Origin of the sequence: uncultured Roseibium sp. (genome assembly GCF_963675095.2) — a bacterium.
Taxonomy (GTDB): domain Bacteria; phylum Pseudomonadota; class Alphaproteobacteria; order Rhizobiales; family Stappiaceae; genus Roseibium.
Map to the genome: position 1 here is coordinate 56541 of NZ_CAXXSJ010000027.1, position 55034 is coordinate 111574.

At 60.9% G+C, this 55034-nt stretch carries 54 protein-coding genes, 3 tRNA genes and 6 pseudogenes (1 of these 63 only partly in view); 25 read left to right on the top strand and 38 right to left on the bottom strand.

The window, feature by feature from the left end; genetic code table 11:
• Positions 1 to 49 precede the first annotated feature (49 nt).
• Positions 50 to 1234, bottom strand: a complete 1185-nt coding sequence (carA, locus tag ABIN98_RS09175; protein ID WP_346909375.1) for a glutamine-hydrolyzing carbamoyl-phosphate synthase small subunit — start codon at positions 1232 to 1234, stop codon at positions 50 to 52.
• Positions 1235 to 1476: 242 nt separating this feature from the next.
• Here carA and ABIN98_RS09180 point away from each other — a divergent pair, with 242 nt between their 5' ends.
• From ABIN98_RS09180 to ABIN98_RS09195, 4 genes are all read left to right on the top strand, one after another.
• Positions 1477 to 1980 (top strand): GatB/YqeY domain-containing protein, encoded by a 504-nt coding sequence (locus ABIN98_RS09180; protein WP_346909376.1) that lies wholly within the window; start codon positions 1477 to 1479, stop codon positions 1978 to 1980.
• Positions 1981 to 2181: 201 nt separating this feature from the next.
• On the top strand, positions 2182 to 4137 hold the full coding sequence (dnaG, locus tag ABIN98_RS09185) for a DNA primase (RefSeq protein ID WP_346909378.1): 1956 nt from the start codon (positions 2182 to 2184) through the stop codon (positions 4135 to 4137).
• A 425-nt stretch (positions 4138 to 4562) separates the two neighbouring features.
• Positions 4563 to 6587 (top strand): RNA polymerase sigma factor RpoD, encoded by a 2025-nt coding sequence (rpoD, locus tag ABIN98_RS09190; RefSeq protein ID WP_346909380.1) that lies wholly within the window; start codon positions 4563 to 4565, stop codon positions 6585 to 6587.
• Between the two features lie 185 nt (positions 6588 to 6772).
• The gene (locus ABIN98_RS09195) at positions 6773 to 8065 is read left to right on the top strand and encodes a DUF930 domain-containing protein (RefSeq protein ID WP_346909382.1); all 1293 of its coding nucleotides are present in this window, start codon (positions 6773 to 6775) and stop codon (positions 8063 to 8065) included.
• A gap of 57 nt (positions 8066 to 8122) precedes the next feature.
• On the opposite strand, the gene ABIN98_RS09200 is transcribed toward ABIN98_RS09195, so the two are convergent.
• From ABIN98_RS09200 to ABIN98_RS09210, 3 genes are all read right to left on the bottom strand, one after another.
• Positions 8123 to 9274 (bottom strand): slipin family protein, encoded by a 1152-nt coding sequence (locus ABIN98_RS09200; protein ID WP_346909470.1) that lies wholly within the window; start codon positions 9272 to 9274, stop codon positions 8123 to 8125.
• Between the two features lie 387 nt (positions 9275 to 9661).
• Positions 9662 to 9726: transfer RNA gene (locus ABIN98_RS09205), tRNA-Lys, on the bottom strand.
• Between the two features lie 3 nt (positions 9727 to 9729).
• A tRNA-Lys gene (locus ABIN98_RS09210) sits at positions 9730 to 9800 on the bottom strand.
• A gap of 342 nt (positions 9801 to 10142) precedes the next feature.
• On the opposite strand from ABIN98_RS09210, the gene ABIN98_RS09215 reads away from it, so the two are divergent.
• The 5 genes from ABIN98_RS09215 (at position 10143) to ABIN98_RS09235 (ending at position 13104) form a co-directional block, all read left to right on the top strand.
• Entirely contained in the window at positions 10143 to 10559 is a 417-nt protein-coding gene (locus ABIN98_RS09215) for a ketosteroid isomerase-related protein (protein ID WP_346909384.1), read from the top strand.
• 147 nt (positions 10560 to 10706) lie between these two features.
• Positions 10707 to 11039, top strand: a complete 333-nt coding sequence (locus ABIN98_RS09220) for a metalloregulator ArsR/SmtB family transcription factor (RefSeq protein WP_346909385.1) — start codon at positions 10707 to 10709, stop codon at positions 11037 to 11039.
• Positions 11036 to 11830 carry a permease gene (locus ABIN98_RS09225; RefSeq protein ID WP_346909387.1) on the top strand — a complete coding sequence of 265 codons (795 nt, stop codon included), beginning with the start codon at positions 11036 to 11038 and terminating at the stop codon, positions 11828 to 11830. The genes ABIN98_RS09220 and ABIN98_RS09225 overlap by 4 nt, the downstream gene beginning before the upstream one ends.
• Complete coding sequence (locus ABIN98_RS09230) at positions 11812 to 11958, top strand: hypothetical protein (RefSeq protein ID WP_346909389.1); 147 nt, start codon at positions 11812 to 11814, stop codon at positions 11956 to 11958. Before ABIN98_RS09225 ends, ABIN98_RS09230 begins: the two co-directional genes overlap by 19 nt.
• Before the next feature lie 522 nt (positions 11959 to 12480).
• On the top strand, positions 12481 to 13104 hold the full coding sequence (locus ABIN98_RS09235) for a transglutaminase-like domain-containing protein (RefSeq protein WP_346909390.1): 624 nt from the start codon (positions 12481 to 12483) through the stop codon (positions 13102 to 13104).
• A 125-nt stretch (positions 13105 to 13229) separates the two neighbouring features.
• Here ABIN98_RS09235 and ABIN98_RS09240 read toward each other — a convergent pair.
• Positions 13230 to 13769 (bottom strand): annotated as a pseudogene (locus ABIN98_RS09240) (dimethylsulfonioproprionate lyase family protein); the annotation flags it as partial.
• Positions 13770 to 13812: 43 nt separating this feature from the next.
• On the opposite strand from ABIN98_RS09240, the gene ABIN98_RS09245 reads away from it, so the two are divergent.
• The 3 genes from ABIN98_RS09245 to ABIN98_RS09255 are packed head-to-tail and all read left to right on the top strand — an operon-like array spanning position 13813 to position 14941.
• Positions 13813 to 14310 (top strand): FAD-dependent oxidoreductase, encoded by a 498-nt coding sequence (locus tag ABIN98_RS09245; protein ID WP_346909392.1) that lies wholly within the window; start codon positions 13813 to 13815, stop codon positions 14308 to 14310.
• Entirely contained in the window at positions 14265 to 14645 is a 381-nt protein-coding gene (locus tag ABIN98_RS09250) for an FAD-dependent oxidoreductase (RefSeq protein ID WP_346909394.1), read from the top strand. Before ABIN98_RS09245 ends, ABIN98_RS09250 begins: the two co-directional genes overlap by 46 nt.
• Positions 14642 to 14941, top strand: coding sequence for a hypothetical protein (locus ABIN98_RS09255; protein ID WP_346909395.1), 300 nt, complete (start codon positions 14642 to 14644; stop codon positions 14939 to 14941). Before ABIN98_RS09250 ends, ABIN98_RS09255 begins: the two co-directional genes overlap by 4 nt.
• 13 nt (positions 14942 to 14954) lie before the next feature.
• Here the strand turns inward: ABIN98_RS09255 and ABIN98_RS09260 are convergent, their stop codons facing one another.
• From ABIN98_RS09260 to ABIN98_RS09280, 5 genes and pseudogenes are all read right to left on the bottom strand, one after another.
• Positions 14955 to 15065: a hypothetical protein gene (locus ABIN98_RS09260; protein ID WP_394701472.1), complete on the bottom strand. Its 111-nt coding sequence runs from the start codon at positions 15063 to 15065 to the stop codon at positions 14955 to 14957.
• Between the two features lie 94 nt (positions 15066 to 15159).
• Positions 15160 to 15456 (bottom strand): annotated as a pseudogene (locus ABIN98_RS09265) (cytochrome b/b6 domain-containing protein); the annotation flags it as partial.
• A gap of 179 nt (positions 15457 to 15635) precedes the next feature.
• Positions 15636 to 16508 carry a polyamine aminopropyltransferase gene (speE, locus tag ABIN98_RS09270; RefSeq protein WP_346909398.1) on the bottom strand — a complete coding sequence of 291 codons (873 nt, stop codon included), beginning with the start codon at positions 16506 to 16508 and terminating at the stop codon, positions 15636 to 15638.
• A complete protein-coding gene (locus ABIN98_RS09275) occupies positions 16505 to 16657 on the bottom strand; it encodes an S-adenosylmethionine decarboxylase (protein WP_394701473.1) in 153 nt (50 codons plus the stop codon). The genes speE and ABIN98_RS09275 overlap by 4 nt, the downstream gene beginning before the upstream one ends.
• An 88-nt stretch (positions 16658 to 16745) precedes the next feature.
• A pseudogene (locus tag ABIN98_RS09280) lies at positions 16746 to 16994 on the bottom strand (adenosylmethionine decarboxylase); the annotation flags it as partial.
• Positions 16995 to 17163: 169 nt separating this feature from the next.
• On the opposite strand from ABIN98_RS09280, the gene ABIN98_RS09285 reads away from it, so the two are divergent.
• Both ABIN98_RS09285 and ABIN98_RS09290 read left to right on the top strand, forming a co-directional pair.
• The gene (locus ABIN98_RS09285; RefSeq protein WP_394701470.1) at positions 17164 to 17349 is read left to right on the top strand and encodes a hypothetical protein; all 186 of its coding nucleotides are present in this window, start codon (positions 17164 to 17166) and stop codon (positions 17347 to 17349) included.
• Positions 17350 to 17407: 58 nt separating this feature from the next.
• Positions 17408 to 17797: a GNAT family N-acetyltransferase gene (locus ABIN98_RS09290; protein WP_394701474.1), complete on the top strand. Its 390-nt coding sequence runs from the start codon at positions 17408 to 17410 to the stop codon at positions 17795 to 17797.
• Between the two features lie 15 nt (positions 17798 to 17812).
• Here ABIN98_RS09290 and ABIN98_RS09295 read toward each other — a convergent pair whose 3' ends face one another.
• The 3 genes from ABIN98_RS09295 to ABIN98_RS09305 all read right to left on the bottom strand — a co-directional run bounded on the left by ABIN98_RS09295 (position 17813) and on the right by ABIN98_RS09305 (position 19782).
• Entirely contained in the window at positions 17813 to 18166 is a 354-nt protein-coding gene (locus tag ABIN98_RS09295) for an SIMPL domain-containing protein (protein ID WP_346909400.1), read from the bottom strand.
• Positions 18048 to 18590 carry an SIMPL domain-containing protein gene (locus tag ABIN98_RS09300; protein WP_346909402.1) on the bottom strand — a complete coding sequence of 181 codons (543 nt, stop codon included), beginning with the start codon at positions 18588 to 18590 and terminating at the stop codon, positions 18048 to 18050. Before ABIN98_RS09300 ends, ABIN98_RS09295 begins: the two co-directional genes overlap by 119 nt.
• A 106-nt stretch (positions 18591 to 18696) precedes the next feature.
• The gene (locus ABIN98_RS09305) at positions 18697 to 19782 is read right to left on the bottom strand and encodes an AI-2E family transporter (protein WP_346909404.1); all 1086 of its coding nucleotides are present in this window, start codon (positions 19780 to 19782) and stop codon (positions 18697 to 18699) included.
• 222 nt (positions 19783 to 20004) lie between these two features.
• Here ABIN98_RS09305 and ABIN98_RS09310 point away from each other — a divergent pair.
• Positions 20005 to 20081, top strand: a tRNA-Ile gene (locus tag ABIN98_RS09310).
• A gap of 56 nt (positions 20082 to 20137) precedes the next feature.
• Here ABIN98_RS09310 and ABIN98_RS09315 read toward each other — a convergent pair.
• From ABIN98_RS09315 to ABIN98_RS09370, 12 genes and pseudogenes are all read right to left on the bottom strand, one after another.
• Positions 20138 to 21317: pseudogene (locus ABIN98_RS09315) on the bottom strand (integrase core domain-containing protein).
• A gap of 124 nt (positions 21318 to 21441) precedes the next feature.
• Positions 21442 to 21942 (bottom strand): annotated as a pseudogene (locus ABIN98_RS09320) (transposase); the annotation flags it as partial.
• A 154-nt stretch (positions 21943 to 22096) separates the two neighbouring features.
• Positions 22097 to 22420 (bottom strand): AzlD domain-containing protein, encoded by a 324-nt coding sequence (locus ABIN98_RS09325; protein WP_190290053.1) that lies wholly within the window; start codon positions 22418 to 22420, stop codon positions 22097 to 22099.
• Entirely contained in the window at positions 22417 to 23133 is a 717-nt protein-coding gene (locus tag ABIN98_RS09330; protein ID WP_346909406.1) for an AzlC family ABC transporter permease, read from the bottom strand. Before ABIN98_RS09330 ends, ABIN98_RS09325 begins: the two co-directional genes overlap by 4 nt.
• A complete protein-coding gene (locus ABIN98_RS09335) occupies positions 23130 to 23660 on the bottom strand; it encodes a hypothetical protein (protein WP_346909408.1) in 531 nt (176 codons plus the stop codon). The genes ABIN98_RS09330 and ABIN98_RS09335 overlap by 4 nt, the downstream gene beginning before the upstream one ends.
• Before the next feature lie 15 nt (positions 23661 to 23675).
• A complete protein-coding gene (locus ABIN98_RS09340) occupies positions 23676 to 24401 on the bottom strand; it encodes an SDR family oxidoreductase (protein ID WP_346909410.1) in 726 nt (241 codons plus the stop codon).
• The gene (locus tag ABIN98_RS09345; protein WP_346909412.1) at positions 24398 to 25285 is read right to left on the bottom strand and encodes an NAD(P)-dependent oxidoreductase; all 888 of its coding nucleotides are present in this window, start codon (positions 25283 to 25285) and stop codon (positions 24398 to 24400) included. The genes ABIN98_RS09340 and ABIN98_RS09345 overlap by 4 nt, the downstream gene beginning before the upstream one ends.
• Positions 25282 to 26142 carry a hypothetical protein gene (locus ABIN98_RS09350; RefSeq protein WP_346909414.1) on the bottom strand — a complete coding sequence of 287 codons (861 nt, stop codon included), beginning with the start codon at positions 26140 to 26142 and terminating at the stop codon, positions 25282 to 25284. The genes ABIN98_RS09345 and ABIN98_RS09350 overlap by 4 nt, the downstream gene beginning before the upstream one ends.
• On the bottom strand, positions 26139 to 26351 hold the full coding sequence (locus ABIN98_RS09355; RefSeq protein ID WP_346909416.1) for a hypothetical protein: 213 nt from the start codon (positions 26349 to 26351) through the stop codon (positions 26139 to 26141). The genes ABIN98_RS09350 and ABIN98_RS09355 overlap by 4 nt, the downstream gene beginning before the upstream one ends.
• 88 nt (positions 26352 to 26439) lie before the next feature.
• Positions 26440 to 28068 (bottom strand): TRAP transporter large permease subunit, encoded by a 1629-nt coding sequence (locus ABIN98_RS09360; protein ID WP_346909417.1) that lies wholly within the window; start codon positions 28066 to 28068, stop codon positions 26440 to 26442.
• A gap of 1 nt (position 28069) precedes the next feature.
• Complete coding sequence (locus ABIN98_RS09365) at positions 28070 to 28828, bottom strand: TRAP transporter small permease (RefSeq protein ID WP_346909419.1); 759 nt, start codon at positions 28826 to 28828, stop codon at positions 28070 to 28072.
• A 155-nt stretch (positions 28829 to 28983) separates the two neighbouring features.
• Positions 28984 to 29994, bottom strand: coding sequence for a TRAP transporter substrate-binding protein (locus ABIN98_RS09370; RefSeq protein WP_346909421.1), 1011 nt, complete (start codon positions 29992 to 29994; stop codon positions 28984 to 28986).
• A gap of 234 nt (positions 29995 to 30228) precedes the next feature.
• On the opposite strand from ABIN98_RS09370, the gene ABIN98_RS09375 reads away from it, so the two are divergent.
• On the top strand, positions 30229 to 30918 hold the full coding sequence (locus tag ABIN98_RS09375; protein WP_346909423.1) for a GntR family transcriptional regulator: 690 nt from the start codon (positions 30229 to 30231) through the stop codon (positions 30916 to 30918).
• A gap of 39 nt (positions 30919 to 30957) precedes the next feature.
• Here the strand turns inward: ABIN98_RS09375 and ABIN98_RS09380 are convergent, their stop codons facing one another.
• From ABIN98_RS09380 to ehuB, 4 genes are all read right to left on the bottom strand, one after another.
• Entirely contained in the window at positions 30958 to 31692 is a 735-nt protein-coding gene (locus ABIN98_RS09380) for a GntR family transcriptional regulator (RefSeq protein ID WP_346909425.1), read from the bottom strand.
• Positions 31689 to 32360, bottom strand: a complete 672-nt coding sequence (gene ehuD / locus ABIN98_RS09385) for an ectoine/hydroxyectoine ABC transporter permease subunit EhuD (protein ID WP_346909427.1) — start codon at positions 32358 to 32360, stop codon at positions 31689 to 31691. Before ehuD ends, ABIN98_RS09380 begins: the two co-directional genes overlap by 4 nt.
• A complete protein-coding gene (gene ehuC, locus ABIN98_RS09390) occupies positions 32357 to 33082 on the bottom strand; it encodes an ectoine/hydroxyectoine ABC transporter permease subunit EhuC (RefSeq protein WP_346909429.1) in 726 nt (241 codons plus the stop codon). Before ehuC ends, ehuD begins: the two co-directional genes overlap by 4 nt.
• 63 nt (positions 33083 to 33145) lie before the next feature.
• Positions 33146 to 34018, bottom strand: coding sequence for an ectoine/hydroxyectoine ABC transporter substrate-binding protein EhuB (gene ehuB, locus ABIN98_RS09395; RefSeq protein ID WP_346909431.1), 873 nt, complete (start codon positions 34016 to 34018; stop codon positions 33146 to 33148).
• A gap of 204 nt (positions 34019 to 34222) precedes the next feature.
• Between ehuB and ABIN98_RS09400 the strand changes: the two genes are divergently transcribed.
• Positions 34223 to 35944 (top strand): MOSC domain-containing protein, encoded by a 1722-nt coding sequence (locus ABIN98_RS09400; RefSeq protein WP_346909433.1) that lies wholly within the window; start codon positions 34223 to 34225, stop codon positions 35942 to 35944.
• Positions 35941 to 36735, top strand: coding sequence for an ectoine/hydroxyectoine ABC transporter ATP-binding protein EhuA (gene ehuA / locus ABIN98_RS09405; RefSeq protein ID WP_346909435.1), 795 nt, complete (start codon positions 35941 to 35943; stop codon positions 36733 to 36735). The genes ABIN98_RS09400 and ehuA overlap by 4 nt, the downstream gene beginning before the upstream one ends.
• A 57-nt stretch (positions 36736 to 36792) precedes the next feature.
• On the opposite strand, the gene ABIN98_RS09410 is transcribed toward ehuA, so the two are convergent.
• Entirely contained in the window at positions 36793 to 37323 is a 531-nt protein-coding gene (locus tag ABIN98_RS09410) for an invasion associated locus B family protein (protein WP_346909437.1), read from the bottom strand.
• On the bottom strand, positions 37323 to 41384 hold the full coding sequence (locus tag ABIN98_RS09415) for an autotransporter domain-containing protein (RefSeq protein WP_394701471.1): 4062 nt from the start codon (positions 41382 to 41384) through the stop codon (positions 37323 to 37325). Before ABIN98_RS09415 ends, ABIN98_RS09410 begins: the two co-directional genes overlap by 1 nt.
• Positions 41385 to 41877: 493 nt before the next feature.
• Between ABIN98_RS09415 and ABIN98_RS09420 the strand changes: the two genes are divergently transcribed.
• From ABIN98_RS09420 to ABIN98_RS09430, 3 genes are all read left to right on the top strand, one after another.
• The gene (locus ABIN98_RS09420; RefSeq protein ID WP_346909441.1) at positions 41878 to 42828 is read left to right on the top strand and encodes a LysR family transcriptional regulator; all 951 of its coding nucleotides are present in this window, start codon (positions 41878 to 41880) and stop codon (positions 42826 to 42828) included.
• 101 nt (positions 42829 to 42929) lie between these two features.
• Positions 42930 to 44504 carry a sulfatase-like hydrolase/transferase gene (locus tag ABIN98_RS09425; protein WP_346909443.1) on the top strand — a complete coding sequence of 525 codons (1575 nt, stop codon included), beginning with the start codon at positions 42930 to 42932 and terminating at the stop codon, positions 44502 to 44504.
• Positions 44505 to 44563: 59 nt separating this feature from the next.
• Positions 44564 to 45538: an ABC transporter substrate-binding protein gene (locus ABIN98_RS09430; protein WP_346909445.1), complete on the top strand. Its 975-nt coding sequence runs from the start codon at positions 44564 to 44566 to the stop codon at positions 45536 to 45538.
• A 107-nt stretch (positions 45539 to 45645) separates the two neighbouring features.
• On the opposite strand, the gene ABIN98_RS09435 is transcribed toward ABIN98_RS09430, so the two are convergent.
• The 5 genes from ABIN98_RS09435 to ABIN98_RS09455 all read right to left on the bottom strand — a co-directional run bounded on the left by ABIN98_RS09435 (position 45646) and on the right by ABIN98_RS09455 (position 49259).
• A complete protein-coding gene (locus tag ABIN98_RS09435; RefSeq protein WP_346909447.1) occupies positions 45646 to 46131 on the bottom strand; it encodes a YHS domain-containing (seleno)protein in 486 nt (161 codons plus the stop codon).
• Between the two features lie 60 nt (positions 46132 to 46191).
• A complete protein-coding gene (locus ABIN98_RS09440) occupies positions 46192 to 47049 on the bottom strand; it encodes a cysteine hydrolase (protein WP_346909448.1) in 858 nt (285 codons plus the stop codon).
• Between the two features lie 183 nt (positions 47050 to 47232).
• Positions 47233 to 48093, bottom strand: coding sequence for a HAMP domain-containing sensor histidine kinase (locus tag ABIN98_RS09445; protein ID WP_346909450.1), 861 nt, complete (start codon positions 48091 to 48093; stop codon positions 47233 to 47235).
• A 76-nt stretch (positions 48094 to 48169) separates the two neighbouring features.
• The gene (locus ABIN98_RS09450; RefSeq protein WP_346909452.1) at positions 48170 to 48634 is read right to left on the bottom strand and encodes a nuclear transport factor 2 family protein; all 465 of its coding nucleotides are present in this window, start codon (positions 48632 to 48634) and stop codon (positions 48170 to 48172) included.
• 76 nt (positions 48635 to 48710) lie between these two features.
• Positions 48711 to 49259: a carboxymuconolactone decarboxylase family protein gene (locus tag ABIN98_RS09455; protein ID WP_346909453.1), complete on the bottom strand. Its 549-nt coding sequence runs from the start codon at positions 49257 to 49259 to the stop codon at positions 48711 to 48713.
• A gap of 202 nt (positions 49260 to 49461) precedes the next feature.
• Here ABIN98_RS09455 and ABIN98_RS09460 point away from each other — a divergent pair, with 202 nt between their 5' ends.
• The 4 genes and pseudogenes from ABIN98_RS09460 to ABIN98_RS09475 all read left to right on the top strand — a co-directional run bounded on the left by ABIN98_RS09460 (position 49462) and on the right by ABIN98_RS09475 (position 53451).
• Positions 49462 to 50034 carry a TetR/AcrR family transcriptional regulator gene (locus ABIN98_RS09460; protein ID WP_346909455.1) on the top strand — a complete coding sequence of 191 codons (573 nt, stop codon included), beginning with the start codon at positions 49462 to 49464 and terminating at the stop codon, positions 50032 to 50034.
• A gap of 892 nt (positions 50035 to 50926) precedes the next feature.
• On the top strand, positions 50927 to 52537 hold the full coding sequence (locus tag ABIN98_RS09465; protein WP_346909456.1) for a hypothetical protein: 1611 nt from the start codon (positions 50927 to 50929) through the stop codon (positions 52535 to 52537).
• Between the two features lie 383 nt (positions 52538 to 52920).
• Positions 52921 to 53004 (top strand): annotated as a pseudogene (locus tag ABIN98_RS09470) (TetR/AcrR family transcriptional regulator); the annotation flags it as partial.
• A gap of 57 nt (positions 53005 to 53061) precedes the next feature.
• Positions 53062 to 53451: a TetR family transcriptional regulator C-terminal domain-containing protein gene (locus tag ABIN98_RS09475; RefSeq protein ID WP_394701475.1), complete on the top strand. Its 390-nt coding sequence runs from the start codon at positions 53062 to 53064 to the stop codon at positions 53449 to 53451.
• Positions 53452 to 53515: 64 nt separating this feature from the next.
• Here the strand turns inward: ABIN98_RS09475 and ABIN98_RS09480 are convergent, their stop codons facing one another.
• Positions 53516 to 54781 carry a hypothetical protein gene (locus tag ABIN98_RS09480; protein ID WP_346909458.1) on the bottom strand — a complete coding sequence of 422 codons (1266 nt, stop codon included), beginning with the start codon at positions 54779 to 54781 and terminating at the stop codon, positions 53516 to 53518.
• Positions 54778 to 55034, bottom strand: the 3' portion of a protein-coding gene (locus ABIN98_RS09485; protein ID WP_346909460.1) for a VWA domain-containing protein. Its footprint extends 1270 nt past the window's final position; 257 of the gene's 1527 nt are visible here — the last part of the coding sequence; the start codon falls outside the window, past its right edge; its stop codon occupies positions 54778 to 54780. Before ABIN98_RS09485 ends, ABIN98_RS09480 begins: the two co-directional genes overlap by 4 nt.

Here is a 55034-nt window from a genome sequence, read left to right on the forward strand (position 1 = left end):
TTTTTTATTTCGCGATCTTTTGCGGAACCGGCCGGTCCTGTTTAATCGGTCAGGCCGCTTTTTTCGTTTCCCGCATGAAATCCGTGAAGCGCTTGAACAGATAGTGGCTGTCACGAGGCCCAGGCGACGCTTCCGGGTGATATTGAACCGAGAACACCGGCTTGCCCTTCAGGCGAATACCGCAGTTGGATCCGTCGAAAAGGGAGACGTGGGTTTCTTCCACGCTGTCCGGGAGGCTCTTGGCGTCGACGGCGAAGCCGTGGTTCATGGACGTGATTTCCACCTTGCCGGTCGTGTGATCGTGCACCGGGTGATTGGCGCCGTGGTGCCCCTGGTGCATCTTCACGGTCTTGCCGCCGAGTGCCAGCGCCAGCATCTGGTGGCCCAGGCAAATTCCGAAGACCGGGATGTCGCGTTCGACGAGTGCCTTGATGGTTTTTGTCGCATATTCACCGGTGGCGGCCGGATCGCCCGGTCCGTTGGACAGGAACACGCCGTCCGGCTGATAGGCCAGAACGTCTTCGGCCGTGGCGGTCGCCGGCAGCACGGTGACATCGCAACCGGCTTCCGTCAGCAGGCGCAGGATATTGCGCTTGATGCCGAAGTCGAGGGCGACGACCTTGAATTCGGCCGTGCCGGCCTTGCCGTAGCCGGCGTCCCACTTCCAGGTGGTTTCATCCCAGTTGTGGGTCTGCGTCGTGGACACGTCCTTGGCCAGGTCCATGCCTTCCAGGCCCGGCCACCCGGCGGCCTTCTTCTTCAATGCGTCGATATCGAAGGTGCCGTCCGGCGAATGGGCGATCACGGCGTTCGGGACGCCCTTTTCACGGATCAGTGCGGTCAGGGCGCGGGTGTCGATGCCGCTGATGCCGATGATGCCGCGCGCCTTGAGCCACTGGTCGAGGCGGCGGGAGGCGCGATAGTTGGACGGATCGGTCACGCCGGCATTCAGCACACAGCCGCGAATGCCGCTGTCGGCGGCCATGTTGACGGTCTCGATATCTTCTTCGTTGGTGCCGACGTTGCCGATATGGGGAAAGGTGAAGGTGATGATCTGGCCGGCGTAGGAGGGGTCGGTCAGGATCTCTTCATAGCCGGTCATTGCCGTGTTGAAACAGATTTCTCCAACGGCGTCGCCGGTGGCGCCAAGGCCTTCACCCTCGATCACGCTGCCGTCGGCAAGTACGAGGAGGGCTGTCGCCGGCTTTATGGACCATGCGTCTGCAGTCGTCATGTCTTGCGTTCCAGGTGTTGTTGGTGACATCATGCGCTGCAGGAAGGGCGTGAGCGCGCGGGCATGGGCCCGTCAGATTGCCATCTGCATTAAGCGCGGGACTCTAGGGTAAGCCATCTCGATCGTCAACAGAGATCCTGTGAAAAAAAGGCTATATCTTTCAACAACTTGCTTTGATATGGGTTGAAGGCGGACTTGGGGCGCCCTAAAGTTTGCGGCAGCCGCGGGGGCAGTGGAAAAGCATGCGCGAGAAAATAACCATCGCACTCAAGCAGGCGCAGGAGGCCGGCGAAAAACGCCGTATCGCCACCTTGCGCCTGGTTCAGACGGCCTTGAAGGACCGGGATGTCGCCGCACGCGACAGCGGCCGTGACGGGGTCAGTGATGACGAAGTCATTGATATCCTGGAAAAAATGGTTCGTCAGCGGGAGGTGTCCGCTCAGGAATTCGAGGAAAGCGGGCAGCTGGATCTGGCCGAGCAGGAACGCGGGGAAGGCGAAATCATCCGGGAATTCCTGCCGAAGAAGCTGGACGAAGACGAGATTCGCTCGATCTGCGAGGAAACCGTGCGCGATATCAATGCCCATGGTCTGCGCGATATTGGCCGGTGCATGTCGGAACTGAAGGCGCGTTATCCGGGGAAAATGGATTTCGTCCAGGCGTCCTGCGTGGTCAAGGACCTGCTGCGCTCCGACGGACCGAAAGAGGCGGATATCCCGCCCCGAAAGGCCGGCGAGGGCGCGTGAAGACCTGAAAGTGGCCGGGCAACCGGAACTGGAGTTATGCCCAGGTTAGCCACAGGGCGTGCGCGCGAACAGGGCGACTCGTGCAGGCGACTCGCTCTGGCCGTATTTTACTCCTATCTTCGCACCTCAAGGTCCGGGTATTGCCGGACATAGTGACAACATGTGCTCCTGACGAAACTCAGGCGCGTTTCGGCGGACTTCATGCGTTTCGACAATCGGCTCCTCGATGAAATAAGGGCCCGGATCACCCTGTCTGATCTGGTTGGCCGTCGGGTGACCTGGGACCGGCGCAAGACGCAGCCGGGCAAGGGCGATTTCTGGGCCTGTTGTCCGTTCCATCAGGAAAAATCCCCGAGCTTCCACGTGGACGACCGGCGCAACCGCTACAAGTGCTTCGGCTGCGGTGCTTCGGGGGACCATTTCCGCTTTCTGACCGAAACCGAGGGATTGAGCTTCCCCGAAGCGGTGGAGCGGCTGGCCGAACAGGCCGGCGTGGCCTTGCCCGCACCGGATCCGCAGGCGGCGCGCCGGGAAAAGCAGCGCGCCAGCCTCGCCGACGTGTGCGAGATGGCCGCGCAGTTTTTCCAGGCGGAATTCGCCACCTCAAGGGGCGAAACGGCACGGTCGTATTCCCTGAAGCGCGGGTTCACGCAGGAGACCCTGCGCGAGTTCCGCTTTGGCTACGCGCCGGACAGCCGGGATTCGCTGAAACGCTATCTGATCGGCAAGGACGTGCCGGAAGAGATGATGGTCGAAGCCGGCCTGATTATCCGGCCTGAGGGCGGGCGTCCCACCTATGACCGGTTCCGCGGACGTCTGATGATCCCGATCCAGGACGAACGGGGGCGGGTTGTCGCCTTCGGCGGCCGGACACTCGATCCGGACGGCCAGCCCAAGTACCTGAATTCTCCGGAGACGCCGCTGTTCCACAAGGGCGTCATGTTGTTCAACGCCCACCGGGCGCGCGAACCGGCCTTCAAGTCAGGCCAGGCGGTCGTGGTGGAGGGCTATCTCGACGCGATTGCACTTTGGCAGGCCGGTGTGAAGCATGTGGTTGCCACGCTCGGCACGGCGTTTACCGAAGATCAGGTGATGCGGCTGTGGAAATTCGCAGCCGAACCGGTTGTCTGTTTCGACGGCGACGTGGCCGGTGTCGCGGCCGCCCATCGGGCGATCGACCGCATCCTGCCGGTTCTGCGCAGCGGCTATTCGTTCCAGTTCTCATTCCTGCCGGACGGCATGGACCCGGATGATCTTGTCCGGGAACGCGGTCTCGCCGGTTTCGAGACCGAGATCGAGCGTGCCCAGCCCTTGTTCGATGCGGTCTGGGAGCGGGAGATTGGCGTTGCCCGGCTGGATACGCCGGAACGCAAGGCGGCTTTGGAAAAGCGCTTCGACGACCTGATCGAGACCATCCGCGACCAACGGGTCCGGCGGCGCTATCAGCTCGACATCAAGCTGAAGCTGTCCAATCTGTTTTTCGAATTGGCCCGGCAACGGCGCGGAGACAGGAACAAGGACAATTTTGCGAGCATTACCGGCGCCGCTCCGGCCCGTGTCGATGCGCCCGATGCGCCGCTTTTTGGAACAGAGCGCCTGGTCTGCGGGCTGTGCGTGCGCTATCCGCAACTGCTCGATCGTCATCTGGAACGGATCGCCAGCCTGTGGTTTTCCGACGATCTGCACCGGCGGTTTCGCGACGCCCTGTGCCGGATTGCCGATGACCGGGACGGAGCGCCGGTAACGGAACTGGCAGGCACTGCCGACGAACCCTTGCAGCAGCTTCTGGCGGAAATGATCGCCGATCGCTCGGCCGGCCTGCAGGAACGCAACGGCGGGGCCTTTTCCGCGCTCATTCAGCGCTTTCCGCTTCTGCGCAATCATCCGCCCGAAGACTTCGTCGAGGCTGTCTTCCTGCATTTCCTGGATGTGCTGGAGCTGCGCACCCTGGAAAACGAACTGGAGATGGAAATGGCCGCAAGCGAGGCGGAACTGGACGAGGATGCCTGGAACCGCATACGGGCCGTGACCCAGGATCTGAGCCGCCGCCGTGAGGAATGCGTGCGCGAAGAAGCCGAACTCGCCGAGCGGGCAAAGAAGATCAAGGCGACGCCAATGCCCGTTCCTGAGCCGGCTTCCGCGGCGGCCAGTGCCTGATATGTGCTAAATCTGCACAAAAGCACATTTTTTTAGCCGAATCTGATTGACCTTCGGCGAATCGCACTTGCGAATCGTAAACGGCAAGCTAAATACAACATCTGCAGCAGCAAGCGCCGCGGCATGGCACCGAGCCCCCGGCAAATATTCTCAAAGAGGCTGCAACAACCCGTATCGGACGCGGTGTGGCAAATGGATGGTCATTTGCGCAGGCGTTACGCTTGTGGTTTCGGGTCAGGCTTTTTTAGCCGCCTTTGACGCCACGGTTAATTGGGACTTAAGGGACACGGTTTACAACCCGATTCGATAAGCCAATGCAATGGGCTGCGCGGTCGTGAGGCTGGCGCGCCGGTTGTCGGGTCGGAGTAAACAGATTTTGGGCGCGGCGCGGCCTTTCACAACGGGCCGCGGTTCTGGAGCAAAATATGGTAGCTAAGGCGACACAAGCAGACGACACGCAGGAAACCAGCACAGAAGGCCCGGACGGCCCCTTGCTCGACCTGTCGGATGCCGCAGTCAAGAAGATGATCAAGGCCGCGAAGAAGCGCGGCTACGTTACCTATGACGAGCTGAACGAAGTCCTGCCCTCCGAACAGGTGTCTTCCGAAAAGATCGAAGATACCATGTCGATGCTGTCTGACATGGGCATCAACGTGATCGATTCGGACGAAGTCGACGACGCGGCCGCGGAAGACGTGGACGGCGGCGGCGACCTGGTCGCGGCAAGCTCCGGCGCCGTGGCCAAGACGACCACGACCAAGGAGCCGGCCGACCGGACCGACGATCCGGTGCGCATGTATCTGCGCGAGATGGGATCCGTCGAGCTACTGTCGCGCGAAGGCGAAATCGCCATTGCCAAGCGCATCGAGGCCGGCCGCGAGGCCATGATCGCCGGCTTGTGTGAAAGCCCGCTGACCTTCCAGGCGATCATCATCTGGCGCGATGAGCTCAACGAAGGCAAGGTTCTCCTGCGCGACATCATCGACCTGGAAGCGACCTATGCCGGTCCGGATGCCAAGGCGGGGCCGACCAGCGCGAACGACGACGAGGAGCAGGGCGAAGAGGAAGAAGAAACCTCTGCCAGGACGGCTCCGGAATCCAAGACCGGCGCCGAAGGCGAAACGGAGTCCGAAGGCGAGGGCGAAGGTGAGGACGGCGAGGACGACGACGAGTTCGAAGCCAACGTGTCGCTTTCCGCGATGGAAGCGGAACTGAAGCCGGCCGTTCTGGAAACCTTCGATCGGGTCGCCGACAGCTACAAGAAGCTGCGCCGCCTGCAGGATCAGCTCGTTGAAAACAAGCTGGCCAACCGGACGCTGTCTCCTTCCCAGGAGCGCCGCTACAAGAAGCTGAAGGAAGAAATCGTCGTCGACGTGAAGAGCCTGTCGCTCAACCAGAACCGTATCGACGCCCTGGTTGCCCAGCTCTACGACATCAACAAGCGGCTGATGGGCTACGAAGGCCGTCTGCTGCGTCTGGCCGACAGCTACAACGTCGACCGGACCGACTTCCTGAAACAGTACCAGGGCGCGGAACTCGACCCTAACTGGCTGCGCAAGGTGGCGAACCTGTCCACTCGCGGGTGGAAGACCTTCATCGCCAAGGAAAAGGAAACCATTCGCGAGCTGCGTCAGGAGATCCAGACGCTGGCGACCGAAACCGGTCTCGAGATCACCGAATTCCGCCGCATCGTCGCCATGGTCCAGAAGGGCGAGCGCGAAGCGCGCATCGCCAAGAAGGAAATGGTCGAGGCGAACCTGCGTCTCGTGATCTCCATTGCCAAGAAGTACACCAACCGCGGCCTGCAGTTCCTGGACCTGATCCAGGAAGGCAACATCGGCCTGATGAAGGCGGTGGACAAGTTCGAATACCGCCGCGGCTACAAGTTCTCCACCTACGCCACGTGGTGGATCCGGCAGGCGATCACCCGATCGATCGCCGACCAGGCCCGCACGATCCGTATTCCGGTGCACATGATCGAGACGATCAACAAGATCGTCCGCACCTCGCGCCAGATGCTGCACGAGATCGGCCGTGAGCCGACCCCGGAAGAACTGGCCGAAAAGCTGCAGATGCCGCTGGAAAAGGTGCGCAAGGTCCTGAAGATCGCCAAGGAGCCGATCTCGCTCGAAACCCCGATCGGGGACGAGGAAGATTCGCACCTGGGTGATTTCATCGAGGACAAGAACGCGGTCCTGCCGATCGACGCGGCGATCCAGTCGAACCTGCGCGAGACCACGACCCGCGTGCTGGCGTCGCTGACGCCGCGCGAGGAACGCGTGCTCAGAATGCGCTTCGGGATCGGCATGAACACCGACCACACGTTGGAAGAAGTCGGCCAGCAGTTCTCGGTGACCCGTGAACGTATCCGCCAGATCGAGGCCAAGGCGCTCAGAAAGCTGAAGCACCCGAGCCGCTCGCGCAAGCTGCGGTCGTTCCTGGACAGCTAGGCGGACAGGCAAATCAAACGAAGAAAGACCCGGCGGCAACGCCGGGTTTTTTGTCTGGAACCATTGAAAGAGCAGGAACAACACCGGAAAAGTGAACCCTGCCTTGGTAACGCCGGGTTTTTTGTTTGTACCTGATGCTCTAGGTTTTGAAGTGTCGGTCGATGTCGGAAGGGTTCCCGATTCCAGTGCAGATAACAAAAGGTGACCGGACCTTCACGTCCGATGCGCCCGCTCTGACCTTCATTCCTGCCACTGATGCGCCGATGCATGAGACATCGCGCAAGTACCGTTGGTTTTTCGGCGGGGAACTCGCCGTCTCCCTGCTTCTACACACACTTGTCGCGGTGGCCCTGACCGGCGTCGTCGCCCGGCAATTTGGCGAGCCCCAGGTGGATCCGATCAGCGTCGAACTGGTGGCGCCGCCAGAAATCGAAACGCCGGAACCACAAGTTCCCGAACTCAAAATCCCGGAACCTGAAAAGCCGAAGGTCGAAGAAGAGAAACCGGAGGACGAGAAGGCGGCAGCGCCGCCTCCGCCACCCCCGCCGCCGCCGGAAGAACAGCAGGCCGAACCGGAACAGACGGAAGAACCTGAAGAAACGGCTCCGACCGTGATGCAGCCCGTGGTCGAATTCGGAGACACCGACAGCGGACCGCGCGAGGCGCTGGACGGAACGGCGGCGGAAGAGGCGGAAAAATCCGATAAGCCTGAGGAGACGCCGACGGAACCGGAGCAGACCGCGCAGGAGACCGAGGCGCCCGAGGACGGTCAGTCCGCGGAGGCGGAGCCTGCCGAGGCCCCGCCAGCCGAAACGGCGGAAGTGGAGGAGACTTCTCAACCGGAAGAAGCGCAGCCGGAAGAAACTCCACCGGAAGAGGCGCAGGCCGAGCAAACTCAGCCGGACCAGCCTCCCGAAGCCGCCACGACGGAGGCTCCGGCACCGGAAGCGATCGCCGAAACCGAAGCGCCGACAGAGGACTTCGGCACGGTCGGTCCGATCGTGACCTCGGCCCTGCCCACGCCGAAGCCGGCGCAGCGTCCGGCGGCCAGAAGCGTTTCGAACGCGCCTGCAAGCTCTGCTGTCGGCGGTGGAAACGCCGGGCGTCAGGGGCCGCGGCTGGCCGAGGCGCGACAGCTGTTTTCCGCTTCGATCCTGGGCGACGCCCGGGCACGGACAGCCATGGCCGGCATGCCTCCTGGACAGCGGCTGAACCTCTTGTGCATGACCGAGTTGCGCGCGCAGTTGATCGATTGGGATCCTGCCCGCCCGCCGGAGATGCTGCCGTCGTTCCGGCCGAAGGAGGGCAACGTCCTGGAACCGGGGCAGGCGGCCTATGGATCGCGCGGCGAATGGTACGATCTCAATTTCCGCTGCGAGACGGACAAGGACGTCAAGCGGGTGGTGAAATTCTCGTTCCGGATCGGCCCGCCGATCCCGCCGGCCAAGTGGCAGGGGCGTGGGCTTCCGCCTTTCTGAATTTTCAAAAAAAACGGCGCGGGGATTTGCTCCCCGCGCCGCTGTTGTTATCAGGCCTTAGGCCGCGTCCCCGTCGCGCAGGCGGACGAGGTCGTGCATCAGGCCATCGGTGCCGTTGTGGACCGTCAGACGGTCCACCTTTCCGGCGATGGTTTCGAGCGCTTCCAGTTCCTTCAGCCGCAGCATGACCGGGTTTTCGGCCATGACCTTTGCGGTGTTCAGAAGCGAACGGGTGGCGTTCGTTTCTTCACGGCGCCGGATCACGTTGGCTTCGGCTTCCTTTTCAGCCTGGACCACCATGTTGAGGATCTCGCGCATTTCGCCCGGCAGGATCACGTCCTTCAGGGTGATGTCGGAGACCTCGAGCCCGATCTTCGCCATATCGGCGCGGACCTTGTCGACGGCTTCCGCGTTGACCTCGCCCTTCTTTTCCAGGATCTGGTCAAGCTTCATGGCGCCGAGGGTCCGGCGGTAGGCGACCTGCAGCGCCCGGTAGAGCGCGTCGGAGAAGTCCTTTACATCGTGGGCGGCCTTCACCGGATCGACAACGCGGTAATCCGCGGTGATGTTGATCCGGATGGTCACCCGGTCGAGGGTCAGGACTTCCTGGCCGGTCACGTCCAGGCTCTGGCGCTTCAGGTCGATCACCTTCTGGGTGACCGTCCGGCCCGCCTTCCAGTAGGCGTGGATGCCCGGTTCCTGGACAGCGGTCATGACACCGTCGATGTAGACGAGCGCTACCTGACCGTCGGCGACCGGCACGATGACGAACTGGGCCGTCTGCTTGGCATCGCCCAGACGGCGCATCAGCGCGGCCGGAACGACCGGCTCCGCCTGCGTGTCGATCACGGTCACGGTCCACGGGCCGGCGACGGTCCAAAGGACCAGCCGCTGGTCCGGCCCAAGGACGGCGTAGACGCGTCCGTCCCGTTCCACGACGGCGACTTCGCCGGGCTTCGTCCGGACGACCGTCAGGTGCTCAGCTGCAATCTCGGGGAGTTTGTCGAAGAGCGCCTTTTCATAGGGCGAGCGGAATTCGGGCGTGGCCAGGTTCTGCCGTTCGATCACGAGCGAGCCTTGGCCATTCGCCAGCCAGTATTCGCCCGGCGTCAGAATGGTCTGCAGTTCGCCCTTCACCAGGTGGAGAGCCCGTTCGTTTTCCTGGATCAGCACGCGGGTGCGGCCCAGGATCTTTTCGAGAATTCGCATCATCTTCGTTACTCCTTCCATCGCGCTAAGGCACTTTGGTCGTCCTTTCTGTTTGTCTGTTTCGTTTCAGTCCCGGGTCCGCGGATACGGGAGACCCGAAGGGAGCACCAGAGCCCGCGCCGGGCCGGAAGCAAGCGGGCCTTGCGGCGGACAGGCAGAGCGCGCCCGTTCGAAAACAGGCGGTTTCGGAAAGTCCGCGGCGCGGTCATTGCGACAGGCCGGGCGGGAGCGCCGGGCATCGGCAAGGCTTTCCCGGCCGCGCGAACGCGGCGGGTCAGGCTTGCGTCCGCAAGCTCCCTTCAAATCCCGCAATTGAGACAGCGTGAGTGGCTGTTGGCTTTACAGGCCAGATCGGGAGTTGAACCCGAACCCCGAAGGGCTACCTCTTGGAGCGGGAGTTGAACCCGCGACCGTCGGATTAAAAGTCCGATGCTCTACCAACTGAGCTATCCTAGCGCACATGACAGGAGTCGAACCTGCTTTCTCCGGGTGAAAGGCCCGGCGCTATACCGATTAGCATCATGTGACTTTGTCCGATCCCGGAGCAGTGTCCGTACATGAGGGGGCAGGGCCCAATCACGCGGGCGGCCGTTAGATGGCCGAACCGTTGACATCCGCACCGGTGCGGCGACCGGGAGGCGTGACATAAGGGAAAGGCCCCCGGATCCGCAAGAGGGTTATTGGCAAAACCTGCAGGGATGCATCTTTGTGTTGCATTTAAGCAACTTCAGGTGGCGGGCCGAGACGGAGCCGGAAGAGCGTTCAACAGGCTGATGGCGATGGCCAATTCCCGTCTTGCCACTGCCACGAAGGACGGGCACACTCCCCATCCGTCTTGTTCTTCTCCGGTCCAATCAGGTCCCTTATCATGCCCAAATCCCAGACCCGCTTTCTGCTGGACACCTATTTTGCCGCCTTCAACGCCGGGGATACCGGCAAGATGGAGGATCTGGTCGCCGACGATCTGATCCACGACGTCAATCAGGGCGAACGGCGGGTCGGCAAGGACAAGTTCTGGGCGTTCAACGTGCATATGACCCGCTGCTACAAGGAGCGGCTGTCGGATATCCTGCTGCTGATTTCCGAGGACGGTTCGCGGGCGGCGGCCGAATTCATCGTCTCCGGCACCTACCTGGACGACGATGAAGGCCTGCCGGAAGCCAAAGGTCAGACCTACAAGCTTCCTGCCGGCAGCTTCTTTGAGATCCGCGACGGCAAGATCGCCCGGATCACGACCTACTACAATCTGACGGACTGGATTTCGCAGGTCGAGAAGGCCGGATAGGCCCCGAGCAACACCCATCTGCATCGGTCGGTCCCGCTTCCCGTTTCAAGCGTGATGGTGTCGGGCATGAAAGGCCTTGCGTTCGCGTTCGGCTCGATATAACTATATTTCTAGTTTTATGGTTATATTGAAATGAGGCGAATGAGGATGGATCTGGAAGAAGCCGCGCAAGGGTTTGCCGCTCTGGGATCGGAATCCCGCCTGCAGGTGGTGCTCACCCTGGTGAAGGCCGGCAGGAGCGGGCTGACGGTCGGGGACATCCAGGCGCGGACCGACATGGCCGCGTCCACGCTTGCCCATCATCTGAAGTTCCTGACATCCGCCGGTCTGATCGTGCAGGAAAAGGCCGGCCGGGCAGTGATCAACCGGGCGGCCTTCGATCATCTGGAAGCGCTTGCGGGCTACATCCTGAAAGAATGCTGCGTCGATGAAAACGGCTGTACGGCCGTATGTGCGCCCGAGGAGGAGATCGGATCATGACCGATATTACGCCGGCTAAATCTTCCTGTTGCGCAACACCTTCGGGCGATGCCTGCTGTGCACCCGAACCGTCGTCCTTCCCTTGGAAACAGATCCTGCTGACCCCGTGGACGCTCGTCGTCGCCGTGCCGCTTCTGGTGCTGGCCTTCGATCCGGGTGAAGCCGGTCCGGTGACGCTGTTCGCGATCCGGGCCTTTATGGGAACGCTGCCCTACATCGTTGCCGCCGTCCTGCTGATTGCCTGGCTGAAGGCGGCAGGCGCCGAGGCCACCATCGGGCGTGTGTTCGAAGGACGGGAAACCCAGGCGATCGTTCTGGCCGCCCTGTTCGGCGGTCTGGCGCCTTTCTGTTCCTGTCAGGTCATTCCGTTCATCGCGGGTCTGCTGGCGCTGGGTGCGCCGCTGCCGGCGATCATGGCCTTCTGGTTGTCGTCGCCGCTGATCGACCCGCCGACGCTGCTGATCACCGCGGCTGCCCTCGGCTGGCCGTTCGCCATCGGCAAGGCGGTTTTTGCGGTCGGCCTCGGCCTGTTCGGCGGATTTACCGTCAAGGCGCTCGTGAGCGGGCGGACTGTTTTCAAACCCGCTCAAGCCGAGAACCTCGGGCGGCTGCGGTTGCGGACCGTCGCCGTCTCAAGGGGAATCCAGTTTGGCGGTTTTGGCAGGAAAAAGACCGTAAGGCCGTGTTCGGCACCGGAACTGAGGATCAACGCCCTTTTCCTCGCCAAGTGGCTGGGCGCTTGCCTACGCCCTGGAAGCGGTGCTGGTCACCTATGTGCCGAGCAGATCTGATCGCACGGGCCGTCGGCGGCGACGGACTTCTGCCGATCGTCACGGCCGCGCTGGTCGGCATGCCCGCCTATCTCAACAGCTACGTGGCGCCGCCTCTCGCTGTCCGGTCTGGTGGAGCAGGGCAATGAGCCCGGGTGCGGCCATGGCCTTCATGATCGCCGGTGCTGTCAGTTCCATCCCTGCAATGGCGGCGGTGTGGTCGCTGGTCCGGGCCCGGGGTGTTTGCAAGTTATCTCGGCCTCGGTCTTGCCGGTGCGGTCGCCTCCGGCGTGATCTTTCAATTGTTCATTTGAGGATGATGCGATGCTGACCCAAGTCACCGTCACCGTGGCGCCTGACGAAATCTGCGACCGTCAACTGTTGGCGCCGGTCGGCCTTCCAACACCCCATCAGGTGCCGGTTCGTTTTGCGGTAGAAGGGGCCAACTTCGAGGCTGACCGGCGAGGTCACGACCGGCCAGATGGCGGCGGCTGGTTTCGCCTGCGCCGGGCACATCGGTCAGGTTCGTCTACACCTTCGCCGACGGCGGCCCAGGCTATCCGGACAATCTGTTCCGGCCGCGGGCAAACCGCTTCACGAGGGCGGCCGACGCGCTGGTCCGCGATGCGCGGCGCCTGGCCGACGGCGCCCGGGACGGCCACGCGGCGATTGTGGCAATCGTCAACGATGTGGCGGAGAAATTCGTCTACGGCCACCCTGAGGTCCGTTTCAACGACGGGCTGGAGGAGATCCCCTATCTGTCCTGTGGCGTGACCGAAGGTTCCTGCGTCGACATCAACACCTACCTGATCGCCTGCCTGCGCGCGGCTGGTTTCGAGGCCGGCTACATGACCGGCTACTTCTTCCCCGAAGAAAAGAACGGCTGCTGCGACGACATGCATTGCTGGGTCGTGACCCGGCACAACGGCGTCGTTCTGGAGTGGGACATCGCCCATCATCTGAAAATGGGGACACGCGAGATCTGCTGCGGCCTCAATCCCAAGCCCGGCAGCCGGGTTGCCATGGCCCACTCCATGGGCCTCGATTTTCCGCAACCGGGGCATCAGGGGTGCCAAGCTGATCGCCGAGCCCCTTTGGATCAACGCAGACGGCACGCTGGCGCGGACCGCGCTCGATATCCGCATGCAGAAAACGCAGCCGGATGCGACCGAAGCAGCCGCTTAGGCTTTGCTGCTTCTCGTTCGGCTGAAGACCATCTTCTGCTTCGCGAGGCGCTCCGAAGGCCCGATCCAGGCATAGGCGAGAAGCGCGGGGCTCGAGATTGGAAACCGTGATCCGGTGGGTGTGTTCCGGCGGATTGAAGATCTCGATCCGGGCGCGTAGACGCCCTGATGGTTTCCGAAACCGCGCCGGACAGGCAAATATAGCTTTCCGAAATGCCGTCATGGGCATGTGACGGATAGGTGCAGCCGGGGGCGAACAGCACGAAGCCCAGGATAACCTGATCGGTGAGGATCGGTCCGTTCGGGCCGCAGATTTCCGCATAGGCGTAGGTCTTTTCCAGGCCGCGCGGGACCTTTTCGTAGCCGTATTGCCAGATGAGATGCTGCTGAATGGATTCGATCGAGCGGATGAAGGGGGCGGTGCGTTCCAGCTTGCCCTCGTCGAGCGCGCGTTTCAGATGCGCATTGACGGGTTTTTCCGCCGGGCTATTGAACTCTATCGGCGGGTTGGATTTCAGGACGCGGCTGATGGCCTCGCGCACGGCGCGCTGGTGGGTTCGGATCCGGTCGCTGCCGCCCGACGACAGAAACCGGTAAAGCTCATAATACTCCCTGAGCAGGTATCCCCAGTCTGGTAGATCGGCCAAGCGTCGTTCCAACATCGCGCCTCCCAGGCATTCGGTTACATCGGCATTCGGACGGTTTATCGCCTCGAAGAAATCCGTTTCCTCGTATTGATCCGTATCACATATGGATCGGACCAAACGGAATAACATTGCGACCTATCGTGGCTTGCGTCCGACAAACGCTGAGCTACTGTTGCCCAAGTCTTTTTCAGGATCAGGTTCACATGAAAGTCATCGTTGTCGGGCCGGCGTTTCCGGCCTGTCCACCGCCTGGGCGCTCGCCCGGCAGGATGTAGACGTCACGCTCATCGAGCAGGGCCCGATCCCCAACCCGCTGTCTGCGTCAGGCGACCAGCACCGGATCATCCGCCGGGCTTATGGCGGTCAGGGCGGCTACCAGCGGCGCATCAGTGCGGCCTATGACGCCTGGGACCAGATGTGGGAAGACCTCGGCCGCAAGCATCTGGTCGACACCGGGTTTCTGCTTCTGTCTCAGGAGCCGGGAGACGAAGGCGAGGAGTACCGGGACGGCCTGATTGCCGGCGGATATCCGTTCGAGCAGATGAGCCCTTCAGAGACCGGCGAGCGCTTTCCCTTCATCGACGGCGGCACGATCCGCTTGGTGCCTATAGCGACGAAGGCGGGGTGCTTCTCTGCCAGAAAATCGCGTCGGACATGTGCGACTGGCTGATCGCCATTGGCGTCGATGTGCGCGAAAACACCCGGGTGGTCTCCCTCGACGAGACATCGGGCAGCGTGCGGCTTGAAAACGGCGATGAGCTGACCGCCGACCGGGTGGTGGTGACCGCCGGTGCCTGGGTACTGGGTCTTCTGCCGGATCTGGCCGCCTCCCTGACCCACCTACCGTACGGCGGTCGCCTATCTGACACCGCCGGCGGATCTCAAACCCCACTGGGAAAAGGGTCCGGTCATTCTGGATGTGGGCGGCAAGGTCGACGGCTACGTGCTGCCGCCGGTGGCCGGCACCGGCCTGAAGGTCGGTGCGGTGGTGCCACAAATACGTGACCACGCCGGATGCAGACCGGGAGGCAGCGCCGGGCGAGGGCGAAACCATTCGCGACTACTTCTCGCCGCCGTTCGCGCGGATCGGGGAATATGGCGTCGCCGATGTGGTCACCTGCGCCTATACCTTCACGTCTGACGAACATTTCTTCCTGAGCGAGCGGGGCAAGGTGATTGCCGTTTCCGCCTGTTCGGGCCACGGCTACAAGTTCGGCGCGGTCGTCGGACAGAAAGTCGCCGCCGGAGTGCTCTCCGGCGACGTGGATCAGGCGCGGATCTGGCTGGAAGCGCGGGACTGAACCGCGCGTCTTCTCAGGCTTTCGACGAGACCATCCGCTGCATCGTGGCGTCCTTGAGGACGAACTTGTGCCACAGGGCGCCGACGATGTGCAGCACGATCAGAATGATGAACACGGGCTTCATCAGTTCGTGGACCTCGCCGGCCGGCCTGATTTTCAGGAACCAGGCGGCAAGGGCCGGTCAGGGGCGCTGCGATCAGGAGCAGGTAGAACAGTCCGTGGATCGCCTTGGCGACCGTTTCCTGCAGCTTCGGGCCGGGGATCAGGGCCGGCGCGCCATGGGAAAGACGCAGGGCGATCCGCGCGAGCATCAGGACGAGGATTGCGACCCCGACCCAGATGTGGGCGTTGCCCATGATGACGAGGCCGCTGTCTGGCGTCTCTCCGTCGCGGAGGGCGTGGCCGTATTCACCGATCGCTTCCCCGAAAATGAGCTGGAAGAAGACGAGTAGGGCAATGGCCCAGTGCAGGAAGATCTGGGCGCGGCTGTAGGATGCGGGCTGGCTAAGGGACATGGCTCACCTTCAGACAAAATCATTCGTTGGCCGCACCTTTGGCGGCGATTCCCAGCTTAACGGCTGATGGTTTCGATGTTTTGAATTTTTTGTCGCAATCTGTAACACGGGCTGCTGGCCGCCCATGAAAAAGCGGGCTCTGAGGCCCGCTTTCTTGTGGTCGCTCGTTTCCAGCGGCTTCAGGCTTTTGCCCGGCCTTCCTCGACCGCGTCCAGGATGAAGCGGGGCAGGGCGAAGGCTGCGGCATGAACCTCCGGCGTGTAATAACGCGTCTTGAAACCGGCTGCCTTGAAACGCTCTTCCAGGACCGCGACCGGGGTTTTGCGCAACTCCGCATTGTCGCTCGCCCAGCCGAGGGCCATGTGGCCGCCGAAATAGGTCGGGATCGCCGCGACATAGGCGGCTGCGTCGCCATATGTCTTCGAAAACCGTTCGATGCTGGTGACCAGTTCCTGGCACTGCAGGAACGGCACGCCGTTCTGGGTGACGAGCACGCCGCCCGGTGTCAGGCAGCGATGAACGCAATCGTAGAAACCTTGCGAGAACAGGATCGCGCCCGGTCCTTGCGGGTCCGTGGAATCGACGATGACAACGTCGAAACGGCGGTCTGTCTCGGCGACGAACTTCATGCCGTCGGCTATCACCAGGTCGAACCGCGGATCTTCGAGCACGCCGGCATTGAACTCGCCGAAGTGTTCCTTGGAGAATTCGACGACGGAGGCGTCGATTTCCACCTGGGTGAGTTTTTCGACCGAGGCGTGCTTCAGCACTTCCTCGGCGAGGCCGCAATCGCCGCCGCCGACGATCAGCACGTTGCGGGCCGCCCCATGGGCGAGGATCGGCACGTGGGACATCATCTCGTGATAGATGAACTCGTCGGCCGTCGTCACCTGGGTGATGCCGTCCAGCATCAGGACCTTGCCGAACACCGGATTGGTGAACAGCACCAGATCCTGATGTTCGGTCCGGTCCTGATAGAGGATGTCTTCGCAGCTGTAGCTGACCTCGACGCCCGGATGCAGTGTCTCGTTGAACTTCAATCCGCTGCTCATGCCACTTCCTTGCCGCGCAGCAGTTCGGAGACGGCGGTGCGACCGGGCTTGAAGGCTTCCCGCAACACGTCGACGCAACGTTCCGGTTTGGCATCGCCGCACATGAACACGTCGAAGGCCGCGTAGCCGGCTTCGGGCCAGGTGTGCACCGAGATATGGCTCTCGGCCAGCACCGCGACACCCGCTCACGCCGGTCGGCTCGAACGGATGCAGATGAATGTGCAGCAGGGTTGCCCCGGCTTCATCGACGCAGGACCTGAGCGTCTCCTCGATATAGGGGAGATCGTCCAGACGCTCCGCGTCATAAAGATCGATAATCAGATGCGCACCAGCGCAGCGGACCCCTTGTCTTTCGATGAAGTGGTCCAGGCGGTCATCGGTTTTCACCGCGTCGACCGCGTTCGAATTTACGTCTTCCTTCTGGGTGGTGCTTCTTGGCTCGGCAGCGTCCATGACGCCTTCTTCAACCAGAGCCTCCAAGTCCATCCCCAGTTGGAAGAGGGCGAACGTTTTCCATTACGCTCTCCCCAACCAGCAGATGAGACCGGATCAAAACCGGAGCCGCGTACATACGCATTTTCGAAACAGGATTCAATGATAGATTTTATCGAATTAATTAAGCCGGCTAATAAGTTGTCGGTATTGGGAGGCCTTTGTGACGATTGAAATCAGAACCCTGAAGGGCGGCAGCCTGAAGGCGGCCCTGCCGGCGCTGGCGGGCTTGCGCATCTCCGTATTCCGGCAGTGGCCCTACCTCTATGACGGATCACTCGACTATGAGGAGAAATATCTGGCGCGCTATGCGGACACGGATGGGGCGGTGATCGTCGGCGCCCTTTGATGGAGATAGACTTGTCGGGGCTGCGACCGGTCAGCCGCTCATTCATGAGGTTGCCGCGATCCGCCGTCCGTTCGAAGAGGCGGGGCTGGATCCGGCAGAGGTGTTCTATTTCGCCGAATCCGTTCTCGATCCTGACTATCGCGGGCGGGGCATCGGCCACAGGTTCTTCGACGAACGCGAGGCCCATGCCCGCTCGCTTGGATGTTCAACAGCCGCCTTCTGCGCCGTCATCCGGCCTGACGATCATCCCATGAGACCGGAGGACTATTCGCCGCTCGATCCGTTCTGGACCAAGCGGGGCTATCGCAAGCTGAACGGCGGGGGTCGTCTATTTTCCATGGCAGGATGTGGGCGAGACACAGGAGACGGAAAAGCCGATGCAGATCTGGATCGGCGATCTGTGACCGCCGATCCGTGGCAGAAGGATCCGCGATTGGGGGACCTGTGACTGGTGGGGATCCGATTATTGCGCGATCTCCCAGACGATGTTGACGGTTGCCGACAGGGTCTCTTCGCCGGCCTCGACCGGCACGGGGGCGGAGGACATCGCCATCATCTTTTCCGAGCGCACCGCATAGGGGCGCGGGATTGAGACGCCGTCTTCGGAGATCGACAGGATGCGTCCGAGTTTCACGCCGGCAGCCGTTGCATAGAGATCCGCTTTGCGCCGGGCATCGGCCACGGCTTCCTTGCGCGCCTCATCCAGTTTCTCGTTCGTGTCGCTGACGGTAAAGCTGAGGCCGTCGACCGAATTGGCACCGGAGGCGACGACCGCGGTCAGGATGGGGCCGAGTTTGTCTAGGTCGCGAACGCGCACCGTCACAGCCGTTGGACACCTCGTAGCCAACGATCTTGGGTTCCGCGCTCTGGAGCTGGTTGAGGACTTTCCGGTCCTCATAGCGCGGATAGATCGAAAAGCCGCTGGTCTGGATGTCCTTCGCCTCGATGCCGGCCGCCTTGATGTCGGCGATCACCTTGGCAATGGCCGCGGTGTTGGCTTGAAGCGCTTCCGGCGCGGAGGCGCCGACCGTGACGACCCGTGTTGTGACCACCGCCATGTCCGGGGCAACGGAGATCTCGCCGCGGCCCTGCAGGCTGATGGTGGCGGGCTTTTCCGCAGCCGCTGCGGCCGGGGTCAGGCCGATGGCGCCGACCGACAACGCAAGAAGCAGGACGGAAAGAACGCGGGCGCGGACCGGAGCCCGGCGGGGCATGCGGGAAAGCCGGATGGATTGCGACATGAGACCTCTCAAAGGGGTTGAAACAGGCAATTTTCAGAAGCTGCAGACCGATTGGGGCGGAGTGATGGCCTGACGGTTCATCACACGTTCATCGGTCCTTCCACGCTCACCCGTTTTCCTGTCCGTGCAGCCGGGACGCCCCCTGTCCGGGCGGATCGGCGATCGCGCCATTTGCCGACAGCAGCACGGCGACCGGGCGGGAGGCTTCGAACTTGGAACAGACGATCATGATCAGGACGGTAAGCGGAACGCAGAGCACCATGCCGACCGCCCCCCAGATGGAGCCCCAGAAGGCGAGCGACAGCATGATCACCAGGCCGGACAGGTTGAGGCTCGATCCCATCAGCTTGGGTTCGATCAGGTTGCCGATCGAAAACTGGATCGCTCCGAGACCGGTGGCGATGACGAAGAACGGCACCAGATCGTCGTAATAGACGACCGCGAGCAGGCTTGGAAAGATGACGCTGACCAGCGAGCCGATGGTCGGAATGTAGTTCAGGAGAAAGGCGATGAAGCCGAACAGCGGCGCGTAAGGCAGATCCATCGCCATCAGCACCAGGCTGGTGAGCACGCCGGTGGCGATGCTGACGGCGGTCTTGATGCTGAAGTAATGCAGGATGCTCTGATTGATTTCCGACCGGACGGCAAAGGCCGCCTTCGCCTTGGCCGGATCGTTGAACAGCCGTTCCAGCTTGAGGTCGAAGGTCGACTGTTCCAGGAGCAGGAACAGGGTGTAGATGAAGACCAGAGACGCGGAGCCGGCCACGGTGGTCACGAAACCGGCCCCGGCGGTCACCAGTTTCGGCACGATGGCATCGGGCAGGAAATCCTCCAGCTTGATCGGATCGTTCAGATGCACAAGGCCCGAGATCTGATCGAACACCTCTTCCAGGCGGTTCTGATAAACCGGGGCGTCGCGCGCCAGTTGGGCCAGGTTTGCGGCCACCATGTCGAACACGAAGGTGCCCGCGATGAAGATGGTCGCAAGCGACAAGGGAAAGGCGACCCAGCCGGGCAGGTGCCGGTCGCCCAGACGGATGAGTTGAAATCCGTGGGACAGGGCGTTGATCAGATACCAGACGATCAGTGCGATAACGAAGGGCAGGAGCAGAGTCCGCCCGGCCACCAGAAGCCAGCCAACCAGGACGACGAGGATGATACTCAGGGTCACGTTGAGCAGGGACGACCGCATGATGGCTCCGCAAATGAGGCTCTTGTTCTTTTGGTACAGAACCGGGGCGGCTGTGCAAAGTGTGTTTTCGGCCAAATCCAGTGCGTAACCGTCGGAGGACGGCGATTTCCGGAGCAGGATCGCCGCCGATCGGCTCAAGAGGCTTGCTCGTGCCGATTGCAATGGTGTAGGTAGCTCAAAGCACCGCACCAGCAGGGCTCTTGCCCCGCTTTCCGCCGGTCAGGGCCTGTAGCTCAATTGGTTAGAGCCGTCCGCTCATAACGGATTGGTTGGGGGTTCGAGTCCCTCCGGGCCCACCATTTTTTCTTTTGTCCGACCCGGAGACATAGGTAACAGTTTGTACCGGAGACATGGGTTACAACCTCGTGCCGAACGGGTTGTCGATTGTCTGTAGTGTTCTCTGCTCCAGGTCGATGTATCCCAGATCATAGCTCATGAAGCTGATCAGCCAAATTCCCTCGTCCACCTCCTTGATCCCGAGTTTCTGACCGGCCAGCACGGTGGAGACGTTGATCTTCTTTCGATACATGCAGATCCGCCCGCAGGCTGTCACAAGCGCATCCCGGTCGTGGAAGGGATAGTCCAGCTCCGGCAGGCCCCGGTACGGTCTGGGTGAGGGTTTGTAGACTTCATCGGGCATTTGCATGGACAGCGCCTCATGTGGCCGTTCCCCGTTGAACTCCTTGAGAAAAGCATCGAACTTGGCCTGCTGCTGAAGGCTGTTCATGCCCGGCGGGCGGGTTGCCTCCTTCTTCAGCGTCAGATGCATGCGTTCATGCCGACCGTTCTGCTGGGGATGTCCGGGTTTGATGCGTTCGACACCGATGCCCAGACGCAGCCACCACACGGACAGCTTCGAGAGATTGTAGAGCCCGTTGGGTGAGGCAAATGGCAGTCCGTTGTCGGTGCGGATCGCCCCTGGCAGGCCGCGCTCCTTGAACAGGCGCACGAAGGCCTCGATGACCGGTCTTTCCTTCGTGCTGTCAAAGGCTTCGCACATCAACAGATAGCGCGAGGCATGATCGCTGACCGTCAGGGGGTAACAGTATTGCCGGTTGCCCAGTTTGAACTCGCCCTTGAAGTCCGTGCACCACAGATCGTTGGGACGAACGCCTGCCGACAGGGCCGTGCCTTCGGCCTTATAGGCGCGCTGCCGCTTGCGGGCGCGCTTGACAAGGCCGTGACGGTCGAGCACCGCATGCACCGTGCTTTGGGCCGGAATACGCACATCGCCGGAAAAGCTTCCTGACCAGGATCTCCCGGATCTTGCGTGCACCCCAGTGCGGCTTGTCCTTCTTCGCCGAAACAATCAGGCGCTCGACCTGGTCCGGCAGCTGGTTGGCATAGCGCACAGGGCGACGGGACCGATCACACAGGGCTTCCAGGCCGTCCTGCCGGTAGCGATCCCAGATCTTGTAGCCTGTCTTGCGCGAGATGCCGAACTCCCGGCACACCGAACTCATGCCTTCCCCATCCAAAAGACGGGCGACGAAGCGAAGACGTTCCTCCATGACGGACACCTCTTTCCACGGCATCGACACCTCCCGCTAAAGCGAAAAGTGTTACCTATGTGTCCGGAACGTTTTGTCACCTATGTCTCAGGTCGGGCATTTTGTCCGACCCGGAGACATAGGTAACAGTTTGTACCGGAGACATGGGTTACAACCTCGTGCCGAACGGGTTGTCGATTGTCTGTAGTGTTCTCTGCTCCAGGTCGATGTATCCCAGATCATAGTTCATGAAGCTTATGAGCCAAATTCCCTCGTCCACCTCCTTGATCCGGAGCTTCTGACCGGCGAGCACGGTGGAGACGTTGATCTTCTTTCGATACATGCAGATCCGCCCGCTTGCGGTCACCAGCGCATCCCGGTCGGGGAAGGGATAGTCCAGCTCCGGCAGGCCCCGGTAAGGTCTGGGTGAGGGCTTGAAGACCTCATGGGGCATCCGCATGGTCAGCGCTTCGTGTGGCCGTTCCTGATTGAACTCCTTGAGAAAAGCGTCGAACTTCGCCTGCTGCTGGAGGCTGTTCATGCCCGGTGAGCGCGTTGCCTCCTTCTTCAAGGTCAGATGCATGCGCTCATGCCGGCCGTTCTGCTGGGGATGTCCGGGCCTGATGCGTTCGATACCGATGCCCGGACGCAGCCACCACACGGACAGCTTCTTTCAGATTTTAAATGCCAATCCTTTCCTTTCCAAAGCTTACGAGGGTTTAACCGATGCTTGACGCTTCGTTGTCCTGACTATGACGGCGGATCAAGCCAGCGGGGAGAGGGGCGTTTCCGGAGAAACCGCCAATACAGGCGCGAAAGCCTTCTCAGAGCCCGAGTGCCTGCAAGAGGTAGAGACTGCCCATCCCGGTGAAAATCGCACCGAGGACGGAAAATCGCATGCCGACAACGAAGGCCGCCGCTGCCGCGATCAGGCGTGCCGGATCGATCTGGCCGCCGGTCGCCTCTGGCCAGAGGACCAGCGGAGTGATCATGGCCGGGAAAACGGCGGCGCCGACGTATTTCAGATGCATGAGCAGCCACTGCGGCAAGGTGCGTCCACCCAGAAGACCGAGAAAGGAAAACCGGATCAGATAGGTTCCGATCCCGAGGCCTGCCGTCAAAAGCCAGAAAGCGCGATCATCGATCATGCCGCTGCCTTTCGGTCTACACGGCGGCGCAAGTAAAGCTCGGTCTGGACGCCTGCAACCATGGCACACAGGGTTGCAACGAGAAGGCCAAGGCTCCATGGCAGGCCGGAGAAGACCAGCATGGCGGCAACGGACGTCAGCGCCGCCACCACATGCGGCAGGCTTCGAAGGCCAGGCGCGACGAGTGCGATGAAACAGACAGGTACGGCGAAATCGATCGACAACGAAGCCGGGATCGCCTGGCCCAGGATGGCGCCGGCCAACGTGCCGCCATACCAGAACGGGCAGATCAGCATCATGCAGCCGAAGTAATAGGCTACCCTTGCCGTTGGCGAGAGAGGCGGCGGGCTTTCATAACGTTTCACGGCGACGGCAAACGCCTGATCGACCATCAGATAAGCCATGAGCGCCCGAACCCCCAGACGGGCATGGCCAAGATGCGGCACAAGCGCCGCGGAATAGATTGCCATCCGCAGGTTGACGACGAGGGCCGTCAACAGGGCGACGAAGACGGGGGCATCTTCCTTCAAAAGCGTGAGTGCCGTGAATTGCGATGCACCGGCGATCACCAGAACCGACATCGACATGGTTCGAAAGACATCGAGACCTGCGTCCCGCGCGACGACACCGAACATCATCGAATAGGGGATGACGATCAGGATGAACGGCGCACAGTCGGCAAAACCCCGCCAGAAGGCCGAGCGTGACGTCATTTGAGATTCTCCGAACGCACCAGCAAGCGGATGTAGGTCAGTCCCGCAGCTGCCGCTTCACAGCGTTTCTTCTGCAGGAGCCGGTCTTCCTCTGCCGCCTGATAAAGGGCCGAAAGTTCGTCCAGCCGGTCGCATTGCAGCAGATTGGACAGGAGGTCGTAACGGCTTTCGATATTGGCAATGGAAGCGACCTTGGGCTCCGCGGTCTTTGCTAGTGCGTCCAGCCGTTCCGTGATGCGGAGATCCCAGCTCTTTCGCGTGTTTACGAAACAGAGCGTGGCAAGTGCTTTGGAATTGGGAGGAAAAGCCAGGCAGGGAGCATGCAAATCCGCCAGGCAGTCGCCTGGCGGGCGTTGTGCCTCAACTGCGGAAGAAACACAGCTTTCGGTTCCGGACAGATCCGCACCGGATTTCGCATCGGAAGCCGCACCGGGATTGGCGGCGGCAAGGGCAAAACCAATTGCCCAGAAGATGACGTTAGCCGCGCTCCGGTACGCGCGTTGGGATGAATGCGAGGCTGCCGCCATGAAGGTTTCCCCGTGTCAGCCTGCGGCCCAGCCGCCATCGATCACATGGGCCTGACCGGTGGTGAAGCCGGATTCATCGGAGCCGAGGTAGAGCGCGAGTGCTGCGACTTCCTCAGGTGTTCCGATCCGTCCCATGGGCTGGCGGGCGATGAAGGCGGCGCGGGCGGTTTCATAATCCCCCATGGCGCGGAGCCTCTCCTGCAGCGATGGGCTTTCGACCGTGCCGGGGCAGATGCAGTTGCAGCGGATCCCCTTGGTCACGTAGTCGATCGCAACCGATTTCGTCATGCCGATCACGGCTGCCTTGGACATGCCGTAGATGAACCTGTTTGGCGCCGCGATGATCGAGGAGGCGACGGAGGAGATGTTCACGATGGATCCGTGTCCACGTTCCATCATGCCCGGCAGAGCCGCCTGCATCGCATGAAACTGCGAGCGGACGTTGAGGTTCATCGCAACGTCGAAATCCGCATCGGTCGCTTCGGTAATGCTGCCCGCGTGGACAAAGCCCGCGCAGTTGACAAGGATATCTGCCTTGGCGCTTTCCACCGCCGCCTGAAGGGCTGCCTTGTCGGTTACGTCGAGTGCAAAGGCTTCGGCTGTGCCGAGACCGGCCAAAAGGTCACTTTTCAGGTCCGTCGCCACGACATGGGCGCCTTCCGCACAGAAGCGTTCGGCGATGGCGCGTCCAATACCCTGACCCGCTGCGGTTACAAATGCGCGTTTGCCTTGAAGTCTCATTTCCTGTCCAGGCTCCCAGCCAGATAATCGACGATTTCGGGAACCATACGATCCCCCCAACCGGCGCCGAGCGCCTCCTTCAGCGTGCCGGCCGCAGCCGAGCTCATGCGCGAATGCGCGCCAAGTCCTTCGGCCATCTGACGATAATAGCCGACGTCCTTGGATGCATTGTCCAGCGAGAAGGCAAGGTCGATTTGTCCTTCCATGGCGAAGTTCTTGACGAAGTCCATCATGCCGGAATGAAGCGGACCGGCAGACATCACCTGATAGAGCTTGTTGCGCGGGACGCCGGCACGATCGGCCATTGCAAAGGCTTCGGCCATGGCGCAAGCCGTGGTCATTGCGAAGAAGTTGTTTATGAGCTTGATCGTATGGCCGGTGCCGAGAGGGCCGAGGTGGAAGACGTTTTCGCCCAAATCATCGAGCACCGGCTTGACCTTCCGGTAAGCTGCTTCATCGCCCGAGCACATGATATTCAAAAGGCCATCTTTGGCATGGGCCGGCGTTCTTCCAAGCGGCGCGTCGAGATAAAGGACGCCTTTCGCGGCCATGTCAGCGCCTATTTTCTGCGTCGAGCCGGGCAGGGAGGTGCCGAAGTCGATGACGATCGAACCCTCCTTGACGCCGGCAAGGACACCATCATCTCCGTAGACCCGGGATTCGACGCTGGCGGATGTGTCCATGCAGAACATGACGATATCCGAGGCGGAGGCCAGTTCAGCCGAGGTCTTGGCTTCCGAGGCGCCACGCGCCACTGCGTCGTCGATGGCCTTGCGGGAGCGGTTGGCAATTACCGTGAGTTCGTACCCGAGGCTTTGCAGACGCTCGACCATCGCGGCGCCCATCAGACCCAACCCGATGAAACCGATCCGTGGTTTAGTCATGATTCGAACTCCATTCGTGGTTTTAGATCATCCAGTTGCGGAAGCATCTGTTCCGCATCCGGTGTGAGGCCGGTGAAGGCTTCGAAGGTCCTCAGGGCCATGTGCTTGAAGAGGCTGAAACCGGTGATGGTTTTGGCGCCGGCAGCGCGGCTATCCTGAATGAATTGCGTTTCTGTGGGCGTATAGATCGCATCGAAGACCCACACGGGTCTGCCGGGTATGGGAGAGGGAAAGGCCGACCCCGGATACTCGGCTGTTCCGATGGGCGTCGCATTCACCAGTCCGTCGAAATCGCGGATGAGGGCCGGAGCCTCCGCCAGCGAACAGGTCCGCGCAACGGGGCCGATTGATTTGGCGAGCTCATCGGCGCGCTCGACAGCGGCGTCGAGGATAAGGATTTCGGTCGCACCGAGCCAGGCAAGGGCATGCCCCAAAGCGCGTCCGACACCGCCAGCGCCAGCGAGAGCGACGCGCCCTGGAGCGATGCTTCCCATCTCTGCCTGCCAGGCAGAGAGAAAGCCGGTATAATCGGTATTCGTGCCAACAGTGGCATGACCGAAGACGACCATGTTGACGGAACCCAACTTCGCCACTCCATCGGTCTGGTTGCCGTTCAGCCATTCAAAGGCGCCGATTTTGTGCGGATGGGTGACACTCACGCCATTCCAGCCCTTGTCGCGACAGGCGGCGAGGCAGGCGGAAAGGTCGAAATCGAAATCCTCCGCCGTATCTATCAGTTCGAATTCAAGAGCCAATCCGGCATCGATACACAGCATGGACAGCGCAGCAGGAAGGCGCGTCCTTGAAATATGGGCGCCGATCAGTCCGCCGCGTAAGGTGTCAGCTTCTCTCATCATGTCACCGCGCCGATCCGCCACGGCAGGAATTCATGGCCGCCGCCACCCTGAACGCCCCTGCCGGCTACTTCGCCGTCCGCCATGCGCGTCCGCATTTCACAGGGCTTGCAGCCGCAGGGAACCGCCGTCTGTGCTCCTGCCGGGGCGGGGGCAGGTTCACTGGTCGCGGTTACGATGGTGTCAGCCGTGGAATGTGGAACAGTTTTCATGGTTGAACTTGTGGGACGGAAGGCCAGAGTTTCGCTAAGGTCCCGAGGGCGGCCTGGTTTCGCCGCCCCCGGGACAAGGTCAGGATTGCTACAGAAACAGCGTCACGATCGGTGGCCAGAAAAGCAGAACCGACAGCGCCAGAAGCTGTATTGCGATGAACGGCAGGAAGCCCTTGAAGATGTCCGTCAGCGTAATATGCGCCGGTGCGACAGATTTGAGATAGAACGCTGCCGGGCCGAAGGGCGGCGACAGGAAGCTCACCTGCATGTTCATGCAGAAGACCACGCCGAACCAGATGGCGACGTACTTTGGTTCGAGTCCACCCAGGAAGCCCAGCTCCGCAGCCGGCAGCTTCACCACAATGGGCAGGAAGACCGGCATAATCAGAAGCACGATACCTACCCAATCCATGAACATGCCCATGATCAGGAAGATCGCCATCATCATCAGGATAACCCCCATGGTGGGGAGTTCGGAGCCGACGATCAGGTTTGCCACGTATGCCGGCCCGCCTGCGAGCGTATAGGCGCCGGCAAGTGCGGCCGCGCCGATGGTGACCCAGATGATGGTGCCGGTGGAACGCAGGGTGCGAATGATGCTCTCCCAGATGATGTCCGGCGTCATTTCGCGGCGGATGAGTCCGATGACGAACACCGCGATCACTCCCATTCCGGCAGCCTCGGTGATACCCGTGATGCCGCCGTAGATCGAGCCAAGCACTACGCCGATCACCACGGTCGGAGCAATAAGGCCGCGGCCGAGATGCCAGCCGCGGGACGTGCGTTCCCGGCCGATGGCGAAGAAGATAAGGGCCGCGGCGATGACGCCGGCGCCCAGGATGTAGGGGATGTCGGAAACCATGCCGAGCGGAATCGGATCGACACCTTCCGTGATCCGGTTTGCGCCGGTTACGGTGAAGAAGAGGGCGCGAACCAGCAGCACGCCGGTGACCCACAGAGTAAGGCGGGCAAGAAAGCCTGCAAACATCAATGCCTTTTCGCTGCCGGGCGGGTCATCGGGGTCAGCTTCCGGGAGCGGTGCCAGGCTGGGGTTCAGGCGGGTCCTGATAAAAATATAGATGATGAAGAACGACGCCAGCATGAACCCGGGCAGGAAAGACGCCGTAAAGAGCGATTTGATCGAGGTTTCCGTCACGAGCCCGTACATGATCAGCACGATGGAGGGCGGGATCATCGTGCCGAGCGTGCCGGACGCACAGATCGTCCCAATGGCCAGGTTCTGATTGTAACCGAGGCGCAGCATTTGCGGCAGGGCGATCAGACCGAGCAGCACGACCTCACCGCCAATGATGCCGGACATGGCCGCCATCAGTACCGCCATGATTGCGGTGACGAACGCGATGCCGCCACGGGTGCGGGACAGCCAGACATTGAGTGAGGAATACATGTCCCGCGCAATGCCGGAGCGCTCGAGAAGCGCGGCCATGAAAATGAAGAGCGGCACCGATATCAGCACGTAGTTCGTCATTTGACGGTAAATCGCCTGGGCCAGCACGTTCAGCGGACCACGGCCGAAGTTGCCGAAGAGCAGTTCGGGACCGAATTTCATGACGAGCGTGGCGACGGCCAGAAAGGCCGAGGCAAAACCGAGCGGCATGCCTATCGCCAGAAGAAAGAACATCGCGATCAGCAGGATCATGCTGAGAGTGCCGATATCGGAAACCTTCATCCAGGAGAAGAACTCGAGAAATTCCATGTCAGTTCTTCTCCCCCAGCGTGCTGCGGATATTCTCGATTTCGACGTCGTCGATTTCGTCGGCCGGCGAATGGTGCTCCGGGGCTTTGTTCCAGTCGGCGATGAGATTAGAGAGCGCCTGAACGGCGACCAGTGAAATGACGACGAGGATGCCCGTCTTCAGCGTGGCCGGAAGGGGTGGATCCCAGGCGGTTCCGAATTTCTCCCAGCGCATCAGCTTCGCAGAGGCTTCGTTGTATCCACCCCAGACGAGGGCAATGGTGAAGCACCAGATCAGAACGACCGAGATGATATCAGAAGTCTTTTGTGCCCAGCGGGGCAGGATGTCGTAAATAATGTAAATTCGGATATGACTGCGCTGCTGCATCGCGTAGAGGCCGGCGAGCAGAAACGTGAATCCGGCAACCCAGAGCGAAAGTTCGTTCGCCCAAAGGGTGGGTTTTTCAAAAACGTAGCGCGCCACAACTTCGTACATCATCACCAGGACGATGAAGACGATGGCGATCATGCCGACCCGGCCCAGGATCAGCGAAAACCAGTCGAAGAAACCGTCAGGCCGGGGCTCGATGACGCCGATGTTGTCCGAAAGGTAGAGCGAGGAGAAGAGGACGGAGCAGAAGAAAGACCAGAGGATCAGATAAGCCGACAGATTGCCCTCCGGCCGCAGCATCTCCTGCATTCCGATATTCCAGCCGAGTGCAAGATTGGCGAAGATCACCCAGAGATAACAAGCGGCCAGGGCGGCTACTGATACATACATGGCCCATTTGATCGGCCTTCGCAGCGGGCCCAGCCATACCCCTTCCCGTTCCATAAACATCCCCCTCCCGGAATGGCACCTTGATCAGGCAAGGTGCAGAAGCCGGCGAGCCCCTGATTGAGACCCGCCGGTGTTTCTTCAAGCCTGTGGGGTGATCAGTCGATCCAGCCTTGAGACTTCAGGTAGTCGGTATGGCTTGCAACCAGAGCCTTGGCTTCGTCGGTGGTGGCGAACTCCGGCCAGGTGGATACTGCAGCGGCACGGAATGCCGCGCGGGCTTCCGGGTTGAGGTCATGCAGTTGTACGCCTGCTGTGCGCAGTTCGGCGGCGGCCTTGTTGTTTTCGAATTCGGCCGTCAGAGCCTGCTGGAGCGCGAGCTTCTGCATCGCCGTGTCAATGATGCGGCGGTGATGCTCGGGCATGTTGTCCCAAACGTCCTTGTTGCAGGCCAGATGATCCGAAGGCATCGAATGGAAGCCCGGATATGTGGCGTGCTTGACGATGTCATAGAGGCCCATGCCCTTGTTGTTGGCAAGGATCGAAGCGTCGGCGCCATCGATGATGCCGGACTCAAGCGCGGTGAAGATTTCGGTGAAGTCCATCACGACCGGCTTGGCACCGAGTTTTTCGAAAATCTTGGTTTCCATCCCCGGAGGAGAACGGAATTTCCAGTCCTTGAAGTCCGCGACATTTTCGATCGGCTTCGAGGAGGCAAAGGACTCCTGACCGACGACCCACCAGCCGACAAGCTGCATGCCATATTCATTGTACAGCTTTTGGGCAGCGTCGTAGCCGCCGCCCTTGTAGAGCCAGCCAAGCTGCTGATAGGGCGTGTCGTAGCCGCCCATGATGTCACCGACGAACTGGAAGGCCGGGTTTTTGCCGGTCTGGTAGGCGCCACCGGTCATATCGCAGTCGAGGATGCCGTTGGCCGCTGCGTCGAAGGTTTCAACCGAGGCGACGACCGAGGACGAATAGAACATCTCGATCGTGATTTCGCCGTTCGACATTACCTGAACGTCGTCAATAAACTGCGCTGCATTCTTGCCCGATATCGTTTCCGGGCCGTAGTGCGTCTGGATTCTGAGGTGGGTACTCTGAGCCGCTGCCGGGATTGCCATCAGGACAGTGATGGCGACCGACGATATAATCGATTTAAATTGCATTTCTTCTCCTCCCTAATCAGCCCTCGAAAGGCCGTTGGTATGGTCCTGGCTGCGGTTATCTGCTCCGCTTTGGTATACCAATCCCAAACCCAAGCTAACGAAAGCGGTCTCGACGATCAATGAGTTTTGGTATACCAAATCATGAATTCTCACGTCTCTCACGGAAGTGAAGATTTTCCCCCTGTCGGAAAAGGCCGGGAACGGGCCGGATTTTGGCCGCGTCGGAGCATTATAATGTCGGAACCGAACCTGGCAGATGAAATCGCGGTGCGTCTTCGCCGGGATATTCTTCGTGGCAAGTTGCCGCCTGACGCTCCGATAAAGGAGAGAGACAACGCCTCGGAACTTGGCGTCAGCCGGACACCGATGCGCGAGGCAATCCGGATGCTGGCGAAAGAAGGACTGGTTATCTTGCGCCCGTCGCGCAGCCCGGTCGTGGCGAGGCCGAGCTTCAAGGACATATCTGACCAGGTAGCCGTGCTTCTGGCACTTGAGAAGCTTTCTGCCGAACTCGCCTGCGAGAACGCCACGGCAGCCGACCTGGCCGAGTTGCATGCGTTCAACCAACGCATGTCGGATTGCTATGATCAGGCCGACCCGCTCGACTTGTTCGAGATCGACATGACATTTCACACGGCTTTAGCCAAGGCATCGCACAATGCTTCCCTTGCCGAAACCCACCGGGCCTATCTGGCGCGCCTGTGGCGGGCGAGGTTCCTCTCCGCCAGTCAGAAGCGGAACAGGGTTCGAGTGATTGGCCAGCACAGGTCGATACTCGATGCACTCGATGCGCGCGATGTCGACGCCGTTCGCTCAGCAATCGACCGGCACCTCGGTCATCTGGCGGAAGATATTCGCCCGATTATCGAAGAGGAACAGCGGCGGCACGGTATGCGGACCGAAGTCGAACCGGATCACGAATGATCGCGGGAGGTCGAGGAGACGAGCTTCAGATCCGCGTGACTAGCCGTCTTCGCGGTCGCCCCGGGCGAGAGGGACGAGGTTGTTGGCGATCGCGTTGCGTGCCACGTATCCCAGCCCGGTCGGGTCGTTGTTCCGGACGGCAAGGATCTTGTCCTCGATCTCGGCGGATATGGATCCGATGGTCACGTCCCAGTCCAGAAGCGGCAGCTTGATCAGCCACATCCGTGAGGTGGAGAAAAAGAGATTGCGGTGCATTTCACGCATGCAGGCGTTTTCGACCGTCGCGGTCAGGTCCAGGTAATAGGCAATGTTCACATCCGCGAAGCCGTGCAGGTCCAATGGCGGCAGGCTTCGGAAAGCCTCCAGGTGCCCTTGCAACTGGTCGCCCAGTTCCTGCGGCAGGGGATTGGCGAAGTAAGGGCCGGTCTGGGCCCAAAGCATCATCCGGATATTGTAGATCGAGGTAAGTGCCTCGCGGTCTAGTTCGGTCACCCGCGTGCCGACGCCGTGACGGACCTCGACGAGCCCTTCATGCTCCAGCTTGGCCAGCACCCGGCGGATCGGAGACCTGCTGACCTCGAATTCATTCGCGAGCTCTTCCTCGCGGATGATCTCGCCAGGCATGAAGCGGTTGGTGCAGATGCGGTTGCGCACGGTCCAGTAGATCTGGTCGGCGCGTGACAGGGTTTCGGGCGGGGACTTGTCGCCCGCATGGGCCGTCTTCGGGGTGCCGCTGCGGTCGCCCCAGGACTTCTGCATTCTTGTTTTCTTCATCTGCGCGCAATCCTCGTTCGCAGTGCCATCCTGTGGTTGAGGTACCTTACGAGATTCGCGGCAACGAGGCTCAGAAGAAGGAAGAACGCCCCGGCCAGAGTGATCGGCTCGGTATAGCGGAAGGTGTCATTCCCGATGATCCGGGCGGTGGCGACAAGCTCGATGATCGTGATCGCCAGTAGCACCGGCGTTTCCTTGAAGAGCGCCACGAAATAATTGCCAAGAGGCAGGATCACCGGCGGGACCGCCTGGGGCAGGATGATCCGTGTGAGCGTGTGCCTTAGTCCGAGGTTCAGGCTGATCGCCGCCTCCCATTGTCCCTTCGGTACCTGCAGGAAGCCCGATCGGTAGACCTCGGCGCAATAGGCGGAATAGTGGATCCCTAGCACGAGCACACCGGTCAGGAAGGCCGGCAGGATAATCCCGTAGCCCGGCAGGAAGTAATAGACCGCGAAGAGCTGGATCAGAAGCGGTGTCGAGCGGATGAACTCGATGCCGAGCCGCACCACGAAGGACAGGACCGGCACCTCCAGAATGCCGATAAGGGCCCAGATCAGGCCCAGGACGGCAGCAACGGCGAAGGCCAGGACGGTGATCTCCAGCGTGACCAGCGAAGCCTTGGCCATAATCGGCAGGATTTCCAGCGCATATTCATTGTCCCAGATCATGCCGCCACCTTTCCAAAGCCGCGCGAATAGCGCTTTTCGAGAAGCTTCATCAGAATTGTGATCGACAGCCCAATGGCGAAGTACATGAAGAGCACGATGGTGAATACCTGGACGGTCAGATAGGTCGTCTGGTTCAGTTGGTACGCCGTGTAAGTCAGATCCGAGATGCCGATGAATGACACCAGCGCCGTCAGCTTGAACAACTGGATCGCGAGGTTGCCGAAGGGCGGGATCATGATACGGATGGCCTGAGGCAGAATGATCCGCCGCAGCCGCGCGAAATCGCCCAGGTTCAGCGCGATGGACGCCTCGATCTGACTTTTCGGTACAGCGCGAACTGAGGCCTCGACCACGATGGCGGCATAGGCGCCGACGTTCAGGGAGACACCCAGGATGCCCGCGGTCATCGGCTCGATCGTGGGGCCGAAAAGGGGCAGGACGTAGAACAGCCAGAACAGCTGCACCAGGGCGGACGTGCCGCGGAAAATCTCGATATAGGCAATGGCCAGCCAGCGGACCGGCAGAACGGGCGAAAGCCGCCCAAGGCCGGCTGCGAAGGCGATCAGCGTCGACAGAACGGCCGACGCTCCGAGAATGATCAGCGTTGTCTTCGCCCCGTCCAGGAAGACGCCATAATTGCCGGCGAAGGGCGAGCGCAGGAAATAATATGTCCCCAGCAGCAATGTGCAGATGAGGGTAATCGTGAGGGCGCGGATCGACATGTTGGGACCGTTGGTCTGAGGGAACCGCGGGGCGACGCGAGGCGCCCCGTCGGCAAATTGCGATCAGAGCCCGCTGCCGCAGAGCTTCGCCATGTCGTAGGCCGGGCCGTCCGCGGGCGTGAAGCCCCAGGCAGAGGCCATCTCGGCATAGCCGCCGGACTTGATGTATTCCGCCTGGATATCGTTGAAGGCGTCACGGAAGGCCTCGTGGGCTGCCGTTTCGTCACCGGTCCCCTTCGGGAACGAGATCGCGCCGTGGCCCTTGTAGACTTCGCCGGCGATCTCGGTGATGGAGCCCGAGCTTTCCACGCCGATCAGATCGCCAGCGGTGCGGACGATGTCGGCGATGGCGAAGGCCGACAGGGCAAACCCGTCCGCGCGGCCTGACAGGACAGCCTGGATGCCGGCGGCCTTGTCGGAAACTTTCAGAAGCTTGTCATCCGACACGCCATCCCGCTTGGCGAGATCTTCCTCGGTCCCGCCTGCCAGAACAGCAAGAATGGCGCCGTCGGTGGCCTGGATATCCTTGAAGGTGTGCAGCCCCTTGGGGTTGCCCGCTTTCACGATATAGGCGGCGCCCTGGCCGAAGGTCGGCTCGGCAAAGAGCACCTGTTCGCAGCGCTCAGGCCGGATGTAAATGCCTGCGGCGGCCATATCGATCCGTCCCGCCACCTGCGACGGGATCAAGGCACCGAAATCCATCGCGATATATTCGATGTCGGTGATCCCCAGTTTGCCGAGGACATGTTTGACGACTTCGACCTGTTCGCCGGTAAAGGAGCCGTCGGCTTGCTTGTATCCGTAGGGTGCGTAGCCCGCGATGCCGACGCGGACACCCTCTGCCTTGTATTTGTCAATGAGTGTCGTGTCCTGGGCCGTAGCCACGGTCGCGAACCCGGCGAAAGCCAGCGCTAAAAGAGCGCGAGTCGTTTTCAAGTGCTTGATCATTTTCTTCGTTAACCCCTGCTGGTGTCTCGTTATTCGAGCGCTCATCACCATAGGTCAGACGTCTCGTTTGATCCATAGAAAAATACATCTCATGATTTATGAGCAAAATATCGGCTAAAAATCGCAGAAATTGTTGCTAAAATAATCGAGATGTATATGACTAAGATATATCTCTCGCCGGGAGCCGCTTTTATGTCCGCCAGTATCGTCGCCATCTATTCCGGAGCCGCGCGGCCGGAAATCTTCGGAACGACCCCCGGCCGGACAGGGTTTCGCCGTGCGGCGTGGGAAGGTCCCGCCCAGGTGACGGAGACAGGCATTGTCGGGGACGAACTTGCAGACCCACGCAGGCTCGGACGTGCCAATCATGCGGTTTATCTTTTCAATCAGGTCCACTACGCCTTCTTCGAGCAGGTGCTGAACAAGTCGCTGCCGGGCGCCTGCTTCGCCGAGAACCTGACATACGAGGGTCCGGACGAGACCGAATTCCGGATCGGTGATCGGCTGGCCGTCGGCGATGTCATCCTCCGGATCACGACCCCGCGCGTGCCTTGCTACAAGCTGCGTCATTTCCTCGATGCTCCCCAAGGCTTCCCGGCGGCGTTTTCGGCCACGGGGAAGACGGGGTTCTATGCAAGCGTCGAGCAAACGGGCGAGGTCCGGACGGGGGACGCGCTGTGCCTGATTGGAACGGACCCACGAAACGCGACGGTCGCCGAACTGAACGAAGCTCTGACCGGCTTCACGCTGGATCCTGCTCTTGTCGGGCGCGTTCTTGCCTCGCCGGATCTTCTTCCAGGGGCGGCGGACCAGATTCGCGAGCGCATGGCGCGCTTTCGCCCGGAACTGTCCGTTCAGCCATTGTCCGGCCGGATCGTGGGGCATGCGCTGCTCGCGCCAGACACGGCTGCGATCGATATCGAGGTCCTCAACGGCCAAACGCCGGAATGGGCGCCAGGCCAGTTCATTACCCTGGGACACAGTGCGGGCGCGGGTGCGCTCTACCGGTGCTATTCCCTCATCTCCGGTCCGACTGCCAGCGATCCGGCAACGCCCTTTTCGATCGCGGTTCGCGCCAGCGAGGGCACCACGCGGGAGACTTCGCTTTCTCGCCGCTTGGTCGATGGTGAAGTGCTTGGGGAGGGGGTGACGGTTTATCCGCCCTCGGGCGAGTTTCTCCTGTCGGACGATTGCACCGTGCCGCGCGTCTATATCGCGGGGGGCATCGGAATTACGCCGATCCTTGCGCATCTGCGGGCCCTGTTCCGAACGACGGTGTCGCCAAAGGTGCATCTCGTCTACGTCGCTCGTACCGGCGAAGTTGCTGTCTTTGCCGAGGAGCTGGCGCAGATGGCGGCAGCCAGTGAGGAATTTTCCTTCGAACTCTGGCTGACGGCAGAGGTGGGGACGGCCTCGCGCCATGGCAGGCCGGACTTCGCCGACCTTGTCCGAAACCTTCCCGACCCGGCGGAGGTCTATGTCTGCGGTCCGGTCGCGATGATCGAAGAGCTGCGCCGCGCCTATGGAGCCACGGGCCGTCCGAACGCCCGGCTGCATTTTGAGATGTTCGAGCCGCCGGCGACAGATGGGGAGGCGGCCGTCGACAGCGCTAAGATCCGCATCGCCGGGACCGGGGTCGAAGGGCTCTGGACGACCGAAGACGGGACACTTCTGAACTGGGTCGAGACCCGGACCGGATTCCGGCCTCCCGCCGCCTGCCGCTCCGGCCTTTGCCGGACCTGCGAGGCGACCCTTGATCAGGGCGTCGTGGTCTATCCCTCAGGGATTGCCGCTCCGGCTCCAGGGCGTGTGCTTCTCTGCTGCGGGCGGCCCGGCTCCGGCACCCTTGAGGTCGGACTTCCGGCCGGAACCGCGTGCAGCCGCACACTTGAAGAGCAGGAGACACCAGCATGACCGAGGACCGACCAGCTGTAGAACCGATGGTGCGGTTTCAGGGCGTTACCAAGCGCTACGGCGATCTGACCGTGCTCGATAATCTCGATCTGGACGTCAGCCCGGGCGAGATGGTGTCGATCATCGGTCCCTCCGGGTCCGGCAAGACCACGGTCCTGCGTGCGCTCATGACGCTGGAGAGCATCGACGGTGGGACGATCTGGGTTGACGGCGAGCCGCTGACGCACATGGAAAAGAACGGTGTGCTGGTACCGGCCAACAAGGCGCACCTCAGGCGTATGCGCAGCAAGATCGGCATGTGCTTCCAGCATTTCAACCTGTTCCCTCACATGACAGCCCTTCAGAACTGCATGGAAGGTCCGGTCATGTCGCTGGGGCTGAAAAAGGGCGAAGCGCGCGAACGGGCGGCCGAGCTTCTTGAAATGGTGGGTCTGGCGGATAAGCTGGATCATTATCCCGCGCAACTGTCCGGCGGTCAGCAGCAACGGGTGGCGATCGCGCGGGCTCTGGCGATGAGGCCCAAGGTGATGCTCTTCGACGAGGTGACCTCGGCGCTCGACCCGGAAGTGACCGGCGAGGTGACCAACGTGATCCGGACGCTCGTGTCGGAGCACAATCTCACCATGTTGATGGTCACGCACCAGATGGGGTTCGCCCGCGACATCTCGGATCGGGTCTGTTTCTTCTACGGCGGTCAGATCGAGGAACAGGATTCGCCCGACGAGCTGTTCACAAACCCCAAGCGGGAACGCACCCGGCAGTTCCTGAGTGCGGTCCGCGAGGCGGTGTGACGCTTTCGTCGCTATCGCAGCATTGCCCTTAAAGGGGATCTCGACGAGCTTGCCCGGCTATTCTTCCGCCAGTTCAACCAGCCGTGTAAAGGCCGCGGAAAAGCCGGTGAGCGAGACGGTGAAGGCCAGGGATTGATTGTCGCCGTTGGAGGTCGCGTTGATGTTGAGCGCGCCCCCGGCCTTCAGTGCGGACAGCAGGGGGGTGTCAACAGTCAAAGGGACGATGCAGCCGACCGGCAGGCAGGTGGTGTAGGGAAGGGGCGCTGCCGGCTCCTTGTCGTCGATCTTCAGCGAGACGCCCGGTTTGAGCGCCAGGCCAAAGGGCATGATCAGCACGCCCTTGGCTGTGCCGTTTGCCTGAACCTGCAATTCCACGGTCAGCACCCGTTTGCGGGACTTCGGCTCGGCCTGGATCTGGCTCATGGCGCAGAGCGTGGCGGCTTCCTGCCTGACGCAGGATACGGTCCAATCGCCATGGGTTTCGCGTACCGAACTGGCCTCGCCCGGCAGGGCCTGTGCCGGTCCCAGGCCGGCGGCAACCGTCACGGTTGCGGCCAGCCAGAGGTTTTGAAGGTTGCGGATTCTCATCAGAAGGAAATGGCCACGGATGCCTTGACGCCATGCTCGGCGAGACCGGAACCGAGCTCACCCGAATAGCTGAGTTCGATCCTGCTGGCGGGGTTCAGGACGATACCGGCGCCGAGTTCGACGACGAGCGCATCGCGGGCGATCGGAACACCGGCGATCGTGAACGGGGCGCCGCCGGCGAAGGTCATCTCGGATTGCGGGGTTACGTCACCGAAGGCATGGCGCCAGGCGAGGCCCGCGCTGAGCAGGGCCATGCGGGACGGCGCGATCTCGATCTCGGTTTCGCCCCGGACACCAAGGGTGGTGGTCGTCGTTGTCGTATCGTCTCCCGACACGGTCAGGGCGGCGCTGCCACCGGTTTCGGTGAAGCGGTCGGTGCTCAGATGGATCAGGGCGACGCCGGCATAGGGTTCTATCCGGGCCCTGTCCAGTTCCACGCCGTAGCCTGCTTCGCCGAACGCTTGGAAGGTGCGTCCGCCGTAGTTGGCCGACAGCGTTTCGGAGAAGCCGGTAAAGGCAACGGTGCGGTCGGTGTCGATGGTGTTCCAGGTGAAGGCGCCACCGCCGCGCAGGGTAACGGCACCCAACCGGGAGCCGCCGTAAATACCCAGATGATAGCTGTCTACCGTGGCGGAGGAGGCGCGCGCATCCACGTCGGCGGAGGAGCGGCTGTAACCGGCAAGGACACCGACCCGAACGGTCTCGGTGACCGCGTAATCGCCCCCCATCACGAGACCGCCGATGGTTCTGTCCAGGGTCGCCGCATTGCCGTTTCCGTCCCAGGAGCCGATCGCCCCGTAGGTCTGGCCCCAGACGGTGAAGCCTTCGCCTGCGACCGGCTGCGCATTCATGGTATGGCCGTGTGTCGCGACCGCAATAGACCCCGATCCGACGTTCTCGAAGGCGGCACGGATACGGTCGTTGGCGGCCTTGCGCAGGAAACGGCTGTCGTCGATCAGCACCGTGTGGATGGAGGCTTGGACCTCGCCGGAAAGCGCGTCGAAGGCGGCGCGGGCGGAGGCATTGTCGCCGACGAGACCGGTGAGGGCATCATAGACCGTCGTGCCGCTGCCGAGCGCTTCCTGCGCCGCCGCTGTCGCCGTCTGGTTGGGGGTTTCGGTGATATCGGTGAAGAACGCGATCTTTGTCGAGGTCAGATACACATTGTTGCTGTCGTAACCGAGGCTGAAATCCAGGAAGACGAAACTGTCGCTGACGCTGTCGAAGGTGCCGGTAACACCGCCGGCGGCCGTGATGATCGTGTAGGTGCCGGCGGTATAGGTGGCGCCGTTGTCGGTGCCGTTTTCCGCAGTCACCTTGACCGCGCCGCCGCCGATGGTGACGGTTCCCGAAACGTTGATCAGGTCGTTGTTGGTCCCTGCGGCAAAGCCGCCGCCGTTCAGCTCGACGTCGTAAGTAGAACCTGTCGCGAAGTTCACGGTGGCAGCGTTGAGGGTCCCGACGGAATTCCCGGGCGCGACCGAACCGCCGGATTGAACGGCGACATTGCCGAGCGAACCGGAGCCGCCGATCGAGCCGCCGGACAGATACACCGTGCTGGTGATGCTGCCGTTGACGGTCAGCAGGCCGCCATAGACAGTCGTCGTCCCGGTATAGGTGTTCGCGGCGGTCAGCACCGTCTCGCCGGAATAGACCGCGACCTGGCCGGCACCGGAGATCGCGGCATTGAATTCATAATCCGAGTTGGTGTGGTTGAAGACGATCAGGCCGGTGCCGGTGCCGAATTTGACAGAGGTCGCTTTAAGGGTTCCTGGAGCAACCGCTGAGTTGCCGGCCGCCGCACCGATGTTCAATGTGCCTTTTGAGCCATTTGCATTCGCAATAAAGGTGGTGCCGGTGCCGCTTCCGGCGGACACTGCGCCGCCATTGGCAATGGTGACCACCGCGGTTCCGCTCTCGCCGATATAAAGACTGGACGTGTTTGTCCAGGAGGAACCGGACCCGTCGACTTTCACCGTTCCGTTGCTGTTCGTGTCATAGCCGACATAGCTGACGGCGTTGCTTAGCGTGGCGCCGTTCGAAACGGTCAGGTTCGCCGTGCCATGTTCGCCGACATAGAGATCGCCCATCATTGTCCAGGTCGATCCCGCACCGTCGACAACGACCGTGGCGGAAGATCCCGTGTCCCTGCCGAAGTAGACGTAATCGCCGGCGAAATCCGCGCCGTTGGTCACCGACACGTTGCCGGAACCGGTTACCGCGACACGGAAATCACCGCCGCTTTTCCAATAGGTTCCCGAACCGTCCAGGGTGAGGGTGCCCATTCCCGTAGAGGCGTAGCCGATATAGGTGACCTGGTCGGCGTAGAAGTCCGCGCCATTGGTCAAGGCGACAGTGCCGGTGCCTTCATCGCCGATCCACGTGTTGGCACTGCTGGTGATCTTGCTGGACGCGCCATCGATATTGACGGTTCCTGCGGCTGTAGCCTTGTCGCCAACCTTGACGCCGTCGGTGACGAGGATCGTCCCTCCGTCATTGACGTTGAGCGTGCCTGTCCCCTCAAGTCCGACGTTCAATTCGAGCGACAGGCTCATGCTGCTGCCACTTCCCGTCACCGTGGCGGTGCCATTGGATCCCGCCGAGTTGCCGACGATGAAGTCGTCGGCTGTGACCGTGCCGCCGCCGGACAGGGTCATCGTGCCGGTGCCCGCACTGCCGACGAGGATGGCGCCTGCGGTCATCGTTGCAGCGTCAACCGTGGCAGTGCCGGTGCTGCCGGCTTTGTCCCCCACCAGCAACTCGCCGGACAGGGTAGCAGTGGCGCCATCCTGAATGGAGAGGGTTCCGATGCCTTCATAGCCGGCGGAGACGTTTCCGCTCGCGGTCCAGGTCGATCCCGACCCTGTGATCGTCAAGTCGCCGGTTGAAGACGCGTTCTGCCCTATCCGTGTGACGTCGGTGACACTGAGGCTCCCGCCGTTCTTGATAGTGGCGGTTCCCGTCCCGGCCTCACCGACGAGCAGCGAAAGTCCCACGGTGAGGGTGCCGCCATCATTGGTGACCGTGCCCGTGCTGCCGGTCTGGACACCGACGCTCAAAGGATATTCCACCGTAACCGTGCCGCCGGACATGTTCAGGGTTCCGGTGCCTGCGTCGCCGACATAAAGATTGCGGGTTTCAAACTGCGAGCCGGATCCGGTGACATTGATCGTGCCCTGAGCGCCCGCGAAGTCGCCAAGGTAGGTTCTGTCGCCGACATCAACGCTCCCGCCGGTCAAAATGTTCAGCGTTCCGACACTTCCGCTCCGATAGCCGATGGTCAGATCCGTGCCGGTCGAGGCCAGGTTCCATGACCCGTTCGATTGGACGGTGACCGTGCCGGTGGCCGTCCCGTAATAACCGATGTAACCTCCGTCAGCCTCTGCGGTAGCCGAATCCTGGATGGTCAGAACGCCTGTGCCGGAGTATCCGGCAATGATCGAGCCGTTGTTCGCAGCTTTCAGGCTGGATCCCGAGCCGGTCACCGTGGCCTCGCCGTAGGATCCTTCGTCATTCGCAATCCGGATCTGTCCGCTCAAACCCGTCGCGCTGGCCGTGCCGCCCGCGGAAACCGTCAGGTAGGCGGTCCCGCCTTCCGAGACATAAAAGGTTGCGCCGGTTTGCAAGGTCGCAGAATTCGTCACGACCAGGGTTCCGGTGGAGCTCGTCCCGAACGCGATGGTGGCGGCCGACGTCGAGGTGACCGTGGCGCTATCGGACACGGTCATGGAGCCGGTGCCGTCGAAACCGATAAAGAGCTGGCTGCTGAGGCTCCAGTCGGATCCGCTGCCGTTCACGGTCACAGTTCCGTTGCCGGTGGAGGTATTGCCGAGCCGGCCTTCAGTGCTGGTCACGACGCCGCCGTTCAGGATGTCGAGCTGTCCGGTTCCGGTGTCGCCGACGGTCAGCGTATTACCGATGTTCCAGGGACTTGCCTGTGTCCCGCCGCCGCCGCCGTTGACCGTCTCGGTGCTGCCGTCGATCACGACCTGGGCCTGGGCGATGTGCGGCATGAGGACAGTCAGCGCCGTGGTCGCCAGCAGGTGTTTCAGCCCAGGCAAAACAAGGCGGTTGGATGCTTTTTTTCGGAAAAATGCAGTCTTCAAATTTGCCGGAGCCATTGCTTTCCCTACAGAAAATCCTTCAGGCCGCCCTCGATTCGAGACCGGCCGATCAACAACGGGATTTTTAAGATGAGGAATGCGGTTCGGCGTGCGACGTCCGTGTGATGCCGTTTTGAGAGAGGGAATTGAGGACCTTTCGCCGCAGTGGGGCCACGGAAGAATGCCTGTCAGTTGCACTCTTCACGGGTCTTTCGAAGCTACTGTTTCTTTCAAAAATAAATCCTAATCTCTGATCTGCCGAGGTGGCACATGCCAGGCGACGCTTCGGTTTTCAATTCGGCCTATACGTCGCAGTCTTCGAACGGCATGTTCCATTGGTGCCGACCGTTTCCAAAGCGGCAGCTGGCCAAGACTATGAACAGGACATCGCAATCCGGGGGGCGCCAATGCTCATGATCCTTTTGCCCAAGCATGACGGCCGGGGGCGCAAATGAACGAGGGGACGCCCCACCCGCGCCTTCTCGCCTCGCGGCTCACATTGCGCCAGCTCCACATCTTCTCAACCGTGACCGAGATGGGCAGCATTCTGCGTGCGGCCGAATGGTTGAACATGACCCAGCCCGCGGTGTCGCGCGCCGTCATGGAGATCGAGCGCATCGTCGGCACGCAGTTGATGGAGCGTACGCCGCGGGGCACGGGCCTCACGGAGGCGGGCGAGTTGTTCGTCGGTCACGCGAGGGCAGCGCTGGCCGAGATGCGGTCGGCCTGGACCGAGCTTGAGGACCGTACGGCGGGACGCAGCGGTCAGCTGACCATAGGCGCCCTGCCGAACGGCGAGGCAGGGCCTTTCGGAGATGCTCTCCTGCGTGCCCGGCTCGAGCGGCCGGGGCTGCGCCTGGCCGTCGTTGAGGGGCTCTACGGACAGATCATTCCGAGCCTGCGTGCCGGCGAACTCGACTTCGCCATCGGCCGTCTCCGGCAGCGCGACTCCGAGCCGGGATTGATCACTGAAACGCTCTATCACCAGTCCTGGGGCGTGGTGGCGCGTGCCGAGCATCCGGCGCTGCGGCGCGACCGGCTGGACCTTGCCGAGCTTGGCGGGGCGGCCTGGATCCTGCCTGCCCGCACGACACCGATCCGCGACCTGGTCAAGGATTTCTTCCGCCGCAGCGACGTGGGCCTGCCACAGGACAGCCTGGAAATGAGCGCGCTGAGTATCTCGCGCGGCCTTCTTCTCAACGCGGACATGCTGATGTTCGTCCCGCTGGGCACCTTTCGCCGGGATATCGAGGCGGGCCGGCTCGCCTTCCTGCCGCTTGCGCTCGATTACGTCGATGACCCGGTCGGCCTTTTTCGACGCGAGCATGGTGTGCCGAGCGCCGCCGAAACCTACTTTGTCGACCTCCTTCGGGACTCCTGCCGGGCGCTGGGGTTTTGCTGATGGGTATGCTGAACATGCATATCGATTGATGAACTATGCATTAGTTCGGCATATCAGCCTCATGCTACGACTTCCCTGCAGCACCCGAAGAAGGGGAAGTCATGAAGCGCCCGAACTTCATCGTCATCATGACCGATCAGCAGCGTTGGGATCATCTCGGCTGCTACGGCAATCCGGTGCTGCAGACACCCAACATCGACGCCATCGGTGCGGCGGGCCAGCGCTTCGACCGCTTTTATGTCGCCAACCCGATCTGCCAGCCAAACCGGGCGTGCCTCGCCACCGGGCAACTGTCGACCGTGAACGGCTGCCGGCAGAACGGGATCCCGCTGTCGCCCGATCAGGTCACCTATGCCGAGGTGCTGCGCGCGGCCGGGTGGCGAACCGCACTGATCGGCAAGGCCCACTTCCAGAATGTCACCGATGTGCCCGCACCGAGCCGCCAGGCAGCCGGCGAAGGCGACGACCTGCCCGAGAGCGTCGCCCTTGCCAGGCGCGACCAGCGTGACGGTCCGGACTACCTGAACGAGGTGCGGGCCGTTTGGGCTGCCAACCCGGACCAGGCTGTGTCGCTGCCTTACTACGGGTTCGAACACCTGCGCCTCTGCATCGGCCACGGCGATCAGGTCGAAGGCCATTACAGCCGTTGGCTGCGCGACCGCTGCCCCGACGCGGCGGGCCTGCGTGGACCCGCTCATGCCCTCGACGATCCAGCCGAGCGTGTCGCCCAGTGCTGGCAAACGGCGCTGCCGGAAGACTGCTACCCAACCGCCTATGTTGCCGAGGAGGCCGAGGCCTACCTGCGCAGCTGCCGTGCGGACGAGCCTTTCCTCCTTGTTCTGTCGTTTCCGGATCCCCACCATCCTTTCACGCCCCCGGGCCGTTACTGGGACCTCTATGACCCCGCCGACGTCGAGGTGCCAGCGTCGTTTGGCGATGCGGTGAACCGGCGAAACGACCTGCCCGATGTCCTGCGCCAAGCCTACCGGATGGGGGACGAGGACCCGCATTCCTACTGGCCCTTCCACCTGTCGGAGCCCGAGTTGCGCCGTATCATCGCGCTGAACTACGGCGCGATCGCCATGGTCGACGATGCCGTCGGGCGCGTGATGAGGACGCTTTCGGAGGTCGGTCTCGATGACGATACGGTGGTGTGTTTCACATCCGACCATGGCGACTACATGGGCGACCACGGCACCGTCCTGAAGATGGGGCTACATTATCAAAGCGTCATTCGCGTGCCTTTCCTCTGGCGCGATACGGCCGAACGCCGGCAACCGGGTGTCAACCGGGTACAGGCGAGCGCGATCGATTTTGCACCGACGGTCGTCCAGCGTGCGGGCCTGCGCGTGCCGGTGGGCATGCAGGGCGAAGACATCTTCGCGGCGGCACCCGACCGGCCGGTGCTGATCGAGGATCCGGGTATCGGCGTCTTCCGTGACCCGGACAGCCGCAGCGCGCTGATTACCCTCGTCCATGACGATTGGCGGTTGAGCCTTCTCGAAGGCTGCACGGACTGGGGCGAACTTTACGATCTTGGCGCCGACCCCAACGAGACGACCAACCTCTGGTTCGATCCCGACGTCGCGGGACGGAAAACCGAACTGCTTCTACGACTGGCGGAGCGCCAGCTTGCGCTGAGAGACCTGTCGCTTTGTCCCACCGCACGGGCCTGAGCGACGCGAACTGAAACCGGCGTGCTGTCCGGCCGCCCAGAGAAAGATGGAGAGAGACGATGAAACGCACGATCCTGACCATGCTGGCCGCAGCCGCGCTGACGCTTTCCGCGGGTGCGTCCATGGCGGCCGAGAAGGTTACCTTCCTCTTCCCGGCGCCTGACTTCCTGCCGGCCTTCGCCCCCTACCAGCTCGCGCTCCACAAGGGCTATTTCAAGGAAGCAGGGCTGGATGTCTCTTTCCGCGTCGGTAAGGGCGGCGCCGATGTCGCGACCCAGGTCGCCGTCGGGAATGCCGATCTCGGCGGCGGGGTCGGCGACACGCCGATCATCGTTCGCTCCAATGACGTGAAGATACGGGGCGTCGCGCTTCTCGGCGGTCATGGTATCGCCCAACTCGCGTGGCGCGAGGACAGCGGGATCACAGGACCGTCCGACCTGAAGGGGAAGGAGATCGGCATTCTGTCGTTCCAGCAGACGACCTATTACAACCTGCTCGGTCTGCTTGCGGCCGAAGGACTGACAAAGCAGGACGTTTCCATCCAGGCGCTCGGTCCGGGTGGGGTGGTGCAGATGATGATCGCAGGCAAGGTGCAGGCAATTGCCGCTGCGCCCGAAATCATAGCGGCCGTCGAACAGGCCGGTGTGAAAATCGGCCAGGTCCCCGTCGACAGCGTCTTCCCCGCCATGGCACAGGCGATCCTCGCTTCTGATGATACCATCGCGAAGCGGCCCGAGATGGTGCGCGCCTTCGTCGGTGCAATTCTCCATGCGGTTCGCGACATCGAGGCCGATCCGGCCGCTGCCGCGAAGGAGTTCGTTGCCGCGGTGCCGCGGCATGCAGGCAAGGAAGCGGAGATCGAAGCGATCCTCACAGCCTACGCGACGAAGCTCTATCCGACCGAGAACGGGCTGGCGCTCGGTGCGTTCAACCCTGAACGTATCGCATCGGTGCAGAAGTTCTATGTCGATAGCGGGATCGTTCAGTCGGCAGTACCGGTCGAGGATCTCTATACCAACAGCTTCGTCCAATAGGACCGCAGCAGATTCGAAGCCTTGAAGCCCGTGTTTCAGGCTTGGGAAATCAGAGCGATTGGCGGGCCTTGACAATGCAAGGCCCGCCAACCGTTTTGTCGGACGTCTCAGAGATCTCCGACCGCCGTTGAGCGGATGGACGGCCACTTGTCGAAGGCGCCGGCGATCACGTCGTCCTTGTTTTCAAGGTACTTCTCGAAGATCGCTGCATTGACGAAGAGATAGAGCTTGCCGTCGACGATGTCGGCAAAGCGCACGTCGCCGTCGAGCTTCTTGCCCACATAGATGCCGAAGGCGCAGAAGCCGCCGAACTGGGGCAGGAACGCTTCCGGATTGGCGTCGAACTGGTCCTTGGTTTCGGCGGATGCGAAATAATAGTCGACACCGTCATGGGTCGAGGTGTGGACTGCGTCGCCGAGACCGGGCGCTTCGCTCTTGAACATGGACACAGGGTCGATGCCATGCATGCCGAGGGAATGTCCGGTCAGGGTCACGCCGTTGGAGACATTGTATTCGTCAACGGCGAAGGCCGGTGCGGCGACCGTCAGGGCGGTGGCGGTGATGAGAGCGGCCAGGATGTGTTTGCGGATCATGATGTGTTGTCCTTTGTCTGCTGTGGAATAGAAGTTTCAAGAAGGATGTTGTGAGGATTGTCAGGCGGAACGGGCGATGCGCTCGACGGCTTCGTCGGTCCACCAAACGCCATTGGCCACCATGCGGAAGTTGATGATCGCGGCGAGGTAGCCGTCGCCTTCCGGCACCTTCGCGCCCGCGGTCGCGTCACGGACGACCGCGACTTCGTAGCCGAGCTCGAGAAGGTCATAGAGGTGGGCCTGGGTGCACAGATTGGCGGACATGCCGGCAAGGATCACCTTGTCGATGCCGCGCTTGCGCATCTGCAGGTTCAGGTCGTTCTGAGCCGGGCTGTAGACCTTGTGCGGCGAACAGACGATGGTTTCGCCGTCCTCGATGTATTTCTTGTACTGCGGCATCCAGTCGGCGCCGGAGCCTTCGAAATTGTCCAGGGACAGCGGGCTGAGCCGGTCGAACATGCCGATCGAATGCATGGTCTTTTCCAGGGTGCCCTCGAACTGCCATTTGTGGTCGTGCGGGTAGTAGTAGTGCGGCGAAATGAAAACGGGCATGCCGGCGGCTTTCGCGGCCTTGAACAGCCGTTCGATGTTGTCGACCGTTCCCTGTTCGGTGACGCTTTCGCCAACGACACCCCAGGTGACACCATCTTCGGAGAGGAAGTCGATCTGCGGATCGGTGACGACGAGCGCGGTGCGGCCCGGCTCGATGGTCATGTCGATCTGGGGAAGACCCGGCTTGTCCGGATCGGCGTAAAGGGCGCGGGCTTCCTCGGTGGCGGCGGTTGCCGGTCCGGTCGCCAGGGCTGCGGCACCGGCCGCAGCGGCAGCGCCAGCACCTGCGAGCAGGCGACGGCGTGCGAGATCCACGGTTTCCTGCGTGATCCCGCAGCTGCAGTCGTTGTCGTGTTCATGGTCCATGCGAGTACTCCTTTTCAGTGGGTTGGACAGCGCGCTCCCGTTTTCGGCGCTGCCGGGTCGGCGGTTTGAAAGCCGGGGCTAAGACACAGCCCACCCGTTCCCGGCCTTGCAGCCGCGGCAGGTTCGGATTCCGATCCGCGTTCCTTGGGGGACGGCGCCGCAGGGCGGTGCCGAAATCTGTTGTCAGTCGGCCGCGAAAGGTCGCGCCGTGGCGCGCTTGCCGACCGCAGGCAGCCAGAGCGTCAGTTCCGCGCCGGTGCGGTCCAGTCGGTTGCGCGCCTCGATCCGTCCGCCGTGTCGCTCGGCGATGAGCCGTGTGATCCAGAGGCCGAGTCCGTTAGAGCGCTCGCCGTTTTTGGCTTTTGCGCTCAGACGCGTGAATGGGCGGAAGGCCCGCAGCAAGTCGGATGCCCTGAAGCCCGGGCCTTCGTCGCTGATCCTGACGGCAATGCGGCCGTCCTCCGCAGGACCGGTTTCGCACGTGATCATCCCGCCTTCTCGCGTGTGCTTGACGGCGTTACCGATCAGGTTGTCGAACGCTTCGAAAAGCAGTTCCTGATCGCCCAGAACGGTTACGTCGTCGAAGGCGTGGCAGCGGAACCGGATCGCTTTCTGCCGCGCATTGGGCTGGTTGACGGCGAAGGCGAGTTCAAGCACCTCCACCAGATTGACGGGTGCAGGCTCGCACGACAGTGGATCCCGCCCATCACGGGCCCGGACCAGCAGAGCGCTCAGCATCTTTGAGAGTTGGCCGATGATCAGGTCGGCCTTGTCGGCATTGCGTTCGATGCGTTCGCGCGAACCGTCCGGTGCATTCCTCGAGATGTCCTCGACGATGAGGGACAGGTTGGCCAAAGGTCCTTTGAGATCATGCGCCACGATCGACAGTGCATTCTGGAAGGCGTCCGCGTTCCGCACTTCGGTGCCCGGGTCGTCCAGTTCCGGGTATTCCAGCTCGGGGTATTCCAGTTCTGGGCCGAACATTCCAAGTGTCGCGAAATCAGCGGGTTCAATGCTTTGGTGGCTGTACGGTTCGGTATGCATGATCTTGTCCTTTTCCTTGGTCGCCGGTGTTGTCAGACCCAGACTTCGGCGACTGGCCCCCCTGTGAGGACCGTTGTCACAATCCGAGGTCGGTGAGCCCGGGATGGTCTTGCGGGCGGGGGCCGAGCGGCCATTTGAACAGCCGGTCTTCCTCGGCGATTGGCATGTCGTTGATGGAGGCGATGCGGCGGCGCATCAGCCCGTCCGCGTCGAATTCCCAATTTTCGTTTCCGAAGGAACGGAACCAGGAGCCGCTGTCGTCGTGCCATTCGTAGGCGAAGCGGACCGCGATCCGATTGTCCGCGAAGGTCCACAGTTCCTTGATCAGCCGGTACTCCAGTTCCCGATCCCATTTGCGGGTCAGGAAGGCGGTGATTTCGTCGCGGCCGGTCACGAATTCGGAGCGGTTCCGCCACTGGCTTTCGGGCGTGTAGGCCAGGGCGACGGCTTCGGGAGAGCGGCTGTTCCAGGCATCTTCGGCCTTGCGAACCTTCACCGCGGCAGTTTCCCGATCAAAGGGAGGAAGAGGGGGGCGGGTCATGGGGGTATTCCTTTATGAGTAGAAGACGGCGCCGCGGTCCGGTTAAGGGGCAGAGGGCCGCGGCGCCTTCTCAGGCTCAGGCGGCCTGGCTTTTGACGACCGGGAAGTCGATCGGCGTGTCGAATGCTTCGTTGAGGTAGTTGGTCAGCGTGTTAAGCGCGACATGGGCGACGATCTCGACGATTTCCGCTTCGCTGTAGCCGGCCATTTTCACGGCCGAGACATCGGCTTCACTCACCCGGCCGCGTTCACGCACCAGCTTCACGGCAAAGCGGACGGCGGCGTCGGCGCGGGGGTCGGTTGAAGTGCCCTGGCGGTTGGCGGCGATTTCGGCGTCGCTGAGCTTCGCCAGGTTCTTTGCCAGATAGCTATGCGCGGACAGGCAATAATCGCAGCCGTTGATCTCAGCGACTGCGAGCGCGATCCGCTCCCGCGTCTGCGGGTTCAAGGTGCCGGACGCCAGGGCGCCGTTCAGACCGAGATAGCCTTCAAGGGCGGCCGGGCTGTTGGCGGTGAGCCGGAACAGGTTGGGAACGGAGCCGAGCAGGTTCTTCACGCCTTCAAGCAACGGCTGGGAGGCTGCCGGGGCGGCTTCGATAGAGGCTGGGAGTTGAATGCGGGACATAGGCTTTCTCCTTTGGGAAAGGTGTGGGTGTTTCGTACTGTCGAGAAAGCATATACAGACAGGTCTGTCTATTTGCAATGCGATTGGTGATAACGAATTCGTGATATTGAAAAGCGCTGTCGAACTTTCTAAGTTTCAGATATATAGACAGGTCTGTCTTTAAGAAGGAGAAGCTGAAGTGGCCTCACGTCGGGATGACCTCGTGGAAACTGCCCTAAGGCTGTTTTATACGAGTGGTTTCAACGCTACAGGCATCGACAAGATCCTTGCCGAGGCCGGCGTCGCGAAAATGACGCTCTACAAGCACTTCCGTTCGAAAGAAGAGCTGATCCTCGCGGTGCTCAATCGTCGCGATGAGCAGTTCCGCAACTGGTTGATGGGCGAAATGGAAAAGGCATCGTCCGATCCGCGGGAGCGGTTGCTGGCGATGTTCGATGCACTGGAAAGCTGGTTCCGGGGCCAGGCCTTCAAGGGCCTCGGGTTTAATGGCTGCGCCTTCATCAACGCTTCGAGCGAGTTCGGGGATCCGCAGCATCCCGCGCACCGCACCGCGGCCGAGCACAAACAGCGGATCGTCGATTATCTGGAACGCCTGTGCCGCGAAGCCGGGGCCGCCGATCCTCATGAGCTTGCCGAAAGGCTTGCCCTTCTCAAGGAAGGCGCGATTGTTACCGCCCATGTCCGCGGCATGCCGGAGGCGGCGCGCACTGCAAAGGGGATCGCCGCGGAGCTGATCTCTGCGAAAACCGCTCCGGCGTCCGTTCCGTCCGCGTAGGTCCCGGCTCGGACTCTGTAGCCTCCTCCCAAAGCGACACCAATTCAGGAACCTGCCACGGTCACGGTGCGAAAACCGGCGCTGCGGCCGTCTTGGCAGCTCTTCTCACTAGGCCGCCGCCAGTCAAAGACGAAAGGAACTCGAAAATGCTTGGAGGATCGCCTTCGTTGGCTATAACCTTGCGGAAGACCGGCCAATTGGGAATTCCGGATTAGAAAAGGGATTGATTTTTATTAGTGATTGACCGGTGCTGATTTATTAAATGACTAGCGTGTCGCTTATTCTTTTAATTAAATGGAGTTATATTTGATGGATAATTATATTAAATATATTTCTATATAATTATTTTTTGCAAGTAGTTTTTCTCAATCTCAGGCAAAGGCCTCCGAGGGCAATTCTAAGTTAAAATCGATCGATGAATACCTGGATATAATAGAAAAGGCGATATCCGCATCGGATGATAAAATTGCACCTGTCCGCTCTCATAAATAAATCGACCAAAGCACATTCAGTGTGAATGCTGCGGTCATAGATAAAGTTCCGGTTTATCATTCGCGACTGAAGTAAATGGTTTCAGATATGATGGCCCAGTCATCAACATAATTGCGACGTGTGGCGGTAATGGCCAAATTAATATTTCCGCGCTAATTGTCCATTTTGACTACCTCCCTTTGAATTTGAATGATGGTGCAGCCTATAGCATCACGTTTAAAACAGATGGTGACGCGCGAGAACTCGTTTTGCCGGTCAAATTAGCGAAGCAGTTTCCAAGCGATCCTGACATGGCATGGTTTAGCGGTTCAGTCAGCGCCAGTGATGTGTTCTAGTGCGACGAAACCAAATCGTAAGATGGTGCCGGCACTGGCGCTCGAGTAGTTGTGAGCTAAGAATTATGCGGAAATCGACCCGTCGACCAACTTTGTTTGCGTTTGCCTGCGCTGTATCGATGCTGATGTCTTCATTTGTATCCGCAGCGAATAATGATGTTCTGGACCTTTACAGGAGCGTTAAACCAACTGCGGAAAGAAAAATAATTTTGTCGGATGCTTCGTTAATTTCCAAAGAGAAAGAAGATATTTGGCGCGAAAAACAGAAAGCTAAAGAGCGCTGGCGTTTAGAAATGAAACAGAAAATGGATCAACGGCGCAAAACGAATTCGGGGCGCTTCATGCCCAAGATGGTGTCTCCGGATTCCTTTGCGACAGTCAAAGTTATTCCGGATCCTGGATTGCTTAGTAAGCATGAGCAGCAAAATCTTGCAAAGATGGAGGATTCGCGGAATAAAATTGCAGATTTGCTCGAGGAAGCAAGGGAAACGATAGCTGAGTTCCGGATGTTTTCCAATTCAACGCGTCTAACTCAACCTATTCTGGACATAGAGGTTTCTTTTCAAAAACTGAACGAAAAACAAAAGCTTGCCCGCTCTGAGTTTGAAAAGTGGCTGCCGCAAGCAAATGCGCTCCGCTCAGAACTCAAATCTAATCCAGTAGGTAATGATGAGCGCCTTAACAGGCTTCTGAGTTTGAGTAAGAAATCGGGGGTGAAGCTTGAGGATGAGTACTATCACCGGCAAAATGCCCGAAATACCATTGAAGCGGAGGATTGGTGCGGCCTTGAGGGAAATGGGGATCGGTGCAAATTGGATTTTACTGAAGACGGCCAATTCGAAGGGTATCGTCCGAATATAAATGGCCAATTGGCAGCGGCACAGGCGAGAGTTGAATCAAGCATAGTGATTCTAACTGATGACCTTCGAGAGGAATATTTGAAACTATTATTTCAGCTTGACCGTAAACACTCCAAATTGATTTTTGAAGTGACGCAGAACAACAAAAAAATCGAACATGCTAAGCGTCAGGAACGGGAGGCTGCTAAGCAGCAAGAAGAAGAGCGCTTGCGCGAAGCCCGTAAGCGCAAGGAAGAGGAACTTGCTGTTATTGAACGTGAGAGAGCCCGGGCTGAGCGCAAAAAGCAGCAAGCGGTGAGAAATGCAGCGCTCAAACGCGAATACGACAGGCAGACAGAGTTGGTCGCTACTTTGGATCTTTCAGCATTCAATCAGCAAGATGTCGAGGCGTTCCGTCTATTCCATAAGGGCGACGATGAGGAACTCGGCCGGTATTACAACTGGTCGCGGGAGAGAGCGGATATCTTCATATCACGCTATGCGATTGACTACGCGAAAATGTGCGGCTTTGAGAATGAGGTTGTCTCCGAGTTTTTGCCCGGAACGACTAAATATGATCAGTTTGTGTTCGGTCCGTTGAGCGGGATGAATGATTATACTACGGCTAGGAAAAGTCCCGATCGAGTGCGCAAGTTTTATGTGCCACGGGGATTCAAGCAGCTCATCCTGAAAACTCAGATAGGTTATAATTTCGGCCCCAGCTTCACAGGGCTCATTAAGGCGGTCGGTAACTGTGAAAGCGGGAACCCGGAAAGAATTCTGGAGAACATGAGGGAATTCATGAATTCCGAGAAGCCGTTTTTATCTCGAAAATAAAATTGTCTCGGAATACTTGATAATAAAAATCACTTATTTCATTTGTATATGCATTTTTAAACCAGTTGGATTGACGTTTTGATGAGTAAAAATTTATAAATTTCTCTTTTCGAAGTAAAATTCCCAGAATTTATACATTTTCTCATCAGTATTCCTGGATTCGGATGCGCGCAATTGGCAAATATTTTCCTCTCATTTGTTAATGTCTCAGTTCGAAACTCAGCCTCATTGACAGGGTATAGAGGTGGCTCGGGTTGTCTGAACCGCTAAGGACGTTTCGCTAAGTGGATTTCCGCCTCGATTATGTTGCCACCTTCATTGGCGCCAGAGCGTTGAAGTTGGCGTGATCCGGTGTTTGCCGATCAAGGGATGATGGTTTCAACGCCACAGGCATCGACAAGATTCTGGCCGCGTCAGGCGTAGCGAAAATGACGCTCTACAAGCACTTCCGCTCGAAAGAAGAGCTGATCCTCGCGGTGCTCAATCGTCGCGATGAGCAGTTCCGCAACTGGTTGATGGGCGAAATGGAAAAGGCATCGTCCGATCCGCGGGAGCGGTTGCTGGCGATGTTCGATGCACTGGAAAGCTGGTTCCGGGGCCAGGCCTTCAAGGGCCTCGGGTTTAATGGCTGCGCCTTCATCAACGCTTCGAGCGAGTTCGGGGATCCGCAGCATCCCGCGCACCGCACCGCGGCCGAGCACAAACAGCGGATCGTCGATTATCTGGAACGCCTGTGCCGCGAAGCCGGGGCCGCCGATCCTCATGAGCTTGCCGAAAGGCTTGCCCTTCTCAAGGAAGGCGCGATTGTTACCGCCCATGTCCGCGGCATGCCGGAGGCGGCGCGTACCGCAAAGGGGATCGCCGCAGAGCTGATCTCTGCGCAAACCGCTTCGGCGTCCGATCCGTCCGCGTAGTTCGTTTCCGGCTTGGACAAGGAGGCAGGGGCGGATGATCCCGGCCATGAGCTGAGGTCGTTGGTCAAGGGTTGAGCGCGGGCAGCCTTGTGTGGCCGGCGGTGCCGTGCGGATGGTTGGCTGCATGGCGAACGGCTTCCGCCAGAGACCGCCAGTCCCGGGCTTCGGTTTCCGGACCGGCGCCACCGTAACGCCGGGCGCTGATCGGGCGCAGTGCGTTGAGGACGGTCTGCCGATCCGTATCCATTGTCACGGGAGACCGGTCGGCCCAGGTCTGTAGAGCCGCCACGGTGGCGGGGTAGTCATGGGCCGCGATGGCCTTCAGGGCGGCCTTGCGGGCGAAAGCCTTGCTGGCCCTGTGGCGTTTCCGCCGGGCGCGGAACGCGCGGACAAACACTGGGGCGGCCAGAAAAAAGACCAGCGCCAGACCCGCCAGAGCGGCAGCACCCAGGAGCCAGAACACCGGTTTGTCGGACGGAACGAGATCCCGTGCGGCGGCGGGAGCACCGGTCGCCGAAATTGCGACCGGATCAAGCAATGCCGTCTCGATGGTATTCGATCCGATGTTGTACCAGCGCAGCGCGAGACCCGGCAGTGTGCCGGTGCCGTTCCCCTGGACCATAAGCGTCAGGGTTTCCCGGCGCGATCCGGAAATAACGCCGCGATCCTCGCTTTCCTCCAGCACCGGCTGGTCCGAATAGGCCGCAAAGCCGGGGATCTGCGGCGGATCCATCAGCTGGGGCAGCATCATCGGCGCGGCGCCGGTGATCTTCGCCGTGACCGTGCGCCGTATGCTGTCTCCCGGCTTCAGGTCCGTGACCGGCTCGGAGAGGTCCTGCGTGAGGGTTAGTCCCTTTGCCGCGATGAAGGGCGACAGGCCTTCCGCGCCATCTGGCACGACGCCTTCGATTTCAAGCACGGGGAGTGCTGCGGTGGTCGTGACGGTCTTGGACGTGTTGTCCGGATCGGCGTAAGTCACAGCGACCGCACCTTTCGGCAGGGGGAACCGTCCGGGCGCCATCGGCGAGATCAGATAACGCCGGGTGACTCCGGGCCATTCGGTGCCGTCGACCCGTCGGCTTGTCGGCGAGGTGGCCCGCTCCGGCAGGCGTACGCGCACATTAGGCGCATCGAGCGGAGGGAAGACAACCGGGGAGGGCATCCAGGTCGGCACCAGGACCGTGATCCGCAGGGTCAGGAACTGACCGGGGATGGTCTGATTTTTCTCGAATTCGACGTCGACGACGGGTGCTGTCTGCGCGACGGCAGCGGGCACCGCCGTCAAGAGCAGCAGAAAGGCAAATAGTGCCGTGCGCAGCGGACCCGTCATTGCTGCGCCGCCTCTATTGCAAAGCGCTGGCGCAGAAAGTCGCCTGTGCGCGTGTCTACGAACTGCATCCACTGGTCCGCGGTCAGGAGACCGCCATCGGTGTCGTCGCTGATCTGTGTTTCAGCCCCGCGCCGGGCTTCGTTGTCATAGACGATGTCGTCGGCGCCGATGCCCCGGTCTTCGCCGGTATCCGACTGTTCCCGTGCCGTTTCGACGAAATCGAGGATCTGCCGGGCGGTACGGAGGTTTTCAG

Excerpts from the sequence above, each read along its gene's own strand:
- carA (WP_346909375.1), bottom strand. The coding sequence starts at position 1,234 with ATGACGACTGCAGACGCATGGTCCATAAAGCCGGCGACAGCCCTCCTC.
- ABIN98_RS09180 (WP_346909376.1), top strand. The coding sequence starts at position 1,477 with ATGCGCGAGAAAATAACCATCGCACTCAAGCAGGCGCAGGAGGCCGGC.
- dnaG (WP_346909378.1), top strand. The coding sequence starts at position 2,182 with ATGCGTTTCGACAATCGGCTCCTCGATGAAATAAGGGCCCGGATCACC.
- rpoD (WP_346909380.1), top strand. The coding sequence starts at position 4,563 with ATGGTAGCTAAGGCGACACAAGCAGACGACACGCAGGAAACCAGCACA.
- ABIN98_RS09200 (WP_346909470.1), bottom strand. The coding sequence starts at position 9,274 with ATGCGAATTCTCGAAAAGATCCTGGGCCGCACCCGCGTGCTGATCCAG.
- ABIN98_RS09215 (WP_346909384.1), top strand. The coding sequence starts at position 10,143 with ATGCCCAAATCCCAGACCCGCTTTCTGCTGGACACCTATTTTGCCGCC.
- ABIN98_RS09220 (WP_346909385.1), top strand. The coding sequence starts at position 10,707 with ATGGATCTGGAAGAAGCCGCGCAAGGGTTTGCCGCTCTGGGATCGGAA.
- ABIN98_RS09225 (WP_346909387.1), top strand. The coding sequence starts at position 11,036 with ATGACCGATATTACGCCGGCTAAATCTTCCTGTTGCGCAACACCTTCG.
- ABIN98_RS09230 (WP_346909389.1), top strand. The coding sequence starts at position 11,812 with ATGTGCCGAGCAGATCTGATCGCACGGGCCGTCGGCGGCGACGGACTT.
- ABIN98_RS09260 (WP_394701472.1), bottom strand. The coding sequence starts at position 15,065 with ATGAAGCCCGTGTTCATCATTCTGATCGTGCTGCACATCGTCGGCGCC.
- speE (WP_346909398.1), bottom strand. The coding sequence starts at position 16,508 with ATGAGCAGCGGATTGAAGTTCAACGAGACACTGCATCCGGGCGTCGAG.
- ABIN98_RS09300 (WP_346909402.1), bottom strand. The coding sequence starts at position 18,590 with ATGTCGCAATCCATCCGGCTTTCCCGCATGCCCCGCCGGGCTCCGGTC.
- ABIN98_RS09305 (WP_346909404.1), bottom strand. The coding sequence starts at position 19,782 with ATGCGGTCGTCCCTGCTCAACGTGACCCTGAGTATCATCCTCGTCGTC.
- ABIN98_RS09325 (WP_190290053.1), bottom strand. The coding sequence starts at position 22,420 with ATGATCGATGATCGCGCTTTCTGGCTTTTGACGGCAGGCCTCGGGATC.
- ABIN98_RS09330 (WP_346909406.1), bottom strand. The coding sequence starts at position 23,133 with ATGACGTCACGCTCGGCCTTCTGGCGGGGTTTTGCCGACTGTGCGCCG.
- ABIN98_RS09335 (WP_346909408.1), bottom strand. The coding sequence starts at position 23,660 with ATGGCGGCAGCCTCGCATTCATCCCAACGCGCGTACCGGAGCGCGGCT.
- ABIN98_RS09340 (WP_346909410.1), bottom strand. The coding sequence starts at position 24,401 with ATGAGACTTCAAGGCAAACGCGCATTTGTAACCGCAGCGGGTCAGGGT.
- ABIN98_RS09345 (WP_346909412.1), bottom strand. The coding sequence starts at position 25,285 with ATGACTAAACCACGGATCGGTTTCATCGGGTTGGGTCTGATGGGCGCC.
- ABIN98_RS09350 (WP_346909414.1), bottom strand. The coding sequence starts at position 26,142 with ATGATGAGAGAAGCTGACACCTTACGCGGCGGACTGATCGGCGCCCAT.
- ABIN98_RS09355 (WP_346909416.1), bottom strand. The coding sequence starts at position 26,351 with ATGAAAACTGTTCCACATTCCACGGCTGACACCATCGTAACCGCGACC.
- ABIN98_RS09360 (WP_346909417.1), bottom strand. The coding sequence starts at position 28,068 with ATGGAATTTCTCGAGTTCTTCTCCTGGATGAAGGTTTCCGATATCGGC.
- ABIN98_RS09365 (WP_346909419.1), bottom strand. The coding sequence starts at position 28,828 with ATGTATGTATCAGTAGCCGCCCTGGCCGCTTGTTATCTCTGGGTGATC.
- ABIN98_RS09370 (WP_346909421.1), bottom strand. The coding sequence starts at position 29,994 with ATGCAATTTAAATCGATTATATCGTCGGTCGCCATCACTGTCCTGATG.
- ABIN98_RS09375 (WP_346909423.1), top strand. The coding sequence starts at position 30,229 with ATGTCGGAACCGAACCTGGCAGATGAAATCGCGGTGCGTCTTCGCCGG.
- ABIN98_RS09380 (WP_346909425.1), bottom strand. The coding sequence starts at position 31,692 with ATGAAGAAAACAAGAATGCAGAAGTCCTGGGGCGACCGCAGCGGCACC.
- ehuD (WP_346909427.1), bottom strand. The coding sequence starts at position 32,360 with ATGATCTGGGACAATGAATATGCGCTGGAAATCCTGCCGATTATGGCC.
- ehuC (WP_346909429.1), bottom strand. The coding sequence starts at position 33,082 with ATGTCGATCCGCGCCCTCACGATTACCCTCATCTGCACATTGCTGCTG.
- ABIN98_RS09400 (WP_346909433.1), top strand. The coding sequence starts at position 34,223 with ATGTCCGCCAGTATCGTCGCCATCTATTCCGGAGCCGCGCGGCCGGAA.
- ehuA (WP_346909435.1), top strand. The coding sequence starts at position 35,941 with ATGACCGAGGACCGACCAGCTGTAGAACCGATGGTGCGGTTTCAGGGC.
- ABIN98_RS09410 (WP_346909437.1), bottom strand. The coding sequence starts at position 37,323 with ATGAGAATCCGCAACCTTCAAAACCTCTGGCTGGCCGCAACCGTGACG.
- ABIN98_RS09420 (WP_346909441.1), top strand. The coding sequence starts at position 41,878 with ATGAACGAGGGGACGCCCCACCCGCGCCTTCTCGCCTCGCGGCTCACA.
- ABIN98_RS09425 (WP_346909443.1), top strand. The coding sequence starts at position 42,930 with ATGAAGCGCCCGAACTTCATCGTCATCATGACCGATCAGCAGCGTTGG.
- ABIN98_RS09430 (WP_346909445.1), top strand. The coding sequence starts at position 44,564 with ATGAAACGCACGATCCTGACCATGCTGGCCGCAGCCGCGCTGACGCTT.
- ABIN98_RS09435 (WP_346909447.1), bottom strand. The coding sequence starts at position 46,131 with ATGATCCGCAAACACATCCTGGCCGCTCTCATCACCGCCACCGCCCTG.
- ABIN98_RS09440 (WP_346909448.1), bottom strand. The coding sequence starts at position 47,049 with ATGGACCATGAACACGACAACGACTGCAGCTGCGGGATCACGCAGGAA.
- ABIN98_RS09445 (WP_346909450.1), bottom strand. The coding sequence starts at position 48,093 with ATGCATACCGAACCGTACAGCCACCAAAGCATTGAACCCGCTGATTTC.
- ABIN98_RS09450 (WP_346909452.1), bottom strand. The coding sequence starts at position 48,634 with ATGACCCGCCCCCCTCTTCCTCCCTTTGATCGGGAAACTGCCGCGGTG.
- ABIN98_RS09455 (WP_346909453.1), bottom strand. The coding sequence starts at position 49,259 with ATGTCCCGCATTCAACTCCCAGCCTCTATCGAAGCCGCCCCGGCAGCC.
- ABIN98_RS09465 (WP_346909456.1), top strand. The coding sequence starts at position 50,927 with ATGCGGAAATCGACCCGTCGACCAACTTTGTTTGCGTTTGCCTGCGCT.
- ABIN98_RS09475 (WP_394701475.1), top strand. The coding sequence starts at position 53,062 with ATGGAAAAGGCATCGTCCGATCCGCGGGAGCGGTTGCTGGCGATGTTC.
- ABIN98_RS09480 (WP_346909458.1), bottom strand. The coding sequence starts at position 54,781 with ATGACGGGTCCGCTGCGCACGGCACTATTTGCCTTTCTGCTGCTCTTG.